This is a genomic window from Rhodococcus sp. G6(2025), assembly GCF_058628105.1.
This window is the reverse complement of record NZ_CP179750.1, coordinates 5,697,501-5,754,879: the sequence shown is the minus strand read 5'-3', so window position 1 is coordinate 5,754,879 and position 57,379 is coordinate 5,697,501. Positions and strand designations below refer to the sequence as shown.

Here is a 57,379-nt window from a genome sequence, read left to right as displayed (position 1 = left end):
TCAGCGTGTCACCCCAGATGTAGCCGGGGGCAACGGAATTGACGCGGATTCCCTGCGGTCCCAGTTCCGTGGCGAGCGACTGCGACGTCGCGAGCAGGGCGGATTTGGCCATCTTGTAGCTGCCGTACCGTTCCTGGGAGTGCCGGAGCACCATCGAGTTGATGTTCACCACCGCTCCGTTCGATTCGGCGAGTGCGGGGGTGAACAGCTGGGTCAGCCGCAGCGCCCCGAGCACGGTCAGCTCGAAACTGCTGCGGATGTGGTCGAATTCCGTGCGGGCCAGCGGTTTCATCGACGGAACCGAGAACGCGTTGTTGATCAGCACGTCGACTTTGCCGTACGCGTCGACGGCCGCGGACACCAGATTCTCGGCAGACGCCTGATCCGTGATGTCGGTCGGGACGGTCACCGCGCGGCGGCCGACGGCGATGATCTCCTTGGCCACCTCGTCGAGACGCGATGCGGTGCGGGCGGCCAGCACCACGTCCGCGCCGGCGTCGGCGCAGCGGACGGCGAGGGTGCGGCCCAGGGCCGGTCCGACGCCGGAGATGACGACCACCCTGTCCTGCAGGAGTTGCGGAGTAGTCATGGCGCTCACCCCAGCATCCGGTCCGCGACCGCGGCCTGGCGTGCGGCGATGCGTGCGGCGAAGTCCTCGGGCGAGATCTTGTTGGAGTCGTAGTACGGCAGCGCCCGATGGATCTCGTCGAACTTCACGACCTCGATGCGGGGCCCGTCGTCCGGGGTCAGTTCACGGGAGACGCGTTGCCAGCGGAACTGCAAGTACCCGCGGAGGTGCCCGACGGTGGCGATCCAGTTGGCCACGCCAGGATTGCGCTCGCTGACGACGAGACGGATGTGGTCGTCCGGATCCACCTGCGACTGGGCGACGTTCAGCGAGGTCTGGTGATTGACGTAGTCGAGGGAGATGTACCACATGCTGCCCAGCTGAAAACCCTGGTAGGGCACATCGGCTTTCGGGACGGTGATGACGATCGCCTCGTCGTCGGCGAGTTCGTAGTGCCCGACGGACGAGTACTGCGTGGCGAGGCCGCCCGGTGTCAGCCGCGGTTCGGTCATCGTGTTCACCGGCAGGTTCAGGTAGAACCACTCCGGGAACTGCAGCCACGTCTTCACCCGGGAGACGAGGGCTCTGCCCGCACGGGCATAACGCTTCTCGACGGCTTCCCGGGTGAGCGGCCCCGGAGCCGTACCCGTCGTATCCGCCCTGGCGATGCGGATGGTGCCGCGCTGCTGGCTCCAGTCGCTGTACACCTCCCGGACCACCAGTTGCGACGAACCCGGCGCGAGGGTGAAGTAGTTGCGCCTGCCTGCGCTCTCGTCGGGGCCGAATCGCACCTCGAACGAGCCGTCGGGGGCGATGTCGATCTCCCGGTCGTCGAACGCGGTGACGCTGCCGGGAACGTGTGCGGCCGTGTAGTTTCCGCTCAGCACCTGGAAGCTGAGGTCCGCGGTGGTGCCGCGCCGCCCGGTGACCACGTATTCGACGTCGTCGTTGATCCGGGCGCCGAAGTACAGCGTGTCGGGGTTGTCGAGGCCCATCTTCATGTACGGGCCGGTGCCCGAGATGAACGTCGGGTGCGACCGCTCGGTGGCCCAGGCCGCGTGCGTCGTGGCGAGAATGCCGCCGGCGAGGTACTGGTAGCCCTCCAGCAGATCCTGCTCGGTGCGGATGTGAGGGGCGCTCTCGATCAGTTTCTCGGCCTCGGCCATGGCGTCGGCGAATGGGTCGGTCAGCACACCGTGCTCCTCACGATGGGGGTGGTACAAATATGTACCTGCGTGGTAGGACTTTGATGAACCGACAATAGAACGTGTTCTAAGGAGTGGTCAATGGGACACGAGGACGAGACGCCCGACAGGGCGCAGGGCCGACGGTCGCCGCCCACCGAACGTGTGGTGCAGGTGCTCGACTTCCTGGTGGCGCGCAAGGAGCACCGCTTCGGTTTGTCGGAGCTGGCCCGGCAACTCGGCATCAGCAAGCCCACCTGCCTGGGGATCCTCACCGAACTGGCCCGCGGCGGCTATCTCGTCCGGGATCCCGCCACGAAGACGTACGGCCTCGGGCCCGCACTCATCGCGGCCGGCCGCGCGGCGCAGCAAGGATTCGCGGCCGGCCCGGTGGCGCGCGCGCATCTTGCCGTGCTCAGTGAGGAGTTCCGGACCACGTGCACGGCGTCGGCGGTGGTCGGCGACCGTATTGCCGTCCTGGAGCTGACGAGTCCGCCCGGTGTGCGGGCGGCCGCCAAGGTGGGGGAGATGTACCCGTTCGCGCCGCCCGTCGGCCTGATGTACGTGCTGTGGGACGGCGACGACGCGCTGCAGTCGTGGTTGCGCCGGGAGCCGACCCTGCCGGTGCGCCTCGACCGCGACCGGTTGCGCACCGTGGTGGACGAGTGCTCCCGCACCGGGTATCTCGTGGAGACGCTCACTCCCGTCGGTCAGCGCCTCCACACGCTCATGGCCGGCGTCGCCGCGCACGACCTGCCGCCGGAGTTGCGCGACGTGCTCGGCGAGATGGTGTCCAGCCTGGGGGAGCGGATCTACCTGGACGCCGAACACGCGGACCCCGCCGCGCCGCACCCCGTCAGTCTCATTGCCGCGCCGACATACGACGCCGAGGGTCATCAGGCCATGGTTCTGACGCTCTATGTGGGCGCCGAACTCGCGCGGTCCGACATCGCGCGGCGGGGCAAGGCTCTCGCTGCGGCCGCGGACGCGATCACCGCGGAGGTGGGCGGCCGCCGGCCGCGGTGAGACAGGGGCATTGACCACAATCTGAAACACGTTCTATTCTCGGAGGTGTAATCATTTTCGACCGAGCTGGTCCAAATATGGACCAGTGACCGGTAAGGCACTCGCGACGAGGAATCGCCCATGACCGCACCGCCCGTGTACGAGTTGTCCCACCTCGGCGCACTCGAAGCCGAAGCCGTGCACATCTTCCGAGAAGTGGCCGCCACGTTCGAGCGTCCGGTTCTGCTGTTCTCCGGCGGCAAGGACTCGGTGGTCATGCTCCACGTGGCCGCCAAGGCGTTCTGGCCGGCACCTCTCCCGTTCGCCGTCATGCACGTCGACACCGGCCACAACTTCGACGAGGTCATCGAATTCCGCGACCGGACCGTCCAACACCTCGACCTGCGGATGGTGGTGTCCAGCGTGCAGGACGACATCGACGCAGGCCGCGTCAGCGAGGAGACGGGTCCGCGGGCCAGCCGCAACCGGCTCCAGACCACGGCGCTGCTGCGCGGGATCCGGGACAACGGTTTCGACGCCGTCTTCGGCGGCGCCCGCCGCGACGAGGAGAAGGCCCGCGCGAAGGAACGGGTGTTCAGCTTCCGCGACGAGTTCGGGCAGTGGGATCCGCGGGCGCAGCGCCCCGAGTTGTGGAGCCTCTACAACGGCAGGCACCGCAAGGGGGAGCATATCCGGGTGTTCCCGCTGTCGAACTGGACCGAACTCGACATCTGGCAGTACATCAGCGAGGAGAAGATCGAACTGCCGCCCCTGTACTATGCGCACCGCAGGGAGGTCGTGCCGCGCGACGGAATGCTGTTGGCGCACACCCGGTTCCTGACCCTGCTCCCCGGTGACGAGCCGTACGAGGCCCTCGTCCGATTCCGGACCGTCGGCGACGCCACGTGCACGGGCTGCGTCGAATCGTCGGCAACCACCGCCGCGGCCGTGGTCACCGAGGTCGCCGCGAGCAGGCTGACCGAGCGCGGGGCGACCCGGGCCGACGACCGGATCTCCGAGGCCGGCATGGAAGACCGCAAGAAGGAAGGGTACTTCTGATGCCGCAGCTACTCCGGGTCGCGACCGCGGGCAGCGTCGACGACGGCAAGTCCACCCTGATCGGCCGGCTGCTGTACGACTCGAAGGCAATCTTCGAGGATCAGCTCGAGGCGGTCGAACGCACCAGCCGCGAGCGGGGCGACGAGCACGCCGACCTGGCACTGCTCACCGACGGTCTGCGCGCCGAACGCGAGCAGGGCATCACCATCGACGTCGCGCACCGCTACTTCGCCACACCGCACCGCAAGTTCATCATCGCGGACACGCCGGGGCACGAGCAGTACACCCGGAACATGGTGACCGGCGCGTCCACCGCCGACTTGGCCCTGATCCTCGTCGACGCCCGCAAGGGGATTCTCGAGCAGACGCGCCGCCACGCGTTCATCGCCAGCCTCCTCGGAATTCCCCACCTCGTGCTGTGCGTCAACAAGATGGATCTCGTCGGGTGGTCCGAGGACCGGTTCGAGGAGATCAAGGAGGAGTTCCGGCAGTTCGCGATCAAACTCGAGGTCCACGACCTCACGTTCATCCCGGTGTCGGCACTGCGCGGCGACAACATCGCGCAACGCACCGTCAACATGCCGTGGTACGAGGGCGCGTCGCTGCTGCACTACCTCGAGCAGGTCCACGTGGCATCCGACCGCAACCTCATCGACGCGCGGTTTCCGGTGCAGTACGTGGTCCGGCCGCAGCGCCGGACCGATTCCGCGCTGCACGATTTCCGTGGGTACGCGGGCACGGTCGCCAGCGGCGTGTTCAAGCCGGGCGACGAGGTGGTGGTACTGCCGTCCGGATTCACCTCCACCGTCAGCGCCATCTGGGGTCCCGGCGGAACCCGCCTCGACGAGGCGTTCGCACCGTCGGCGGTGTGCGTGCAGCTCGCCGACCAGCTGGACGTGAGCCGCGGAGACGTGCTGTGCCGCCCCAACAACCGTCCGCTCGTCGGGCAGGAACTCGACGCGATGGTCTGCTGGTTCAGCGAACAGTCCTCGCTGACGCCGGACGCGCGGTACACGCTGCTGCACACCACCCGCGCCACCAGGGCGTCCGTCGTGCGGCTCGACTACCGCCTCGACGTGAACACCCTGCACCGCGACGAGTCCGCACAGTCGCTCTCGCTCAACGAGATCGGCCGTATCCAGTTGAGGACGTCGCAGCCGCTGATGTTCGACCCGTACCGCCGCAACCACGTGACGGGCAGTTTCATCCTCGTCGACGAGTCGACCCACAACACCGTCGCCGCCGGCATGATCACCGGGCCGACGCTGTCGCGTTCGAAGGTGGTGTGGCACGCCGCGGCCGTCTCGCGGGACGAGCGGGCGACGCGGGGTCGCACGGTGTGGCTGACGGGACTGTCGGCGTCGGGAAAGTCGACGGTCGCGGTGGAACTCGAGCGACGCCTGGTCGCGGCCGGGGTGCCCGCCTACCGGCTGGACGGCGACAACCTACGTCACGGTCTCAACGCCGACCTCGGTTTCAGTGCCGAGGACCGCGCCGAGAACGTGCGCCGCGTCGGCGCCGTGGCACAACTGCTCGCCGACTCCGGGGTGGTCGCGATCGCGTCGCTGATCAGCCCGTACCGCGCCGACCGGGACCGCGTCCGGGAGCAGCACCGGGCTGCCGGCCTCGACTTCGTCGAGGTGTTCGTCGACACGCCGGTAGAGCAGTGCGAGGCGCGGGACCCGAAGGGCATGTACGCGAAAGCCCGCGCGGGGGAGATCACCGGATTCACCGGGGTCGACGACCCGTACGAGGCCCCGGAGAACGCCGAACTCGTCCTCCGGCCCGGGGACGGCACGCCGACCGAACAAGCCGAGAGAATTATGGAATTGTTGAGACGTGATCACTGACGCACGACTCGCGGCCGACATCGCCTCCGGTGCCGGTGCCCTGCTGCTGGACATCCGCACCGCGGGACTCGGATCGGCGGACGGTCGTGAACTGGGCAGGCGCGGCGACGTCGCCGCCGACGCGTTCATTCTCGGCAAGCTCTCCGCGGAGCGACCCGACGACGCGATCCTCTCCGAGGAGTCGGCCGACGACAGGTCGCGCCTGGAGAGTTCCCGGGTGTGGATCATCGACCCGCTCGACGGTTCCAAGGAGTACGGACTGCCCGGTCACTCGGACTGGGCGGTGCACGTCGCGCTGTGGGAACGCGGGCGGGGGATCACAGCGGCAGCGGTCGCGCAACCGGCGCTGGGCGCGGTGTATGTCAGTGACGACGACAGCCACGCGGTGCATACCGAACAACTCCCGGCACGGCCCCGGATCGTCGTGTCCGCCAGCAGGCCGCCTGCCTTCGTCGACGCCGTCGCGACGGAGATCGGCGCCGAGGTCACCACCATGGGTTCGGCCGGAGCGAAGGCGATGGCCGTGCTCCGCGGAGACGTGGACGCCTACATCCACTCGGGCGGTCAGTGGGAATGGGACTCGGCCGCGCCCGTCGGCGTCGCCGAGGCTGCGGGCCTGCACTGCTCGCGGATCGATGGAACCCCGTTGGACTACAACGAGTCCCACCCCTATCTGCCCGACCTCCTGATCTGCCGGCCGGAGCTGGCTCGGCCGCTGCTCGCCGCGATCGCGACACATGCCACCGACACGGCCGACAGCGGCCGGGTCGCGATGGCCCGGGCCTACATCGATGCACTGGTCAGCCACGACGCCACCAAGGTGCGTCTCGCGGACAACGCCTGGCGGGTGGAGAACGGGCAGCACACGGGCGAATCGGGGGCGTTCATCCGGGACGAACTCGAGAACGGCCTGCAGTATCAGGCCATCCAGGCCGTGCGCGAACTCTCCTTCCACGAGTGGGGCGACAACGTGGTGGCCCGGTTCGTGCTCGACCTCGGGGCCACGCCCACCGAGGTGACGTCCGTCCGGATCACGGAACATTTCGACATCCCGGCCGGGGCGATCCAGTCCGTCATGGCCATCATCGAACCGTCCGCGATCGAAAGGGAGAACCGATGACCCCGGATCAACTGGTCACCCAATTCTGTGCCGAGTGGATCGAGCCCGATCCGGCGAAGATCGCGGAGTATTTCGCGGAAGACGCCGTCTACCACAATATTCCGATGGAACCCGTCATCGGGCGTGACGCGATCCGTGAGTTCGTCGCCGGCTTCATCGCGGCCTTCGGCGGAATCGACTTCCGGGTGCACCGGCAGGTCACCGACGGCGGGCAGAGTCCCAACGCCGAGGAATCGAGCGGCGTGGTGATGAACGAGCGGATCGACGTGTTCACGCTGAACGGCAACGTCGTCGAACTGCCCGTCGTCGGCGTCTTCGAGATCACCGACGGCAAGATCACCACCTGGCGCGACTACTTCGACATGGCGCCGATCCAGGCTGCTGCCGGCGGTGGATAGCGGCCCGATGATCGCCGTCCCGGCCGGGCAGGTCACGCTGTCGGATCGGCGAACCACCCGCAGCTGGAGCGTCGAGCTGAATGCCTTCGAGATCGCCGTCCACCCTGTGACGCAGGGAGAGTACGCCGAGATCACCGGCGAGTGGCCGGGCACGACGCGGGGAACGCGGCTGCCGGTCGACGGAGTGTCGTGGCGGGACGCGATCCTGTTCTGCAACACCCTGTCCGAGCGCGGCGGGCTCGCCGCCGCCTATCGCGTGACCGGCGACGACGTCGTGTGGGACACCACGGCCGACGGGTACCGGCTTCCGGCCGAGGCGGAGTGGGAACGCGCCTGCCGGGCGGGCACCACGGGTCCGCGGTACGGCCCGCTCGACGCGATCGCGTGGTACCGCGGCAACTCCGACGGCCGGTCGCGGGACGTGGGCGGGAAGCACCCGAACGCCTGGGGCCTGCACGACACCCTGGGCAATGTGTGGGAGTGGTGCTGGGATCTGTACGACCCCGAGGTGTACGGCACGTACCGGGTGCTGCGCGGCGGTGGGTGGTTCGACGAGCACTGGAGTTGCCGTGCCTCCGTGCGTCGGCGCAGTCACCCGACCTATCGCATCGACGACGTCGGATTCCGTCTCGCCCGGGGCGTATTCACTCCTGACTAAATGTTGACGTCAGGTTCAAGTTAGCTCTACGCTGAGCTCGGGAGTATGACGACGGTCACACCCGGAGAGGGCGAGTCTGCATGAGCCAGATCAACACGGTCCGCGGACCGATCGACAGCGCCGAACTCGGACGCACCTACATGCACGAGCACGTGTTCGTGCTTACGCCCGACGTGCAGCAGAACTACCCGGACGAGTGGGGGAGCGAGGACGAGCGGGTCGCCGACGCCGTCACCAAACTGCGCGCGCTGGCGGAGCAGGGTGTCCGGACCATCGTCGACCCCACTGTCGTCGGCCTCGGCCGGTACATTCCGCGCATCCAGCGGGTCGCGGAACAGCTACCCGAGCTGAACATCGTTGCGGCAACGGGGCTGTACACCTACGACGACGTGCCGTTCTTCTTCCACTACCGCGGTCCGGCGCTGGATGCGATCGTCGGTGCCGAGGTCCCCGACCCGATGGTGGACATGTTCGTGAAGGACATCGAAGAGGGGATCGGCGACACCGGGGTCCGCGCGGGACTGCTCAAGTGCGCGATCGACCACCAGGGGCCCACGCCCGGTGTCGAGCGGGTGATGCGGGCCGTCGCGAAGGCACATCGGCGCACCGGCGTGCCCATCACCGTGCACACCCACCCCGGTAGTGAGGCCGGAGTGCACGTCAAACGTGTGATGTGCGACGAGGAGGGGGTGCGGCCGGACCGGATCGTGCTCGGGCACAGCGGAGACAGCACCGACATCGAGCATCTGACCAGCCTCGCCGCGGCCGGCTTCGTCCTCGGGATGGACCGGTTCGGGATCAACCTCGAGACGACGTTCGAGGCCCGTGCCGACACGCTCGTCGAGATGTGCCGCCGGGGATTCGCGGGGCAGATGGTCCTGTCGCAGGACGCCTCCTGCTACATCGACTGGATCGACCCCGCCCTGATGTCCGCGCTCCCGCAGTGGCACTACCTGCACATCGAGAACGACGTGCTGCCCTACGTCCGCGAGCGGGGTGTCACCGAGAAGATGATCACCGAGATGCTGGTCGAGGTGCCTCGGCGATACTTCGAGAACGTCGACCCCTACTGACATGTCGCGCCCGCGAATCGCACCCACACCCCCGGTCACGGCCCGGGGCGTCCGCACCCGAGATCGTCTCGTCGCCGCCGCCCGGGTCGTGTTCGAGCGCGAGGGGTACCTCGACGCCCGTCTCGTCGACATCAGCAAGGAGGCCGGACTCTCGACCGGATCGTTCTACACCTACTTCACCAACAAGGAGGAGGCGTTCGCGGCGGTCGTCGAGGTGACGCAGAACGACCTGCTGCATCCGGGCATGGGACGGGTCGCGGACGAAGGCGACGTGCACGCGGTGGTGGAGGCGAGCATCCGCGCCTACCTGCACGCGTGCCGCCGGAATGCGCGACTGCTGGCCCTGCTCGAGCAGGTCGCGCACGTCGACCCCGCATTCCGTGAACTGGAACGCTCACGGGACGAGACGTTCTACCGCCGCAACGCGCGGGCGATCGCCGATCTGCAGGACCGCGGTCTCGCCGACGCGTCGCTCGACCCGATGCTGACGTCGAAGGCGTTGTCCGCCATGGTCGGAAGGATGGCCTACAGCTATTTCGTCGGACCGCCGAGCGAGCGGAGATCGCTCACGTTCGAGCAGTTGACCGCCGGACTCGCGCGGATGTGGACGAACGCGCTGCGCGTCCCCGACCGCATGTGAGGAGCTGTCAGTAGCCGGGTGCGTGGAGGATGCGCAGAACGAGGTCGGCGTTGATGTCGCCCAACTCCTCCGGTGTGAATTCGCCGTCGGGGCTGTACCACCGGCAGATGTCCACCGCGAGCGACATGATCGCCAGAACCGCGACGCGGGGGTCGGGGATCAGGAACACCCCCTGATCGATCCCGTTCTGCACCTCCCGGATTGCCGCCACCCGGATCTGGAGCCGGGTCTCGGCGACCACCTCGCGGTGTTCGGGGTCGAGATGCCTGCTCTCGTACTGGGCGATGCGGGCGCGGCGGAAGTTCCGGGCGTGCATGATGCTGAACTCGCGGACCAGTGCCCGGACACGGTCGATGGGGTCGGTGAACGGCGCCACGGCCTCCAGCACCAGCGCGAGCGCGCGTTCGTTCGACCGGCGGACGAGCTGGAACAGCAGATCCTCCTTGGAGGGGAAGTGCACGTACATCGCGGAGGGGCTCATCCCGGCCATGGTGGAGATGTCCCTCGTACGGGTGGCTTCGAAACCCTTGTCGGAGAACAGTGTCGTCGCCGCCCGGAGCAGGCGTTCCTCGGATGTCGGCGGACCCGGGCTCGGCTCCTCGGTCGCGGACACGTCGTCTCGCAGTTCGGTCATCGGTGGTCCTCTCCGCCGTTTCGAGCTTCGTCCGCACCGGCGGATCCGGCAAGATCAATCCCCTCGAGTGATTGACATCACACAGCTATTCAAACACACTAAGCAAGCGCTCACTGACTTGAAGTTGGCGTCATGTTCTGAAAAGTCTCATTCCCACATCCATACGAAGACCTATCTCGAGGAGTGATCGGATGACTACATCCGCGGTGCAGCCGAGTAAGGACGCAGCCGGCGACACAGCCGTCTCGCGCAAGCGTGCGCATCGGAAACTGCTTGCGGCGGGGCTCGTCGGCAGCTCGATCGAGTGGTACGACTTCTTCCTGTACGGAACCGCTGCGGCACTGGTCTTTCCCCACGTCTTCTTCCCCGACTCGTCGGCGTTGATGGGCACCCTGCTCTCGTTCAGCACGTTCTGGGCGGGTTTCGTCGCACGCCCACTCGGCGGCCTCGTGGCCGGGCACTTCGGCGACAAGTACGGCCGCAAGCCGGCCGTCGTCACCTGCCTGCTGTTCATGGGACTGGCGACGTTCCTCATCGGCTGCCTTCCGGGTGCCGCGACCATCGGCGTCGCGGCCCCGATCCTGCTGGTGGCCCTGCGGTTCGTCCAGGGCCTCGCCTGCGGTGGTCAATGGGGCGGGATCGTCCTGCTGCTGACCGAATCGGCGAGCCCGAAGCGCCGGGGATTCTCCGGGACCTTCGGCCAGATGGGCGTCTCCTTCGGCGTCCTGCTCGGCAACCTCGTGTTCCTCGGCGCCACCGCGGCGATCTCGAACGAGGCGTTCCTCAGCTGGGGCTGGCGGATCCCGTTCTTAGCGAGCGCACTGCTGTTCCCGGTCGTGCTCTACATCCAGACCAAGGTCGAGGACACCCCCGAATTCCGGGACCTGCAGGAGGAGGCGCAGAAGAAGAACAAGACCGTCGTCCGCGCACCGCTGACGGAGGCGATCAAGGAACACTGGCGCAAGATCCTGCTCGGCTGCGGCCTGCTCGCGGCCACCAACTCCCTGTTCTACATCTCCATCGCCGGCGTGCTCAGCTACGGCACCGCGGAACTGGGAATGAAGCGCAACGACCTGCTCGCGATCTCGCTGCTCAGCGCCGGACTCACGGTCGGTGTCGTGCTGTGGTCCGGGCACATGTCCGACAAGATCGGGCGCAGGCCGATGATCCTGATCGGCGCGGCGATGATCATCGTGTGGGCGTTCCCGTACTTCTGGCTGATCAACACCCGGAACCTGCTGCTGTTCTTCATCGCCGTCACGGTCGGCAGCGTCTTCCAGTCCATGACCTACGGGCCGATCGCCGCATACATGGGTGAACTGTTCGCACCCAACGTCCGGTACTCGGCGGCGTCCCTCGCGTACCAGCTGGCGGCGATCACGGTGAGCGGCGGCACTCCGTTCATCATGACCGCGCTGATTGCCAAGACCGGAACCACCACGTTCGTCGCCGTCTTCGTCGCACTGATGGGGCTGGTCACGTTCCTTTGCGCGTGGAAGCTCCGCGAGACCAACACCGCCGAGGTCCGGAACGATCCCACCGCCGTACCCGGCGCCCAGTTCTACTAGCCGGGACTACCGGGCGGCGTGGGGTGGCTGGCATCCAGCCACCCCACAGCCGTCAGTCCGGCACCGTCAGCACGATCCGGCCCTCGCAGTCCCCGGATTCGAGCAGGCGGTGCGCCTCGGCGGCCTGCGCCAGCGGCAGCGTGGTGTGCGGCATGCTCACCGCGCCCGCGGCCACCCACTCGATCGCGCGGCGCGCGGCGGCCTCCGCGGCAGTCGGATCCTGCATCAGCAGTCCGCCGACGTTGAAACCCAGGACGGCGCGGTTGGCGAGCCACAACTCGTTGGCACCGACCTTCACGTCGTCCTCTCCGCTCGCATTGCCCACGGCGAGAAGCCGGCCCAGCGGCGCGAGCACGTCGAGACTCTCGGCGCGCAACCGGCCGCCGACCGGGTCCACGACGATGTCCACCGAATCGATGCCCGCGTCCGACAGGGCGCTGGGAAATCCGTTGCTCGACACCACCAGGTCGTATCCGTACCGCTCGGCCTCCGCCGCACGCCGGGAGGACCGGACCGTGCCCAGCACCTGCGCGGCGCCGAGCCGACGGGCCACCTGTGCGGTGATGCCCGAGAGGGCACCTGCGGCGCCGTGGATCAGCACCTGGCTTCCCGGACCGACATTGCCCACGAGTTCCAGTGACAGCAGCGCCGTGGTCGTGTTCGGGACCACCGCCACCGCCTCGGCGGCATCGAGGCGAGGGTCGACGGAATCCAGCGGGATCGTGATGGCCGCATCGGCCACCGACACTTCGGCATAGCCGCCCGCGGTGGGGCGAGAGAGCGTCACGACGGGCTGGCCGACCCGCAGATGATGCACGCCGGCACCGACTTCCCGCACCGTTCCCGCCACCTCGAGGCCGGGCACGATCGGTGGTGTCCCGCCGAATTCACCACGCCGCATGAGGACGTCCGCCAACCCGACCGCCGCGTGCGACACATCGATACTCACCTGGCCGGGCCCCGGCTCCGGAACGGCGAGGTCGGCCGCCTCGAGGACGTCTACCGCGCCGAAGCGTGAAATGGTGATCGCGCGCATGCCTACCTCGTCATCTCGTCGTCGCACGGGTACGGCCGCCACCGTAGTACGGTGACGGCCGCGGCGAGCCCTCCGGGCGGGTGTGCTGTCAGTGGTCGCCGATCTCCAGCACGAGCTTGCCGGTGTTGGCGCCGTCGAACAGCAGATTGAGTGTGCGGCCGAAGGCCTCGACGCCGCCGGTCTCGACCTGCTCGCGGGTCACGATCTCCCCGGCGCGGATCCACTCCGACATCGCCTCCATGCCCTCGGGGAACCGGTCGAGGTAGTCGAACACGATGAACCCGGTCATCGACGCCCGGTTGACCAGCAGCGACAGGTACCGGGACGGGCCGGGCTGCGGGTCGGTGGCGTTGTATCCGGAGATCGCACCGCACAGCGCGACCCGGGCGTTCTTGCGGAGCCGGGCCAGTGCGGCGTCGAGGATCTCGCCGCCGACGTTGTCGAAATAGATGTCGATTCCGTCCGGGGCCGCGGCGCGCAGCGCCTTCCCGACCGATTCGGATTTGTAGTCGATCGCCGCGTCGAAACCCAGATCCTCGGTCAGCCACGCACACTTCTCCGGGCCGCCGGCGATGCCGATCACGGTGGCGCCCTTCAGCTTGGCGATCTGCCCGGCGATACTCCCGACCGCTCCGGCCGCCCCCGAGATGAGCACGGTGTCGCCCTTCTCCAGCTTGCCGACATCGGTGAGGCCGAAATAGGCGGTCATGCCGGGGAAACCGAGCGCGCCCAGCCACGTCGGTGCCGGGGCGAGCGACTCGTCGACGGCGAGAGCGCCGCGGCCGTCGGAGAGCGCGAACTCCTGCACACCGAACTGCCCGGAGACGAGCTGTCCCTCCGGGAACTTCGCGTTCTTCGACGCCACCACCCGGCCGACGGCGTGGGTGCGCATCACCTCACCGATCGCCACCGGCGGCACGTACGACTTCACGTCGTCGAGCCACCCGCGCATCGCGGGGTCGAGCGACACGTAGTCCACCTTCACGGTGAATTCGCCGTCCGCGGGTTCGGGAATCGGTTCCGATGTGATCTCCCAGGTGGAGTCGTCGGGACGGCCGACCGGGCGCTTCGCCAGTCGGACCTGCCTGTTCACGGATGTCACGGTGTTCACCTTTCGGGTACTTCTGCGGTCAGTGCGTCGTTCTTCAGTGCGGTCCGGTCGATCGACCGCTTGAGGATCTTTCCGGTCGACCCCTTCGGGAGGGAATCGACGATCGCGACGATCCGGGGAATCTTGTATGCGGACAGTCGCTCTCGCGCCCAGCTGGTCAGTTCGCCGCCGTCCAGGCCGGAACCGGGGACGGTGGCCACGACCGCGGCCACCTCCTCGCCGTAGTGATCGTCGGGAACACCCACGACGGCGGCCTCGAGGATGTCGGGGTGTGTGTACAGCACCTCCTCGACTTCGCTCGGGTACACGTTGTAGCCGCCGCGGATGATGAGGTCCTTCACCCGGTCGACGATGCGCAGATCCCCGTCCGCATCGATCTCGCCCAGATCCCCCGTGCGCAGCCAGCCGTCCGAGTCCAGGACGGCTGCGGTGTCGGACGGCCGGTTCCAGTAGCCCTTCATCACGGTCGCCCCCTTCACGAACACCTCACCGACGGTGCCGGGAGGGCAGGCGGTGTCGTCGTGGTCCCGCACCTCGACCTCCAGCCGGGGCACCGCGCGTCCGGTGTAGCCGATCTTGCCGCCGCGGTCGATGTCGTTGAACGTGCCGAACGCGGTGGTCTCGGTGAGCCCGTATCCCTCGAGGATGGTGCACCCGAAGCGGGACTCGAATTCGCGGGCCACTTCGCCCGGCAGCGACGCGCCCCCGGAGATGGCGATGCGGAGCTGCGTGAAGTCCTGCGAGTCGGCGCCGTCCGCGGCGTGGAGCATCGCGTTCCACATCGTCGGCACCCCGGCCATGATCGTGAGCCGGTCGCGTCGCAGGAGGGCGAGCATCGCGGCCGGGTCGAACCTCGCCAGCAGCGACAGCGACCCGCCGCCCGTGAACGTCGCCATCATGACCGAGGCCTGGCCGAAGACGTGGAAAAGGGGAAGCCCGGTGCCCGTCCGGTCGTCGCCGGAACCGCGACTGCATTCGGCGCCGATCTCACCGCCGGACAACAGGTTCCCGACCGTCAGCTCCGCGCCCTTCGGCCGCCCGGTGGTGCCCGACGTGTAGAGGATGGCGGCGGTGTCGTCGCGGCTCCGCTCGACGACGGGAACCGGCTCGGCGTCCGGTGTGGCGGCGTCGGGTGCGAGCGTCCAGGCGGGGATGTCCAACGCCGACGCGGCGTCGCCGATCGCGGGCTCGAGTTCGTGCCACACGATGGCGAGCGCGGCGCCGGCGTCGGCGAGGACGTACTCGGTCTCGGGCCGGGTGGACATCGTGTTCACCGGGACCACGACGCACCCCGCCGCCTGAATTCCCAGATACGCCACCACGAATTCGGGCACGGAGGGTGCGGCCAGGAGGACTCTGCTGCCGGGGGACAGGCCCGCTCGGGTGAGTGCGCCCGCATACCGGGTGCTCGCGTCGCGCAACTGTCCGTAGGTCAGGGTGCTGTCCGCGCCCCGTAGTGCGATGTTGCCGGGAGTGGCGTCCGCGTGGCGGGACACCGGATCGATCACATTTGCCATGTCGTCAACCTCCGACGCGGTAGCAGGATTATCCGGCCTCGACGACGCGGGCGACGGACTCGGACACGACCACCGGCTTGTCGGAGCCCTCGCGCTCGACGACCTGGCTCATCGTCACCTGGATGCCGCCCCCGACCTGTTCCGCGGACTGCACGGTGGCGCGCATCCGGATGCGTGAACCCACCGGCACCGGCGCGGGGAAACGGACCTTGTTGTAGCCGTAGTTCAGGCTGTGGGCGAAACCGTCGAACCGCAGCAGGGTCGCCGACAGCGCCGGTCCGAGGGACAGGCTGTACAGCCCGTGCGCGATGGTGCCGCCGAGTGGGCTGGCGGCGGCGCGCTCGGGGTCGATGTGAATCCACTGGTGGTCGCCGGTCGCGTCGGCGAAGGCGTTGACACGTTCCTGGGTGACGTCGTGCCAGTCGGTGGGGCCCAGCTCCTTGCCGATCAGCGCCGTGAGCTCGTCGAAGCTCGCGGGGCGAACGGGCAGTGCGGTGGTGTCGGTCATCTGTCTCCCTCAATTCCGGGTGGTGCAGGGCCTGGATGTGTCACGTTGGCTGCATCGAACTTCGAGGTGTTCGTCGAACTCCGACACTTGAACTTGACGACGGATTCAACTATACAAAAGAGAGACGCGAGTCACAACGCACGGCGAAGGAGAGGACACCTCGTGAAGGTTGCACAGAAGGTCGCCATCGTGACCGGCGGTGGAGGCGGTATCGGCGGGGCGATCGCAGACCGTCTCGCCGACCAGGGCGCCAAGGTGCTGGTCGCCGATCTCGATCCGAACGCCGCAGCCGCGGTTGCGGACGGAATCAACGCACGCCACCCCGGATCGGCCGTCGCCGAGGGTGCCGACGTCGCGGACGCCGATCAGATCCGGCGCATCATCGAGCGCGCCGAGACCGAGTTCGGCCCGGTCGATCTCTACTTCGCCAACGCCGGCATCGCGGGGGCACCCGGCCTCGACGCCGACGACGCCGGCTGGGATCTCGCGATCGACGTCAACGTCCGCGCCCACATCCGCGCCGCCCGGCAACTCGTGCCGAAGTGGATCGAGCGGGGCGAGGGGTACTTCGTGTCGACCGCGTCCGCGGCCGGTCTCCTCACTCAAATCGGCTCGGCCACCTACGCGGTCACCAAGCATGCGGCCATCGCGTTCTCCGAATGGCTGTCGGTCACCTACGGGGACAACGGAGTTCGGGTCAGCTGCCTCTGTCCGATGGGAGTCGAGACGAAGTTGATGCGCTCGGGTGAGAACTCGGGTGATCCACTCGGCGTCGCGGCCACCCGGGCCGTCGTCTCGGCAGGCGACGTGCTGCAACCGGAGCAGGTCGCCGACATCGTGCTCGACGCCGTGGACCGGGAGACGTTCCTGATCCTGCCCCACGAGAGCGTCCTCACCATGTACCGGCAGAAGGGGTCCGACTACGACCGCTGGCTGCGCGGGATGCGCCGCTACCAGAGTTCGCTGCTGGAGCACGCATGACACCCGAGCACGCAGACCTGGTCCTCGCCGAGCGGCGTGGACCGGTCCTGGTGCTCACGTTCAACCGGCCGGACAAGCTGAACGCCTGGACCGACGACCTCGAGGACCGCTACTTCACGCTGCTGAGCGACGCCGAGGACGACCCCGGCGTACGCGCGATCGTCGTGACCGGCGCCGGGCGCGGGTTCTGCGCAGGCGCCGACCTCGGACGCCTGCAGGCCGTCGGTGACGTCTCCGAAGAAGACCTCCTCCGGCCGCGCCCCCGCGACCTTCCCGCGACACTGCGCACGCCGCTGATCGGGGCGATCAACGGGATCGCCGCCGGTCTCGGAATGGTGGAAGCCCTCTACTGCGACGTCCGGTTCGCCTCGGCGTCCGCCCGGTTCACGACCGCCTTCGCCAAGCGGGGACTGATCGCCGAATACGGCATCTCCTGGCTGCTGCCCCGGCTCGTGGGACGCAGCCGCGCCACCGACCTGTTGCTGTCGAGCCGCATGGTGGACGCCGAGGAGGCACTGCGCATCGGACTCGTCGACCACCTCGTGCCGGACGGGGCGGTCGTCGACGCCGCGGTCGCCTATGCCGAGGGGCTGTCGACGCACTGCTCCCCGACGTCGATGGCCGTCATCAAGGACCAATTACAGAACGATGCGGACGGCACCTACGCCGAGTCCGTGGCCCGCGCGGAAGGCCTGATGTTGCAGGCGTTCCGCGGGGCCGATCTCGTCGAGGGCGTACAGAGTCACCTCGACAAGCGCACACCCACGTTTCCCTCACTACCCGTCAGGAGTTCCCATGTCCCTGTTTGACATCTCGGATCGCGCCCAGCAGTTGCAGACCGATCTGCTGGAGTTCATGGATTCGCATGTGTATCCGGCGGAGGCGGTGTACGAGGAGCAGATGCGGGAGTCGGGGGATCCGCATTTCCAGCCGCCGGTGTTGGAGGAGTTGAAGGCGGAGGCGCGGCGTCGGGGGTTGTGGAATCTGTTTCATCCGCATCCGGGGACGGGTGCGGGGTTGACGAATCTCGAGTATGCGCCGTTGGCGGAGATCATGGGGCGCAGTCATATTGCGTCGGAGGCGTGCAATTGCAATGCGCCGGATACGGGCAACATGGAGGTGCTCGAGTTGTTCGGTACGGCGGAGCACAAGGAGAAGTATCTGACGCCGTTGCTGGAGGGGACGATGGCGTCGGCGTTCGCGATGACGGAGCCGGCGGTGGCGAGTTCGGATGCGACGAATGTGGAGTTGTCGATGGTCCGGGACGGTGACGAGTATGTGCTGAACGGGCGGAAGTGGTTCGCGTCGAATGCGTTGCACCGGAATTGCCGGGTGTTGATCGTGATGGGGAAGACGGATCCGTCGGCGGCGCCGCATCGGCAGCAGTCGATGATGGTGGTGCCGATCGATGCGCCGGGGGTGACGGTGATGCGGGGGTTGCCGGTGTTCGGGTATCAGGATCGGGAGGGGCATGCGGAGATCGATTTCGCCGACGTTCGGGTGCCGGCCAAGGATGTGCTGAAGGGCGAGGGGGAGGGTTTCGCGATTTCGCAGGCGCGGTTGGGTCCGGGTCGGATTCACCATTGCATGCGGGCGATCGGGATGGCGGAGCGGGCGTTGGAGTTGATGTGTCGTCGGGCGTCGTCGCGGGTGACGTTCGGTAAGCCGGTCAGTGAGAATGCGAATGTTCAGGATTGGATTGCGGAGGCGCGGATCGAGATCGAGATGATTCGGTTGTTGACGCTGAAGGCGGCGTATCTGATGGATACGGTGGGGAACAAGGAGGCGCGGACGGAGATCGCGGCGATCAAGGTGGCGGCTCCGAATATCGCGTTGAAGATTGTGGATCGGGCGATTCAGGTGCACGGTGGGGCCGGTGTGACCGACGACTTCCCCCTCGCCATGGCCTGGGCGCACCTGCGCACGCTGCGCCTGGCGGATGGTCCCGACGAGGTCCACAAGCGCGCCATCGCGCGGCAGGAACTCCGGCCCTACCGCGACACCGCCGTCAACGCCTCCACCAACGGACACAAGGTTGCGGTGAGCTGACATGGCCGGACTCGACCTCACCGGACGCACCGCGATCGTCACCGGCGCCTCGCGGGGCATCGGTCTGGCCGTCGCCAAGGCCATCGCGGCCGCTGGCGGCAACGTGGTGCTCACCTCACGGTCCCAGGAATCGGCCGACGCCGCCGCGGCCGAGGTCGGGGGCACCGCGATCGGAATTGCCGCCCACGCCGTCGACGAAGAGGCCGCCCGGCGCTGCGTCGACGTCACCCTCGACCGCTTCGGCAGCCTGGACATCCTGGTCAACAATGCGGGAACGAACCCTTCGTACGGGCCGATCATCGACCAGGACCACGCACGATTCGCCAAGACCTTCGACGTGAATCTCTGGGCGCCGGTGCTGTGGACCGGGCTCGTCACGAAGGCGTGGATGGGCGAGCACGGCGGCGCCGTGGTCAACACCGCCTCCATCGGCGGCATGGCCTTCGAGGCGAACATCGGCCTGTACAACGCGTCCAAGGCCGCGCTGATTCACGTCACCAAGCAACTGGCACTGGAACTCTCACCGAAGGTGCGGGTCAACGCCGTCGCCCCGGGTGTGGTGCGGACCAAGCTGGCCGAGGCACTGTGGAAGGAACACGAGCAGGCCGTGTCGGCGTCCACGGCCCTGGGGCGGATCGGTGAACCCGAGGACATCGCGTCCGCGGTCGCGTTCCTCGTCTCCGATGCCGCGAGCTGGATCACCGGCGAAACCATGGTGATCGACGGCGGTCAACTGCTCGGCGACGCCCTCCCGTTCCGGCAGGGGGCCCAGCTCGGTGTCTAGCGTGGACGTCGTCGGCATCGACATCGAGGCCGTGAGCCGCTGGTTCGGCACGCTCGGCATCGACAGTGCCGGACCGCTGACCTTCGACCGGATCGGACTCGGACAGTCGAACCTCACCTACCTCGTCCGGGACGAGGCAGGTGGCAGATGGGTGCTCCGGCGCCCGCCTCTCGGACACCTGCTGGCGTCGGCCCACGACGTCGCCCGGGAGGCGCGGATCCTCTCCGCTCTCGAGGACACCGCGGTGCCCACCCCGCGGGTGTTCGGGCTCACCGACGACCCGGAGGTGACCGAGGTACCGCTGCTGCTGATGGAGTTCGTCGACGGACAGGTCGTCGATCGCATGTCGATCGCGGAGTCCCTGACGCCGGAACGTCGCCGGGCGATCGGTCTGTCGCTGCCGCGGACGCTCGCGAAGATCCACGCGGTGGACCTCGACCGGACCGGGCTGACCGACCTGGCCAGCCACAAGCCGTACGCGCAGCGTCAGCTCAAGCGGTGGTCGGGGCAGTGGGAGAAGTCGAAGACCCGCGAGCTGCCCGCCCTCGACGACCTGACGCGACGGCTCACCGATTCGGTACCGGAGCAGCGGGAACTGACACTGGTGCACGGCGACTTCCACCTGCGCAACGTCATCACGTCCCACCGGACCGGGGAGGTGACCGCGGCCCTGGACTGGGAGTTGTGCACCCTCGGCGACCCGCTCGCCGACGTCGGCAGCCTGCTCGCGTACTGGCCGGAGCCGGGCGAGACCACCGGCGGCGACTTCCCCGCGTCCACCCTCGACGGTTTCCCGGATCGGGTGGAGATCGCCGGGGTGTACCTCGACGAGACCGGACGCGACCCGGAGGCCCTGGCGTTCTGGCACGTCCTCGGCCTGTGGAAGGTCGCGGTCATCGCCGAGGGCGTCATGCGCCGCGCGCGGGACGAACCGCAGAACAAGGCGGCCGCGGGCACCCCGACCGTCGAGCGCATCGACGACCTCGTGGCCAAGGCGTGCGACATCGCCGCCCGGGCCGGAATCTGATCACACGACGATGGAGAACTTCATGAAGAGAACGGCAATCGTCACCGGCGGGGCACGGGGCATCGGTGCCGCGGTGGCGAAGAAACTGGCGAGCGACGGGTACGGGGTGGCCGTGCTCGACCTCGACGAGTCCGCCTGCGCGGCAACCGTCGACGCGATCGAGTCCACCGGAGGCCGGGCACTCGCCGTGGGCGCGAACGTCGCCGACGAGGCGTCGGTCGCCGCGGCAGTCGAGCGGGTCGCGACCGAACTCGGTGCCCCGACGATCCTGATCAACAACGCCGGAATCACCCGCGACAACCTGCTGTTCAAGATGACCGTCGACGACTGGGACGCGGTGATGAACGTGCACCTGCGCGGTGCGTTCCTGATGTCGCGGGCCGTGCAGCAGCACATGGTCGACGCCGGGTTCGGCCGGATCGTCAACCTCTCGAGCACGTCCGCCCTCGGTAACCGCGGGCAGGTCAACTACTCCGCCGCCAAGGCGGGCATGCAGGGCTTCACCAAGACCCTCGCCATCGAGCTGGGCAAGTTCGGTGTCACCGCCAACGCGATCGCGCCCGGCTTCATCGAAACCGAGATGACCGCCGCCACCGCCGAACGGGTGGGTGTCGGATTCGAGGACTTCAAGAAGGCGGCGGCGTCGCAGATCCCCGTGAACCGCGTCGGACAGCCCGAGGACATCGCCAACACTGCGTCGTTCCTGGCGAGTGAGGGTGCCGGATTCGTGTCCGGACAAGTGATCTACGTGGCCGGCGGACCGAAGGACTGAGGAACATGACCACTGACGAACAGGCGATCGCACGCGACCTCAGCGATCGCGTCGCGACCCTCGTCGAACAGAACGACCTGTCGGATCCGGCCGGATTCCTCGGAGCCCGATTCGACGCCGGCCTCGCGTGGGTCCACTTCCCGCCGGGACGCGGCGGACTCGGTCTGCCGCAGAGCTTCCAGGCGCAGGTCGACGCCGAACTCGCGGCCGCCGGAGCGCCCGGTCCGGCGAAGGGCCGCAACGGAATCGGATTGGGCATGGCCGCTCCGACCATCGCCGCGTTCGGCACCGAGGAACAACAGCAGAAGTACCTTCGGCCGATCTTCACCAGCGAGCACATCTACTGCCAGTTGTTCAGCGAACCGGGGGCGGGCTCCGACCTGGCCGCGGTCGCGACGCGAGCCGTCCGTGAGGGTGACGGCTGGCGGGTCAACGGGCAGAAGGTGTGGACGTCGGGGGCGCAGAACGCGCAGATGGCGATCCTCGTGGCCCGGACGGATCCGACGGTGCCCAAGCACGCCGGGCTCACCTACTTCCTGTGCGACATGAGCGATCCGGGTATCGACGTCCGGCCGTTGCGGCAGATCACCGGTGAAGCCGAGTTCAACGAAGTGTTCCTCACCGACGTCCGCATTCCCGATTCCGATCGGCTCGGCGACGAGGGACAGGGCTGGCGGGTGGCCACCGCGACCCTCAACAACGAGCGCGTCGCGATCGGTGGTTCCGCGGCCGCCCGCGAGAGCGGCATGATCGGACCGGTCGCACAGGCCTGGCGGGAGCAACCCGAACTCCGCGACCCAGCGATGCACGACGAACTGCTGCGGCTGTGGGTCGAAGCGGAGGTCGCCCGGCTGACCGGGGAACGCCTGCGGCAGCAACTCGAGGCCGGGCAACCCGGCCCGGAGGGGTCCGGCCTGAAGCTGGCCTTCGCCCGGCTCGCGCAGACCATCTCGGGTTTCGACATCGAACTCCACGGCGAGGCCGGGCTGCGGTACGACGACTGGACGATGCGCCGCCCCGACAAAGTCGACTTCACCGGCCGTGAACCCGGCTACCGGTACCTGCGCGCGAAAGGCAATTCGATCGAGGGCGGCACGTCCGAGATCCTGCGCAACGTCATCGCAGAACGCGTCCTCGGGCTCCCGCCGGAGCACCGCGTCGACAAGGATATCGCCTGGAAGGACCTGCCCCGATGAGCACCGCAGATCTGCTGTACTCCGACACGGAAGACGCCCTGCGCGACTCCGTCCGCCGCCTCCTCGCCGACCGCTGCCCACCGGAACTGGTGGTCGGGGCGTACGACCGGGCACCCGCCGACTTCTCCGGAGTATGGAAATCCCTCGCCGTCGAACTCGGACTGGCGGGCCTGCTCGTTCCCGAGGACCTGGGTGGCGCCGGAGCCGGCGCACGCGAGGCCGCGGTGGTCATGGAGGAGATCGGACGTGCCGTCGCGCCCGTCCCGTACCTTTCCAGTGCCGTACTCGCGACGGTCGCGCTGCTGAAGGCGGGGGACACGCGAACGGTCGGCGCACTCGCCGACGGGACGACCACCGGTGCGCTCACGGTCGGGCTCGCGACCGCACCGGGGCGGTTCACCCCGACCGTGCGCCGAGAGGGCGACGCCCTGACCGGCACCGTGACCAGCGTCGCGGGCGTCTCGGAGGCCGACATCCTGATCGTGCCCGCCCTGGGTTCGGGCGGACTCGAACTGCACACGGTGCCCGCCGGCACCGCCGGTGTCACGGTCACGCCCGTGCTCGCGCTCGACATGACCCGGCCACTGTCGGATGTCGCGTTCGACGGCGCCGCGTCCACCCGCATCGACGACGGCAACGCCGCGCCGGCGGTCCGGGAGGCCCTCGTCGTCGGCGCCGCACTGCTCGCCTCCGAGCAGCTCGGGCTTGCGCAGTGGTGCTTCGAGACCACCCTGGCGTACGTCAAGGAGCGAACCCAGTTCGGCCGCGCCGTCGGGTCGTTCCAGGCGATCAAGCACCGCCTCGCCGACCTGTGGCTCGAGGTCACCTCCGCGGCCGCCGCTGCCCGCTACGCCGCGGACACCGCCGCCCGGGGCGACGCGGACGCCGAGGTCGCGGCCGCCGTCGCGCAGGCGTACTGCAGTGACGTCGCCGTCCACGCCGCCGAGGAGTGCGTCCAGCTGCACGGCGGCATCGGAATGACCTGGGAATACCCCGCGCACCTGTATTTGAAGAGGGCGAAGAGCGATCAGCTCGCGTTCGGCACCGCCTACCGTCACCGCGCGCACCTCGCCGACCTGATCGACCTGCCCGCGTAACCCGAGCTCCATCACCGACAGTCAGGAAACAATCCATGAAGGCATGGCGTGTCCACGAACTCGGCGAGCCGCGCACCGCGCTGCAACTCGAGGAAGTCCCGGACCCGACTGCAGGCCCCGGCCAGGTGCTGGTGAAGGTTCTCGCCGCACCGGCGAACTTCCCCGACGTGCTGCTGTGCCGGGGCGAATACCAGATCAAGCCGCCGCTGCCGTTCACACCCGGAGTCGAGCTGTGCGGTGAGGTGCTGGAGGTCGGTGACGGCGTGACCCGCTTCGCCGTCGGCGACCGGGTAATCGGCAACCCCAACCTGCCCGGCGGCGGATTCGCCCAGCTGGCCGTCATGGACGAGGCCAACACGTTCGCCGCCCCGTCCGCGCTCGACGACGCCGAGGCGTCGGCGTTGAGCATCGGCTACCAGACGAGCTGGTTCGCCTTGCACCGGCGCACCCAGCTGAAGCCGGGGGAGACGCTGCTCGTCCACGCCGCCGCGGGCGGAGTGGGCAGCGCCGCAGTGCAATTGGGCAAAGCCGCGGGAGCGAAGGTGATCGGCGTCGTCGGCGGCGCCGACAAGGTCGAGTACTGCCGCCGGCTGGGGGCGGATCTGGTGATCGACAGGCACACCGACGATTTCGTTCCGCTGGTCAAGGAATTCACCGGCGGACGCGGCGCGGACGTCGTCTACGACCCGGTCGGCGGCGACGCCTACGCGAAGTCCACCAAGTGCATCGCGTTCGAAGGCCGGATCCTGATCATCGGTTTCGCCGGCGGCACCATCCCGACACCCGGCCTCAATCACGCCCTGATCAAGAACTACTCGATCATCGGCCTGCACTGGGGCCTGTACAAGCAGTACAACCAGCAGGCGATCGCCGACTGCCACGAGGAACTGACCCGTCTCGCCGACTCCGGTGCGATCACGCCGCTCATCAGCGAGCGGCTCTCGCTCGCTGACGTCGCCGACGGCATCGGCCGGCTCGGTGACGGCAGCACCGTCGGCCGCGTCGTCTTCCAACCCTGAAGGGAACGCACATGGACATAGGTTCGCTGTTCGACGTCGCAGGCAAGACCGTGGTGGTCACCGGAGGTTCGCGGGGTATCGGCCGGATGATCGCGCAAGGATTCACCCTGGCCGGAGCGACCGTGATCATCTCCGCCCGCAAGGCCGAGGCGTGCGAGAAGGCCGCGGCCGAACTGTCCGCCGCCGGGCCGGGGACGTGTCACGCACACCCCGCCGACCTGTCCACCGAGGAGGGGATCGAGGGGCTCGTCGCGCGGGTCGCCGAGTTGTCGCCCCGACTGGACGTCCTGGTGAACAACGCCGGAGCGACGTGGGGTGCGCCGGTCGACGATTTCCCCGCCGCCGGTTTCGACAAGATCTTCGACATCAACGTCAAGGGCGTGTTCATGCTCACCCAGGCGTTGCTGCCGAGTCTGCGGGCCGCGGCGACGGACGGTGACCCCGCCCGGGTGATCAACATCGGGTCGATCGACGGACTCGTGGTGTCGGGTAGCGAGAACTTCTCGTACGGGGCGAGCAAGGCCGCGGTCCACATGCTCACCCGCAAGCTCGCAGCGACGCTGGCCGCCGAGCGAATCACCGTCAATGCCATTGCCCCCGGACCGTTTCCGAGCAAGATGATGGCGTTCGTCCTCGACGACCCGGAGCGGAAGGAGGCGGTCGAGGGATCGGTCCCGCTCGGCCGGGTCGGCACCCCGGAAGACGTCGCGGGCACCGCGATCTTCCTCTCCTCACGCGCCGGGGCCTACCTCACCGGCACCGTCGTCCCCGTCGACGGCGGGATCTCGGGAGCACGCTGAACAGCACCTCACACAGTCGGAACACGGAACGAGCGAGAGGCGGCACGGCGGCGATGAGCTGGTACGACGACAGGCCCTGGATGGAACGGTACGACGAGAACACGCGTTCCGTGGGGGAGATCCCCGCCCGGACAGCGCTCGACATGTTCTCGGCCGCGGTCGAATCCGCCCCGGACGGGCCGGCGATCCGGTACCTCGGCGGCACCCTCGACTACCGCGAGGTCGACGAACTCAGCGACGGTGTGGCCGCCTACCTCACCGAGAACGGATTCGGGAAGGGCGACCGGCTCGCCATCTACCTGCAGAACGTCCCGCAGTTCCTGCTCGCGTTGCTCGGCACATGGAAGGCAGGCGGTGTCGTCGTCCCGCTGAACCCGATGTACCGGGACGAGCTCTCCCACATCCTCACCGACGCCGGAGTCACCGCGATCGTGTGCAGCGAGAACGCGTGGGCCGATCGGGTGGCGGAGCGGGCGTCCGCCGCGGGTGTGCGGATCGCGATGACCGCCAGCGAACTCGACATCCAGACGTCCGGCGACCCACGGGTGTTCGGGGGCGTGACCCGGGTGCGCGCCGAGGGCGTGCCGGACCTGCTCGAGGTGGCCCGGGCGCGCGCGGGAGCCGACATGGCGGACTCCGGCCTGGTCCCGGACGACGTCGCGCTCGTGTCCTACACGTCCGGAACGAGTGGAGTCCCCAAGGGGGCGACCAACACCCACCGGAATCTCACCGTCAACAGTTCGATCCTGCGCCTGTACGAGAGCAAGCCCGCCGGTTCGCCGATCTTCGCGCTCGCGCCGCTGTTCCACATCACGGGCATGGTGTGCCAGTTGCTCACCGCGATCGATTTGGCGTCGCCGCTGATCCTCGCGTACCGGTTCGAGGCAGGGGTCGTCCTCGACGCTCTCGAGCGGGAGCGGCCGGTGTTCATGGTCGGCCCGTCCACCGCCTACATGGCGCTGATGGCCCACCCCGACTTCTCCGGTGAGCACTTCGCCTCGCTGGAGGCCGTGATGTCCGGTGGCGCCCCGCTACCCCCTGCCATCGTCGAACGGTTCCGGGAGCTGACCGGAAAGTACATCCGCAACGGCTACGGGCTCACCGAGACCAGCGCACCGTGCGTCGTCGTCCCGCCGAACCTGGAGGCGCCGGTCGATCCGTCGTCGGGCACGCTGGCGATCGGCCTGCCCCTTCCCTCCGCCGTGATCCGGATCGTCGGGGAGGACGGGCACGACCTCGGCCCGCTCGAGGTCGGGGAGATCGCCGTCGACGGGCCGATGGTCGTCCCCGCGTACTGGAACAAACCGGACGCCACGGCGCAGTCGCTGCCGGGCGGCCGGCTGCTCACCGGCGACGTGGGATTCATGGACGCCCAGGGCTGGGTGTACGTCGTCGACCGCAAGAAGGACATGATCAACGCGTCCGGGTTCAAGGTCTGGCCCCGCGAGGTCGAGGACGTCCTGTACCAGCATCCCGCGGTCCGGGAGGCCGCGGTCGTCGGCGAGCCGGACAGCTACCGCGGCGAGACGGTCGCCGCGTTCGTCAGCCTCCGCCCCGGGCAGACGGTCGAGACGGACGACCTCGTCGAGTACTGCCGGGAGCGGCTGGCCAGCTACAAGGCCCCGAGGCGCGTCGAGATCGTCGACGAACTGCCCAAGACGGCCAGTGGGAAAATCCTCCGACGCGAAATGCGCCGCAGCACTCCGGCCTGAACAGTCGCCCTCTCGGACGAACGGGACGCTCGTCGCGTCAGATCGAACGAGCGTCCCGTTCGTCCGGTCGATCAGGCGACGACCGGGTGCGGGTAGTCCGCCGCGCGGTGCTGGAACGACAGGATCCGGGGGTTCTGCACGACTCCGTCGCGGATCTCGACGGCCCGCCGGATCGTGTCGCTGCGGTCCCAGGCGGCGGGTCCGTCGAGGACCGTCCCCAGATGGGGGAGCAGGGCCTCGCTGATCTCCCAGGTCGCCGAATTCCACAGGTAGGACGGGCTGTGGTCGACCGCGTAGTAGCGGACGTTCTCACTGATCATGAACGTCGGATCGGCGAACGACGTGGGCCGGGCCCAGCTGAAGCCCATTCCCTCGTCGCAGGACACGTCGACGACGAGGCTGCCGGGCAGGAGGGTCTCGATGTCCGAGTCGATCAGGAACGTCAGCGGCGATTCCGTGTCCTGTAGGACGCAGTTGACGATGATGTCGTGCCGGGCGAGGAACCCGGCGAGCGGCATCCGGCCCTCGTCCGTGGTGACGTGGCTGCGGCGCGGATCGGCGTCGTCGTGATCGAACTGCACGATCTCCGCGGAATGGATCGGCGAGCTCACGGCGGTGACCCCGCGTTGCGTGACGACGTGGACGTCGTGGATGCCCAGGGCGTTCAGCGCGGTGACGGCGCCGCGGGCGGTGGCACCGAAGCCGAGTACCACGGCGCGCAGGCGGCGGCCGTAGTCGCCGGTCGAACCCGCGATCGACAGGGCGTGCAGCACCGAGCTGTATCCGGCGAGTTCGTTGTTCTTGTGGAAGACATGGAGCTGGAACGACCCCTCGACGCTCCAGTGGTTCATGGCCTCGAACGCGATCAACGTGAGGTGGCGATCGACGGCCACCTGGGTGAGCTCCGTGTCCTGGACGCAGTGCGGCCACCCCCACAGGATCTGGCCGTCACGCAGGTCCGCCAGATCCTTCGCGAGAGGTTTGGGCAGCAGGAGGACGTCGGAGTGCTCGATCAGCTGCTCCCGGGTGCGCAGCCCGCCCACCGAGAGGGCCAGCTGCTCGTCGGAGACACCGAAGGGCTCGCCGTAGCCGTACTCGAGGTGGATGCGGCCACGGAGGTCGGGGTCGATCCGGTCGAAGTGGAGCGGATGGATCGGGAGCCGGCGTTCGTCGGGCTTACTCGAACGTGCGACGACGCCGAGGGTGAGTGGATGAGAGCGGTGTTGCTGCACAGGGGTGTCCCTTGGTCGACACTGCCGGAGAGAGTCTTCGGCAGAGAGTTCTTACCGCGGAACCCGCAATGGAGGAGGCCAGCGTTCGATCGGTGGGCGCGGCATCTGCCGGCGCGGCTGCAGCTCTCGACAAAGCCCGAGGAGATCACTCGGGGAAGACTGGTAGCACCAGAGAGAAAGGCTGCGCCGCGACAGGCGACGCAGTTTCTCGTGGTGCCCCCGGCAGGATTCGAACCTGCGACCTTTCGCTCCGGAGGCGAACGCTCTATCCCCTGAGCTACGGGGGCGCACCGGAAAACCGGTGTGCCGATTGGGCTGGCCAATCGTAGCGCATGGGTAGTGGGATCGACCAAATCGGTCCCCCTACTTTGTGGACTCGCCCCGGTAGCGGCCCGGACACGCCTAGTGTCGGGAGGACGTGGACGCTCGCGAACTCCCGGGGAGGCGTCGAGAATGACCGATGGACGGCAGTTGGGGTCGCAGGACTCCGACGGGCACTATTCCGATTCCGATCTCGAGCTGGACCTGCGGTGGTGGGCGGCGGCCAACTATCTGACGGTCGCGCAGATCTACCTGCAGGACAACGCGCTTCTGCGTGAGCCGCTGCGCCCGGAACACATCAAACCCCGGCTGCTCGGGCACTGGGGGACGAGCCCGGGTCTGTCGATGATCTACGCCCTGCTGAACCGCCTCATCCGCCGGACCGACACCGATTGTCTCTACGTGACGGGTCCCGGACACGGTGGTCCGGCGCTCGTCGCCGCCACGTACCTGGAGGGGACGTACTCGGAGGTGTATCCGGGCGTGTCCCGCGACGCCGCGGGTATCCACCGGCTCTGCCGGCAGTTCTCGACGCCCGGTGGCATCCCGAGTCACGTCAGTGTGCAGACACCGGGCAGCATCCACGAGGGCGGCGAACTCGGCTACGCTCTCGCGCATGCCGCCGGGGCGGCGTTCGATCACCCGAATCTGTTGGTGGCGTGCGTGATCGGAGACGGTGAGGCCGAGACGGGACCGCTGTCCGGGTCGTGGAAACTTCCCGCCTTCCTCAATCCGGAACGTGACGGAGCGGTGCTGCCGATCCTGCACGTCAACGGAGCGAAGATCGCCGGGCCCACCGTCTACGGCCGCAGCAGCGACGCGGACGTCGAGGCGTTCCTCGGCGGTCAGGGCTGGGCGCCGACCGTCGTCTCCGGCGACGACCCGCGGCAGGTCTTCCCGGCGCTGCATCGCGCCCTCACCGACGCGCACACCGCGATCTCCGACCTGCAGCGGGAGGCGCGGGCCGGCAGGCGCAGCGCCGCCAAGTGGCCGGCGATCGTGCTGCGGACCCCGAAGGGCTGGACCGGTCCGCGGACCGTCGACGGCGTGCTCGTCGAGGGCACGCACCGGGCCCATCAGGTTCCGCTGTCGGGGGTGCGGACCGACGAGGCGCATCTGCGTCAGCTCGAGGAGTGGATGCGGTCGTACGGACCGGACGCACTGTTCGACTCATTCGGCGCACTCGTTCCGGACCTCGAGCGGCTGGCGCCGCAGGGCGACAAGCGGATGGGTTCGTCGCCGTACGCGAACGGCGGCCGCCTGCGTGCGGATCTTCCCGTGCCGCCGCTGGAGAAGTACGCGCTCACCATCGAGAAGCCCGGCACCACCCACCACGAGACCACCCGGGTGCTCGGGGAACTGCTCCGCGACCTGTACGCCGCCACCACCACGCCCGACGGCGGCGGCTACTTCCGGCTGTTCTGCCCGGACGAAACGTCCAGCAACCGGTTGGGCGCCGTGTTCGAGGTGACCGACCGCTGCTGGCAGCTGCCGGTCACGGACTACGACGACGGGCTGTCGGCCCGCGGCCGGGTGATGGAGGTGCTCAGCGAGCACCTCTGCGAGGGGTGGCTCGAGGGGTATCTGCTGTCGGGACGGCACGGGCTGTTCGCCAGCTACGAGGCGTTCGCGATGGTGAGCGTGTCGATGCTCGTCCAGCACACGAAGTGGTTGCAGCATGCGGTGGATCTGCCGTGGCGGGCGCCGGTGGCGTCGCTGAACGTCCTGCTGACCAGTACCTGCTGGCGCAACGACCACAACGGGTTCAGTCATCAGGGGCCGGGCATGATCGACGCCGTCATCCCGCTCGCACCGGACGTCGTCCGGATCTGGCTGCCACCGGACTCGAACACCTTGCTGTCCATCTCCGACCACTGCCTCCGCAGCACCGACCACGTCAATCTCATCGTCGTCGACAAGCAGCCGCACCTGCAGTACCTGACCCTCGCGGAGGCGCATGCGCACTGCGCGGGCGGGGCGTCGGTGTGGGCGTGGGCGGGGACGGAAGCCCCGGCGGGCGCCGACCCGGACGTCGTGCTCGCGGCCGCCGGGGACGTTCCGACCCAGGAGATCCTCGCCGCGGCGCAGTTGCTGCGCGAGCACACGCCGGAACTGGTCACCCGGGTGGTCAACGTCGTCGACCTCATGGGGTTGCTCACACCCACGGAACATCCGCACGGATTCGACGCGCGCATGTTCCTGGACCTGTTCACCGCGGACACGGACGTGGTGTTCGCGTTCCACGGGTACTCGCGCGCCGTCCACGAGCTGATCCACGGGCGTCCCGCCCCGGACCGGTTCCACGTTCGCGGCTTCAGCGAACAGGGCACGACGACCACCCCGTTCGACATGGTCGTGCTCAACCGGATGAGTCGCTATCACCTGGTCCTCGAGGCGCTGCGACGCACGCGGAGGGAACCGTCCGGTGCCGGCGAACTGGCCGACTTCTGCCTCCGGCAACTCGAACGGCACGGCGAATACGTCGTCGCGCACCTCGAGGACATGCCCGAGGTGCGCGACTGGACGTGGTCGTGAGGCCGGAGATCAGTTCATCGGGAGGGGAGCGGCGCCCTTCGCGGTGAGCATGTTCGTCATCACCGTCGACTCGCTCTGCTGCGTGTCCACCATCGTCTGCGCGAGAGAGCGCACCGCGTCCTCCGACGCGTGCTGGGCCGCGTACTCCATCATCGGGAGGCCGCCCTGGTGGTGGCGCAACATCAGCTGCAGGTACAGGACGTCGACGGCCGGTCCGGTGGCCTGACGCAGCGCGGCCATGTCCTCCGAGGACGCCATGCCCGGCATCTTCGACATCGAACCCATGTGCCCGCTGTCGGCGGACCCGTGGTCGTGACCGTCGGAGTGCTCGGCTTCCATCCAGCCCATGTAGCCGCCGGACGGCAGCGCCGGCTGATCCCACATCGCGAGCCAGCCTTGCATCTGCCCGAGCTGATTCTGCTGCGTGGTGAGGATGTCGTACGCGAGGCCGCGCACCGCCGGGTCGGTGGCGCCCGCCAGCGCGATCGCCGACATCTCCACCGCCTGGCTGTGGTGCACGCTCATGTCCTGCGCGAATCCGACATCCACGGAACCGGCCTCGGGGACCGGGGCCCCGTTGTCCTCGAGCGGAAGCCGGGCGAGGAACCCGAGCGCGAATCCGAGGGCGATGGCGCCGATCAACCCGATGACCAGCAGCGCTGTGCGCTGACTGGGCCGGGACGGGGCTGGAGCGTCTGCGGGTTCGGCAGGGCTAGCCATTGCCACCCTCGGCTGGCGCCTGCTGCAGATCGGACGGCAACTGCAGGTCGCTCGGGAGCTGCATGCCGCTGGGCAGCTGCGCTCCCGCACCACCGGATTCCGACTGGTCCGGGGCGATGCCGCCACCGTCCATCGGCACCGCGTCCGCGCCGGGTGTACTCGGGTCGAACGGCGGCGGGTTGTCCGGATCGAAACCGGAGCCCGGGATGGACGAGCAGCTCGCGCCGACCTCCGGGTAGGTGTTCTTGTTGATCCGCAGCGCGGTGATGAACTGGTCGATGCGCTCGTCGTCGACGCTGTCCAGCTTCAGCTGGTGGCCCCACGACTGCAGCGAGACCGGGCTGTCGAGGCCCGGGAACGGCGACATCAGCGTGTACGTCTCGCCGTCCACCTTGCCCTTCAGCGTCTCGACCTGATCGGCGGACAGCTCGTCCGGGTTGTAGGCGATCCACACGGCGCCGTGCTCGAGCGAGTGCACGGCATTCTCGGTGCGGATCGCGTTCGGGTAGACCGTGCCGGTGCACGTCGCCCAGATGGCGTCGTGCGGGCCGCCGAACGGGGGCGACTGGTCGTACGCGACGCGCTGCGTCGGCTGGATGTGGATGCCGGCCGGGTAGTCGACCTTGACGACGCCGTCGATGTTGACCGACGGGTCGGGATTTTCGGCGCTCGGCGCGTACTTCGCGGCTTCTTCCTTGGCCTGGTACTTGGGGACCAGGTTGATCGCGAGGACCGCCACGAGTGCGAGAACGGCAGCTCCGGCGCCGATCGTCAGCCAGGGGATGTTCCGCGGAGCGGACGCGCCACCCTTGACTTTCGCGCCGCCGCTATTCTTCTTGGCGGCCTTGATGGCCTTCGCCGACTTCGCGCCCGAGTTCTTATCGGGACCGCGACTTTCCGAACCGCTTGGCATCGATTGTGATCTTTCGGTGTGTGGGTTACGGGCGCTCGACCCCCGGTAACCGGAAGCTGAGGGCCGGGACTCAGGGCGACACCACTGTACTTTCCCACCCTGAGCGCAACCTGGGAGAGTGGCCGCCGCCACGCTCGCCGGCAGTCGCCGGGTCCGCGACGGGACTCGCGGCAAGGCGGATCACCGCCCGGGACGCGTTGGCCATAGGATGGATACCTGTGACTCCAGCTGACCTTGCCGAACTGCTCCGCGGAACCGCCGCGAAAGTGCTCGCCGAACGCGGACTCGACGTGTCCGTGCTTCCCGAAACTCTCACGGTCGAGCGTCCGCGCAATCCCGAGCACGGCGATTACGCCACCAACGTCGCGATGCAGGTGGCCAAGAAGGTCGGTACCAACCCGCGTGAGCTGGCCGGCTGGCTCGCCGAGGCGCTGACCGCGGCCGCGGGCATCGACAGCGCCGACATCGCGGGCCCGGGATTCCTCAACATCCGCCTGGCCGCCGACGCGCAGGGCGCGATCGTCGCGAAGATCCTCGAGGAGGGTGCCGCCTTCGGGGCCGGACACACGCTCGACGGCAAGAAGATCAACCTCGAGTTCGTCTCGGCCAACCCCACCGGCCCCATCCACCTCGGTGGAACGCGCTGGGCCGCCGTGGGCGACGCGCTGGGCCGGATCCTGTCCACCCAGGGCGCGGCGGTCACCCGCGAGTACTACTTCAATGACCACGGCGCCCAGATCGACCGGTTCTCCCGCTCGCTGATCGCGGCCGCCAAGGGCGAACCCGCCCCCGAGGACGGCTACGCGGGCGCGTACATCGCCGACATCGCCGCCCAGGTCCAGTCCCAGCGCCCCGACGTGCTGGAACTGCCCGCGGGCGAGCAGCAGGAAGTCTTCCGCGCCATCGGCGTCGACCTGATGTTCGCCCACATCAAGCGCACCCTGCACGAGTTCGGCGTGGACTTCGACGTCTACTTCCACGAGAACTCGTTGTTCGAGTCCGGTGCGGTGGAGAAGGCCGTCGAGACGCTCAAGGACTCCGGCAACCTGTTCCAGGAGGACGGCGCCTGGTGGCTCAAGAGCACCGACTTCGGCGACGACAAGGACCGCGTCGTCATCAAGAGCGACGGCAACGCGGCGTACATCGCCGGTGACATCGCCTACTTCCAGGACAAGCGCTCCCGCGGCTTCGACCTGTGCATCTACATGCTCGGTGCCGACCACCACGGGTACATCGGCCGGCTCAAGGCGGCTGCGGCCGCGTTCGGCGACGACCCCGACACCGTCGAGGTGCTGATCGGCCAGATGGTGAACCTCGTCCGCGACGGTGTGGCCGTGAAGATGAGCAAGCGCGCCGGGACGGTCATCACCCTCGACGACCTCGTCGAGGCGATCGGCGTCGACGCGTCGCGGTACGCGATGATCCGGTCGTCGGTGGATTCGAGCATCGACATCGACCTCGAACTGTGGACGAGCACCGGCAACGAGAACCCGGTGTACTACGTGCAATACGCGCACGCCCGCCTGTCGGCCATCGCCCGTAACGCCGCCGACCTCGGTATCGCGGTCACGGATCCCGACTTCTCGCTGCTCGTCTCGGAGCAGGAGGGCGATCTGATCCGCACCCTCGGCGAGTACCCGCGCGTCGTCACCAGTGCCGCGAATCTGCGTGAGCCGCACCGCATTGCGCGGTACCTCGAGGAGCTGGCCGGTGCCTATCACCGGTTCTACGGCGCCTGCCGGATCCTGCCCCAGGGCGACGAGGAGGTCGGCCCGCTGCACATCGCGCGACTGGCGTTGTGCGACGCGTCCCGGCAGGTCCTGTCCAACGGACTGGCCCTGCTCGGCGTCAGTGCACCGGAGCAGATGTGAACGCGCACCCCGCAGGTCCCAAGCACGCCGAACAGCTGCACGCACCCGGTCTGCCGGAACGTCCCGCCGACGCGGCCGCATTCGCCGCACTCTCTCCCGAGGTGTGGCCCCGCAACGCCCACCGCGGCGCAGACGGGGTCGTGAGCCTGGCGGGCATCCCGGTCACCGAACTGGCCGAGAAGTACGGCACCCCACTGTTCGTGGTCGACGAGGACGATTTCCGGTCCCGCTGCCGCGACATGGCCCGTGCGTTCGGGCCCACCGCCAAGGTGCACTACGCGTCGAAGGCGTTCCTGTGCGGCGAGATCGCCCGCTGGGTCGCCGACGAGGGCCTGTCCCTGGACGTCGCGTCGGGCGGCGAACTGGCGGTCGCCCTGCACGCCGGATTCCCGGCTGAGCGAATTGCCATGCACGGCAACAACAAATCGGTCGCCGAGCTGAACGCCGCCGTGTCGGCCCGGGTCGGGCACATCGTGCTCGACTCCGCCACGGAGATCGACCGCCTCGACAAGGTGGCCGCCGAAGCCGGTGTGGTGCAGGACGTTCTGATCCGCGTGACGGTCGGAGTCGAGGCGCACACCCATGAGTTCATCTCCACTGCCCACGAGGACCAGAAGTTCGGGTTCTCGCTCGCCGGCGGAAAGGCGATCGACGCGGTCCGCCGGGTCTTCGCCGCCGGCAACCTGCGGCTGGTGGGACTCCACAGCCACATCGGTTCGCAGATCTTCGACGTCGACGGATTCGAGTTGGCCGCGCACCGCGTGATCGGGCTGCTGCGGGACGTCGTCGCGGAGTTCGGTGTGGAGAAGACCGCCCAGATCTCGATCATCGACCTCGGTGGTGGCATGGGAATCTCCTACGTCCCCTCCGACGACCCGCCGCCGGTCGATCAGCTCGCCGCCAAACTCGGCGACATCGTGCGCAACGAGTCGGCGCTCGCCGGTCTGCCGGAGCCGACGCTGGCCGTCGAACCCGGACGCGCGATCGCCGGACCCGGCACGGTGACGCTGTACGAGGTCGGCACCATCAAGGACGTCACCGTCGACGCCAACCTCACCCGCCGGTACGTCAGCGTCGACGGCGGAATGAGCGACAACATCCGTACCGCGCTGTACCAGGCGGAGTACGAGGCCAAACTGGTCTCGCGGGTCAGCGACGCGGCGCCGGTGGTGTCCCGTGTCGTCGGCAAGCACTGCGAGTCCGGTGACGTCGTGATCCGCGACACCTGGATGCCCGAGGACATCGACGCCGGCGATTTGCTCGCCGTCGCGGCCACCGGTGCATACTGCTATTCGATGTCGAGCAGGTACAACCTGCTCGCCCGCCCTGCCGTGGTGGCCGTGCGCGACGGACAGTCGCGCGTGATCCTCCGGAGGGAAACCGTGGAAGACCTGCTGAGCTTGGAGGTACAGGAGTGACGAGCGAATCGGCGCATCGCGCTATCGGTGTGGCCGTCCTCGGCCTCGGCAACGTCGGGAGCGAGGTGGTGCGCATCCTGCGGGAGCACAGCGAAGACCTCGAGGCTCGCGTCGGTGCCCCGCTGGAACTGCGTGGAGTGGCCGTGCGCCGCCCCGGCAAGGACCGCGGAATTCCCGAGGAGTTGCAGACCACCGACGCGGAGTCACTCGTGGCCCGCGACGACGTCGACATCGTCGTCGAGGTGATCGGCGGCATGGACCTGCCCCGCAAGCTGATCCTCTCGGCGCTCAACTCCGGCAAGTCCGTCGTCACCGCCAACAAGGCGCTGCTCGCCGATCACACCGGTGAACTGGCCGAGGCGGCGGAACTGCACAACGTGGACCTCTACTTCGAGGCCGCCGTGGCCGGTGCGATCCCCGTGATCCGCCCGCTCATCCAGTCCCTCGCCGGTGACCGGGTGAACAAGGTCGCCGGAATCGTGAACGGAACCACCAACTTCATCCTGTCGGCGATGGACGAGACCGGCGCGGACTACGCCGCGACCCTCGCCGAGGCCGGACGCCTGGGTTACGCCGAGGCCGATCCGACCGCCGACGTGGAGGGCTACGACGCCGCGGCCAAGGCGGCCATTCTCGCGTCGATCGCGTTCCACACCCGGGTCACCGCCGCCGACGTGTACCGCGAGGGGATCTCCAAGATCACCGCGGCCGACCTGACGTCGGCTCGCGCACTCGACTGCACGATCAAGCTGCTGTCCATCTGCGAGCGGATCACCACCCCCGAGGGCAAGGAGCGGATCTCCGCGCGGGTCTACCCGGCGCTCGTGCCGCTGGAACACCCGCTGGCCTCGGTCAACGGTGCGTTCAACGCCGTCGTCGTCGAGGCGGAGAACGCCGGGCGCCTCATGTTCTACGGCCAGGGCGCAGGTGGCGCCCCCACCGCATCGGCCGTGATGGGCGACCTGGTGATGGCCGCGCGCAACAAGGTGAACGGCGGCCGCGGACCCCGCGAGTCCAAGTACGCCAAGCTGAAGATCGCGCCGATCGGCGACATCCCCACGCGCTACTACGTCAACATGCAGGTGACGGACAAGGCCGGGGTCCTGTCGGCGGTGGCTGCCGAATTCTCGCAGCACGGCGTCAGCATCTCCACCGTGCGGCAGGAAGGCGCCGGCGACGGTGCCCGCCTCGTCGTCGTGACCCACGTCGCGACGGATTCTGCTCTGTCGGAAACCGTTGAGGCACTGAGCAAACTCGAATTCGTCACCGCTGTGACCAGCGTGCTGCGACTGGAAGGCACCGAACAATGACCGGCACCCGTAACCCCGTTCACACCCCCTGGCCGGGGCTGATCGAGGCTTACCGCGACCGCCTCGCCATCGGACCGAACTGGAAGACGGTCACCCTCCGCGAGGGCGGCACCCCGCTGCTGCCCGCCGGGCACCTCTCGGAGCTCACCGGTTGCGACGTCTACCTGAAGGTCGAGGGGCTCAACCCGACCGGTTCGTTCAAGGACCGCGGAATGACGATGGCCGTCACCGACGCGCTGGCCCGCGGTCAGCAGGCCGTCCTGTGTGCGTCCACGGGTAACACATCCGCTTCCGCAGCCGCGTACGCCGCGAAGGCGAAGATGACCTGTGCCGTGCTGGTGCCGCAGGGCAAGATCGCGATGGGCAAGCTCGCGCAGGCCGTCATGCACGGCGCGCGGATCATCCAGGTGCAGGGCAACTTCGACGACTGCCTCGAACTGGCCCGCAAGACCACCGCGGAATTCCCCACGATCGGGCTCGTGAACTCGGTCAACCCGGTCCGTATCGAGGGCCAGAAGACCGCGGCATTCGAGATCTGTGACGCCCTGGGCAAGGCCCCCGACGTGCACGCGCTCCCGGTCGGCAACGCGGGCAACATCACCGCGTACTGGCGCGGGTACTCCGAGTACTACGCGGACGGACTCACCAGCGTGAAGCCCCGCATGCTCGGCGTCCAGGCCGCCGGTGCCGCACCGCTCGTCCACGGCGCACCGGTGAAGGACCCGGAGACGATCGCCACCGCGATCCGCATCGGCTCGCCCGCGTCCTGGAACGGTGCGGTCACCGCCAAGGAAGAGTCGCACGGCGCCTTCCGGGCCGCGACCGACGACGAGATCCTCGAGGCGTACCGGCTGATCGCCAGGACCGAAGGGGTGTTCGTCGAGCCCGCCTCGGCCGCGAGCGTCGCGGGTCTGCTCGCCGCCCGCAAGGAGGGCTGGCTGGACTCGGGCCTGACCGTCGTGTGCACGGTCACCGGTAACGGCCTCAAGGACCCCGACACGGCGCTGGCGGGTATGCCTGAGGTTCAACCGATCCCGGTCGATCCTGTCGCTGTCGCGTCGGCCCTCGAGCTGGCGTAGTGGTGGCGCCCACGCCCACCACGCCGCAGGACCACACCGCTGCCATGACACAGACCCTCCCCACGGGCCTCACCGTGACCGCCCGCGTGCCTGCGTCGAGCGCCAACCTCGGCCCGGGCTTCGACACGCTGGGCATCGCGCTCGGGCTGTACGACGAGATCACCGTGACCACCACGGGTTCGGGGCTGAAGATCCGGGTCGAGGGCGAGGGTGCCGACGACGTGCCGTGGGGTCCGTCCCATCTCGTGGTCCGGGCCATCGAACGTGGCCTGGAAGCGGCGGGCGTGTGGGCCGACGGCCTGGATGTGGTGTGCCGCAACGCGATACCCCATTCTCGGGGGCTGGGTTCATCGGCCTCCGCCGTCGTCGGGGGACTGGCGGCCGCCAACGGCCTGGCGATCAAGCTCGACCCCGAACTCGGGCTGTCGCTCGATCAGCTCGTCCAGCTGTCGTCCGAATTCGAAGGGCATCCCGACAACGCATCGGCCAGCGTGCTCGGCGGCGCCGTGGTGTCGTGGAGCTGCGCGGGCGAGCAGACCGACGGCGCGCCCGCGGCCACCGACATCTACTCGGCCGTCGCGCTGAAGGTCCATCCCGCGATCCGCGTCGTCGCGCTGGTGCCGGGGGAGCGCTCGTCGACCGCCCACACGCGGGGTCTGTTGCCCGAGACGGTTCCCCACCGGGACGCGGCATTCAACGTCAGCCGCGGCGCCCTCGCTGTGGTGGCGCTCACAGAGCGTCCCGACCTTCTGATGGCGGCGACCGAGGACCGACTGCATCAGACGCAGCGCGCTCCGGCCCTTCCGCTCACGACGCGATGGATCGCCGTCCTCCGGAAGGCGGGTATCGCCGCCACCGTCTCGGGAGCCGGACCGACCGTCCTCGCATTGACCACGGAGCCTTTCCCCGTGGATCTTCGGGCGCAGGCCGAGGCCGAGGGGTTGCAGGTTCTCGAACTGGACGTGGCGGACGGCGTCCGGACCAGCTGACACGCCGTAGGGGCGTCTCCTTGCCCCTACGGTCGTTCACAGCTATCCTGGGCAATGTCCGTACATCGTGCGCATCAGACGCCGGTGCTTCACCAGGGCAATTACTCCAGGTCAATCGGGGTTGACGGCTCCTGGCACGATCCTCCGCACTATCTGTCGTGTAGGGATTGCGAGTACGCGCCTGTTTCAAAGGTGATGTGATGGCGGGCAAGCCGGCAGTTCTTCACATGCAACTACGTACGGCACATCCGAATTCGGTATTCGAAACCGAATTACGGGACGAACCCTCGACTCTGCGCAGCGCGAGTGAGGGAAGGAAAGGACCTCCGTGACCGATACGGACCTCATCGCCGCTCCTGTGCGCGCCTCCTCGGTGGATACCGTTGGCGCGCAGGCAGGCGACTCTTCACAGGCGTCATCGACCGCACCCGGCACCGGTGCAGTGACGGCCTCCACCAAGCGCGCCGAGGCGCGCCGGGGTGCCGGGCTGTCCGGAATGGTGCTCACCGAGCTCCGCACTCTCGCAGGTGAGCTGGGCATCAAGGGCATCTCGGGGATGCGCAAGGGCGACCTGATCGCCGCGATCAAGGAGCGTCAGGGCGGTTCTTCCGCCCCGGCCGCTGCCGCGACCGAAGCCGCTCCCCGGACCCGGGCGACCCGCGCGAAGCGCGAACAGTCCGCTCAGACCGAACTCGAAGTGACTCCCCAGGTGGAGACCACCGAGAAGGCCGCCGAGCCCAAGACCGAACCCGCGACGGGCGACAGCGCAGCCGCCGACACTGACACCGCCGAGGGCGGCCGTCGCGGGCGTCAGCGCCGCGGATCCGCGCGTCGGGCAGGCGCACCCGAGCAGGGTGACCAGGGCGGCAACGCTCAGGACACCGCCTCGGCTACTGCCACCGACACGCAGCAGGCCGAGCGCAAGCAGGCCGACGACCGTCAGGATTCCGCCGAGAAGCCGGCCAAGCAGGACGGCTCCGGCGAACAGGGCGGCGACCGCAGCCGACGTGAGCGGGCCGGCGACCGCGGTGATCGTGGCGACACCCGTGGTGACCGCGGTGACCGCGGCGAACGCGGTGACCGGGGCGATCGCGACAACCGCGGTGACCGTGGCGACCGCAGTCAGGGCAGCAACGGCCCGCGCACCAACGACAATCGCCCGGGCGACGACGAGGAAGGCGGTCGCGGACGCCGCGGACGTCGCTTCCGCGAACGTCGTCGTGGACGCGACCGCGGCGAAGGCGGCGGCGGCGACGCCCGCGAGACCGAGATCCGCGAGGACGACGTCCTGCAGCCGGTCGCCGGCATCCTGGACGTCCTCGACAACTACGCGTTCGTGCGGACCTCCGGCTACCTGGCCGGACCGAACGACGTCTACGTGTCGATGAACCTGATCCGCAAGAACGGTCTCCGCCGCGGCGACGCCATCACCGGCGCAGTCCGGGTCGGACGCGAGGGCGAACAGGGCAACCAGCGCCAGAAGTTCAACCCGCTGGTCCGCATCGACACCGTCAACGGTGGCGACGTGGAAGCCGCCAAGAAGCGCCCCGAGTTCGGCAAGCTCACCCCGCTGTACCCGAATCAGCGGCTGCGTCTGGAGACGACGCCGAACATCTTGACGACCCGTGTCATCGACCTGGTGATGCCGATCGGCAAGGGACAGCGTGCGCTGATCGTGAGCCCGCCGAAGGCCGGTAAGACCAGCGTTCTGCAGGCCATCGCGAACGCGATCGCGACCAACAACCCCGAGTGCTACCTCATGGTCGTGCTGGTCGACGAGCGTCCCGAAGAGGTCACCGACATGCAGCGTTCGGTGAAGGGCGAGGTCATCTCCTCGACCTTCGACCGTCCGCCGGGAGACCACACCTCGGTCGCCGAGCTGGCCATCGAGCGTGCGAAGCGCCTGGTGGAGGCGGGTAAGGACGTCGTCGTCCTCCTCGACTCGATCACCCGCCTCGGCCGTGCGTACAACAACTCGTCGCCGGCCTCGGGACGCATCCTCTCCGGTGGTGTCGACTCGACCGCGCTGTACCCGCCCAAGCGTTTCCTCGGTGCTGCGCGCAACATCGAGAACGGCGGTTCGCTCACGATCATCGCGACGGCCATGGTCGAGACCGGTTCCACCGGCGACACCGTGATCTTCGAGGAGTTCAAGGGCACCGGTAACGCCGAGCTGAAGCTCGACCGCAAGATCGCGGAACGTCGTGTGTTCCCGGCTGTGGACGTGAACCCCTCGGGTACGCGTAAGGACGAGCTGCTGCTCAGCCCGGACGAGGCCGCGGTGCTGCACAAGCTCCGGCGCGTGCTCTCGGGTCTCGACTCGCACCAGGCCATCGATCTGCTGATCGACCGCCTCAAGAAGAGCAAGAGCAACGTCGAATTCCTCATGCAGGTGTCGAAGACTGCTCCGGGCGCGATCGACGACTGATCGCGACCCGAAGCGGGGCCCGGCGACTTTCGGTCGCCGGGCCCCGCTGTTTTTCCCCTCCAGAATCACCGTGGAACAAAACGCGGACCACCCGCGTTGACCACACCGCAAGCACAAATGCCGATTGGGATCGCGAACCTGCGATCTGGCATACTGAGCGGCTGAGTCCGGTTCCGGTTCACGTCTTCGAACGGCGAAGGCGACCCGGCGACCATTGAAAGGGACACCATGAAGTCAGGCATTCACCCCAACTACGTGGCCACCACCGTGGTCTGCGGTTGCGGAAACACTTTCGAGACCCACAGCACCAAGGAGACCGGGCGTATCAACGTCGAGGTCTGCTCGCAGTGCCACCCGTTCTACACCGGCAAGCAGAAGATCCTCGACACCGGTGGACGTGTCGCCCGCTTCGAGGCTCGCTACGGCAAGCGCGCCGGCAAGGGCGCAGCCAAGGAATCTGCAGAGTCCTAGCTGTTCCGCCGACGCCCGTCCTGCGATAATTGCAGGCCGGGCGTCGGCTTTTTTGTGCCTATTCCCGAAAGAACGCAGAGCGGAGCGAATCATGGCAGGGACCACCCAGCCTTCGGCCATCGACGACATCCTGGCCGAACATGCCGGCCTGGAGCAGCAGTTGGCGGACCCGGCCCTGCACAACGACGCTTCTGCGGCCCGCAGGGCGGGCAAGCGATTCGCCGAGCTCGCGCCGATCATGGCGACATATGCCAAGCTCAAGTCGGCGCAGGACGATCTGGATGCCGCGCGCGAACTCGCTGCCGACGACTCCAGCTTCGCCGCCGAGGTGCCCGAACTCGAGGCGCAGGTCCTGGAACTCGACAAGGCCCTCACCGATCTTCTGGCCCCCCGCGACCCGCACGACGGTGACGACGTGGTGCTCGAGGTGAAGTCGGGTGAGGGCGGCGAGGAATCCGCGCTGTTCGCCTCCGATCTGGCCCGGATGTACGTCCGGTACGCCGAGCGTCACGGTTGGCGTGTCGAGATCCTCGACGCGACCGTGTCCGATCTGGGTGGATACAAGGACGCGACGCTGTCGATCAAGTCGAAGGGTGATGTGCGTGACGGGGTCTGGGCACGACTGAAGTTCGAGGGCGGTGTCCACCGCGTGCAGCGGGTGCCCGTCACGGAATCGCAGGGACGCGTCCACACGTCCGCCGCCGGTGTCCTCATCTACCCGGAACCGGAAGAGGTCGAGGAGGTGCAGATCGACGAAACCGATCTGCGCATCGACGTCTACCGCTCCTCGGGCAAGGGCGGTCAGGGTGTCAACACCACCGACTCCGCGGTCCGTATCACGCACCTGCCCACCGGAATCGTCGTGACCTGCCAGAACGAGCGCTCACAGCTGCAGAACAAGGCCCGCGCCATGCAGGTGCTCGCCGCTCGGCTGCAGGCCGCCGCCGAGGAAGCCGCGGATGCGGAGGCGTCGGCAGGCAGGCAGAGTCAGGTGCGCACCGTCGACCGTTCGGAGCGCATCCGCACCTACAACTTCCCGGAGAACCGCATCACCGATCACCGGATCGGTTTCAAGTCCCACAACCTGGATGCGGTCCTGGACGGCGAACTGGACGCCCTACTGGACGCCCTGGGCAAGTCCGACCGCGAGGCGAGGCTCGCCGCGGAGTAACCGCGAAGCGGGACCCCGCCACCGGACGGCGAGCCGCGTGGCACTCTGTACCTGTGAGTCGCCTTCCTCTTCGCCTGGCCCTGATCGACGCAACCGCGCAACTCGACGAGGCCGGGGTGCGTAGCTCCCGTGCGGATGCCGAACTGCTCGCGGCCCACCTGCTGGGGGTGGAGCGGACCCGGCTCGGCCTCGTCCCGCTGGTCGACGAGTCGGTGATCGACGCGTACAAGAAGATGGTCGACCAGCGCGCCAAGCGGATTCCGTTGCAGTACATCCTCGGTACGGCCGCGATGGGGGACATCGACATCGAGGTCGGTCCCGGGGTCTTCGTGCCGCGTCCCGAGACGGAACTGCTGCTCGGGTGGGCGCTCGCCTTCCTCGGAAGCTGCGACCAGCATCCGCCGGTGGTCCTCGACCTGTGCACCGGCTCGGGTGCGCTGGCGCTCGCGATCGCCAACGCCCGGCCCGACGCAGTCGTGCACGCCGTCGAACTCGAACCGCACGCGCTCGCGTGGGCCCGGCGTAACGCCGACGCCCGCGAACAGGCAGGTGACGCACCGATTCGCCTGTACCAGGGCGACGTGACCGACCGGACGTTGCTGGCCGGGCTCGAAGGCGGCGTCGACCTGATCGTGGCGAACCCGCCGTACATTCCGGAGGGCGTCGAGCTCGAACCCGAGGTGGCCGACCACGATCCGCACAGCGCGCTGTTCGCCGGACCGGACGGCCTGTCCGTCATCAAGCCGATGATCTCGAACGTCGCCCGCTGGTTGCGGATCGGGGGAGCGGTCGGCATCGAACACGACGACAGTAACGGGGCCGACGTGGCGGCCCTGTTCGCGTCCCGCCGGGTGTTCGGCGAAGTCGCGGAGCACCCGGACCTCGCAGGCAAGCCGCGCTTCGTGGTCGCCCGGCGCGTCGCCACGGATATCGAGGCGCAGCGTGCAGGGGCCGTCACCGAGGGTGAAAGAATGGGCGGGTGAGTACCGTTTACGACTGTGGCCTTCCCGATTCACGCTCCGCCGGAATGAGTGCGGCCAAGAATGCGCTGAAGGCCGGGCGGCTCGTCGTGCTTCCCACGGACACGCTGTACGGAATCGGCGCGGACGCATTCGACAGCGAGGCCGTCGCCGCCCTCCTGCGGGCCAAGGGTCGCGGGCGCGACATGCCGGTTCCCGTGCTCGTCGGCTCGTGGAACACGATCGACGGACTGGTGTACAGCGTGCGTCCGCAGACGCGCGACCTCATCCGGGCGTTCTGGCCGGGCGGGCTGAGTCTCGTTGTGGAGCAAGCGCCTTCGCTGGCATGGGACCTCGGCGACACCCGGGGCACGGTCATGCTGCGCATGCCGCTGCACCCCGTCGCCCTCGAACTGTTGCGTGAAGTCGGACCGCTGGCGGTGTCGAGCGCGAACGTCTCCGGGCAGCCGCCCGCGACGACGGTCGAGGAAGCGCGCGAGCAGCTCGGCGGCTCGGCGAGCGTGTACCTCGACGGTGGCCGGGCGGAGCAGGGGCAGGCCTCGACGATCGTCGACCTCACCGGTGCGACCCCCCGGATCCTGCGTGAAGGCGCCGTGCCCACCGGCGATGTCGCCGACGTGCTCGGAGTGACGGCGGAGAGTCTGTCCGCCCAGTGAGTGCTGCCGAATCGGCCGGCGTGGCGCTGGCCCAAGCAGGTGGGGGCGCGGGTGTCCCGCTGCGTGAACTCCTGCTCGTCCTCTTCACCGCTGCGGTGGTCACCTACCTGGCCACCGGGGCGGTGCGGCTGTTCGCGCTCCGGTTCGGGGCTGTCGCCGTGCCGCGGGACCGGGACGTCCACGTCACCCCGACGCCCCGTCTCGGCGGGGTCGGCATGTATCTCGGCATGCTCGTCGCGTTGTTGTTCGCGCAGCAGCTACCCGCGCTCACCAGGGGATTCGAGTTCACCTCCGACATTCCCGCGGCCCTGGTCTCGGGGTTCGTGATCGTGCTGGTGGGGGTGGTCGACGACCGATGGGGCCTGGACGCGCTCACCAAGTTCGTCGGGCAGGTCACCGCGGCGGGCATCCTCGTCGTGATGGGTGTGAGCTGGTTCATCATCTACATGCCGTTCGGGGACGGCAGCACCGTCATCCTCGACCAGCTCCAGGCCGGTCTCGTCACCGTGGGTGTCGCGGTCGTGATGGTGAACGCCATGAACTTCGTCGACGGCCTCGACGGTCTCGCGGCGGGCCTCGGTCTGATCTCCTCGCTCGCGATCTGCGTGTTCTCGGTGGGGCTTCTGCACGATCAGGGCGGCGACGTCAGCGCGTATCCGCCCGCGCTGATCGCCGCGGCGCTGGCAGGTGCGTGTCTCGGATTCCTTCCGCACAACTTCCAGCCCGCCAAGATCTTCATGGGCGACTCCGGCTCCATGCTGATCGGTCTGATGCTCGCGGCCATCTCCACCAGCGCGTCCGGTCGCATCCCGCTGACCGCGTACGGCACCCGCGACCTGCTCGGTCTTCTCTCTCCGCTGCTCCTCGTCGGTGCCGTCATGTTCATCCCGATCCTGGACCTGCTGCTCGCCGTCGTCCGGCGGACCCGTGCGGGCGTGAGCCCGTTCAGTCCCGACAAGATGCACCTGCACCACCGGCTGCTGCAGATCGGGCACTCGCACCGCCGCGTCGTGCTGCTCATCTACTTGTGGGTCGGTGTCCTGGCGTTCGGCGCGGTCGGATCAGCCTTGTTCGACCGTCGCGTCGTCGTTCTCCTGGTTGCGGGAGGCCTCGTCTTCGCGCTGGTCGTGACGGCCGTCCCGTCGATTCGCGGACAGCAGCACGACCGTCGCGGTTGACCGGAGGGTTGCGGCGGACCGGCGAAGATCCACTACCCTTGGCGACCGTGACGTTCACCCCCGCCTCCGCCCCTGATCACACCGCGTCGTTGCGGGCTGCCGTCCGCTACGGAGTTCTCGGTCTGATCGTGCTGGCAGTGGTCGGCTCGATCATCGCATTTCTCGTCGCGGGCAAGCCCGGTCTGTACGGCGCTCTTCTCGGTGCGGCAGTCGGGGGAGGGTTCATCCTGTGCACCGCACTGGGTGTGCTGTTCACCGCGAAACTTCCGGCCTTGACGGCGGGAGCGGTACTGCTCGGTACGTGGTTGTTGAAGATGATCCTCGCGATCACGGTCCTGGCGATCCTCAAACCGCTCGACTTCTACGACAAGACAGCATTGGTGCTGGTCATGGTGCTGTCGCTCGTGATCGTGCTGGGAGCGGAGACGTTCGGAGTTCTGGGAACCAAGGCGCCGTACGTCGAGCCCACGCCGTCGGACGACGCCGGATCGCCGGAATCGGACGATAAGTAGTACTACGAGATGTAGTAAAATTGAATCGACCCGGACCCCGTCTACACAACGTCGTAGATGACTTGCTAAGGTCTGGGTCAAGCGAGAGCAATGAGAGTGCGAGTAAGTTACTCGCCGGTATTGCATGCTTGTAGGTGGCCCGCACTTTCAGGGCCGCCGAGTCGACGAGAGTCGCCGACACCGACAGACGCTGGACTCGAACAGTCCGCAGCAGCTGACGAATACGCGAGTCGAGCTTGTCGACTTGTTTGATCGTCAATGTCCGATCGAACCGCAGTCAACGAAGGCTGCGGACCGACTACGGGAGAGAACGCTGAGCGTCATCAACGTGGCTGCTGGAGAAGAATTCCACGCGCCTTCCCTGAACGACTTCTTCCCGCCCGCGGTCCTGTTCGAAGGGACTCCGTTCGAACTCGACCGCCTGATGCTGGTTCGCATCCTGTTGTCCGGACTGATGATGCTCTTCTTTGTCATCGCGATGCGCAGCCCGAAGATCATTCCGCGCGGTGTCCAGAACATCGGTGAGATCGCGCTCGACTTCGTCCGGATCAACATCGCGGAAGAGATTCTCGGCAAGGAGCAGGGCAAGCGCTTCCTGCCGGTCATCACCACCATCTTCTTCCTGGTGCTCGCCAGCAACCTCGGCAGCATCATCCCCTTCATCAATATCTCGCCGAACGCGCGAATCGGCATGCCGCTGGTGCTCGCCGCCCTGGCGTACATCGTGTTCAACTACGTCGGCATCAAGAAGTACGGCTTCTTCAAGTACGTGAAGAGCAGCATCGTGGTCCCCGGTGTTCCGCTTCCGCTGCACTTCCTGCTCGTGCCGATCGAGTTCATCTCGACGTTCGTCCTCCGGCCGTTCACCCTCATGGTTCGTCTCATGGCCAACATGCTGGCCGGCCACATCCTGCTGGTGCTGTTCTTCAGCGCCACCCAGTACTTCTTCTTCGTCTCCGGTGGCTTCCAGGCCGTGTTCGGTGTGGCCTCGCTTGCCGCCGGCATTGCATTCACCTTCTTCGAACTGCTGGTGATCTTCCTGCAGGCCTACGTCTTCGCGCTGCTCACGTCGGTGTACATCGATCTGGCGCTGCACGCGGATTCGCACTAGCACCACAAGTTTTCACGACCAGCTACACCAAGAACTGAGCCTCCCGCCGAATCCGGCGGAGGTCAACAGAAAGGGAACGGAACACCATGAGCCTCGCCTACCTCGCTCAGGAAGCTGTCCAGGAAACCAACTCGACGGGCTTCGGAGCCATCGGCTACGGTCTCGCCGCGATCGGCCCCGGCATCGGCGTGGGCATCGTCGTCGGCAAGGCGATCGAGGGAATGGTTCGCCAGCCCGAGATGGCCGGACAGGTTCGTACCACGATGTTCCTCGGTATCGCCTTCACCGAAGCCCTCGCGCTGATCGGCCTCGTCGCCGGCTTCATTTTCTAAGACCGTCATGGCAGCCAACATCGCATTGCTCGCGGCAGAGGAAGAGAGTCACAACCCTCTCCTCCCCGCGACGTATGACATCGTTTGGTCGATCGTCTGCCTGGTCATCGTTGGTTTCGTCTTCTGGAAGTACGTCCTTCCGATGTTCCAGAAGGTCCTTGCCGAGCGAACCGAGCAGATCGACGGCGGCATCAAGCGGGCCGAAGAGGCCCAGGCCGAAGCGAAGGCGGCGCTCGAGCAGTACCGCGCCCAGCTCGCCGAAGCTCGCACCGAGGCTGCGCAGATCCGTGAGGACGCGCGCACCCAGGGGCAGCAGATCATCGCCGAAATGAAGGCACAGGCTCAGGAAGAAAGCGACCGCATCGTGGCCGCCGGCAACAACCAGTTGGTTGCCCAGCGTCAGCAGATCGTCGCCGAACTGCGCGCCGATCTCGGCCGCACCGCGGTCGACCTCGCTGAGAAGGTCATCGGTGAGTCCCTCGCCGACGACGTCAAGCGGGCCGGCACGGTCGATCGCTTCCTGAACGAGCTCGACACCATCGGCGCAAATTCCGCAGCAGGGAAGTGAGCACCATGTACGCAGCGAGCCGTGAGGCCTTGACGCAGACCCGTGCTGCGTTGTCTTCGGCCTTGGGATCCGTCTCTGCCGGAGCAGCCACAGCGGCCGCGGCCCAGATCGGGGCCGAGCTGTTCTCGGTCGTCGAGATCCTGGACGAGCAGCGCACTCTCCGGAGTGCTCTGTCGGACACCTCGACGCCCGGGAACGTTCGCGAAGGTCTGGCCGAGCAGGTATTCGGTGGCAAGGTCTCGGCCGAGACCCTCGCCGTCCTGAAGGCGGCGGTGGGCCAGGACTGGTCCGTCACCTCCGACCTGCTCAACTCGCTGGTGCTCGTCGGTCGGGAAGCGCTGCTGAAGGCAGCGGCCGATCAGGGACAGCTCGACGCTGTCGAGGACGAGCTCTTCCGCCTCGGGCGCATCGTTGCCGGTGACCCGAAGCTCGAGCAGTCACTGTCCGACCGTTCCGTGCCGGCGAAGAGGAAGCGTGAACTGCTCTCCAAGCTGCTGTACGGCAAGGTCACCGCTGTCGCCGAGGCGCTGGCGACCCAGGCAGTGGGCCGGTTGAAGAACTCCGCACCCGCGGACGCCTTCGACGAACTGTCGAATCTGGCAGCAGCACAGCGGGAAGCAGTTGTCGCCAAGGTGCGCAGCTCTGCTCCGCTGTCCAGTGAGCAGTCGGATCGGCTGACCGCCACCCTCACCCGTACCTACGGGAAGCCGGTGACGGTTCACGTGGAGGTCGATCCTGAGCTCCTCAGCGGCTTGGTCGTCCGGGTGGGCGACGAGGTGATCGACGGCAGCGGCGCGGGACGTCTCGCAGCGTTGCGGAAGTCCCTCAAGTAGTCCGCAACCGAACCCCATACCCCAGATCTTTTCGAAGACCAGACACCGAGAGCAGGAAAAACATGGCGGAGCTGACGATCTCCTCCGACGAGATCCGTAGTGCGATCGAGAACTACACCGCGAGCTACTCCCCGGAGGCCTCCCGCGAAGAGGTCGGCCTTGTGACCGACACCAGCGACGGCATCGCGCACGTCAGTGGCCTGCCTTCGGCGATGGCCAACGAACTGCTGGAGTTCCCCGGCGGAATTCTGGGTGTCGCGCTCAACCTGGATGCCACCGAGATCGGTGCCGTCATCCTGGGCGATTACGAGAACATCCAGGAAGGCCAGGAAGTCAAGCGGACCGGCGACGTGCTGTCGGTACCCGTCGGCGACGCCTTCCTCGGCCGCGTCATCAACCCGCTCGGCCAGCCGATCGACGGCCTGGGCGAGATCGAGAGCAACGAGACCCGCGCCCTCGAACTGCAGGCTGCCTCGGTCCTCGAGCGTCAGCCCGTCGAGGAGCCGCTGCAGACCGGCATCAAGGCCATCGACGCGATGACCCCGATCGGCCGCGGACAGCGTCAGCTCGTCATCGGCGACCGTAAGACGGGCAAGACCGCCGTCTGCATCGACGCGATCCTGAACCAGAAGGCCAACTGGGAGACCGGCGACGAGAAGCAGCAGGTTCGCTGCATCTACGTCGCGATCGGCCAGAAGGGCTCCACCATCGCGGGTGTCAAGGCTGCCCTCGAGGAGCAGGGCGCGATGGAGTACACCACCATCGTCGCCGCCCCGGCCTCCGACTCCGCCGGTTTCAAGTGGCTCGCGCCCTACACCGGCTCCGCCATCGGCCAGCACTGGATGTACCAGGGTAAGCACGTCCTGGTCGTGTTCGACGACCTGACCAAGCAGGCCGAGGCGTACCGCGCCATCTCGCTGCTGCTGCGTCGCCCGCCGGGACGTGAGGCATACCCCGGTGACGTCTTCTACCTGCACTCCCGCCTGCTGGAGCGTTCGGCCAAGCTGTCCGACGCCCTGGGTGGAGGCTCGCTGACCGCGCTGCCGATCATCGAGACCAAGGCCAACGACGTCTCGGCCTACATCCCGACCAACGTCATCTCCATCACCGACGGTCAGGTGTTCCTCGAGTCGGACCTGTTCAACAAGGGTGTCCGCCCCGCCATCAACGTCGGCATCTCGGTGTCCCGAGTCGGTGGCGCCGCGCAGACCAAGGGCATGAAGAAGGTCTCCGGTTCGCTGCGTCTGGAGCTGGCTCAGTTCCGTGAGCTCGAGGCGTTCTCCGCCTTCGCCTCCGACCTGGACGCCGCCTCGAAGGCACAGCTCGAGCGTGGTGCCCGCCTGGTGGAGCTGCTCAAGCAGGATCAGTACAGCCCGATCCCCGTCGAAGACCAGATCGTGTCGATCTACCTCGCCGGCGAAGGTGTCTTCGACAGCGTGCCGGTCGGCGACGTCCGCCGCTTCGAGGCCGAACTGCTCGACGAGCTGCACCGCACCGCCTCCGGCGTGTACGAGAGCATCAAGGGCGGCAAGGCCCTCGACGCCGACAACGCCAAGGCGCTGGTCGAGGCCACCGACAAGTTCAAGGAAACCTTCATCGCGTCCGACGGAAGCCGGGTCGTGAACGAGGCCGAGGCCGAAGCTCTGGACGCCGGCGAGGTCGGCCACGAGCAGATCAACGTCAAGCGCACCACCGTCAGCAAGTGAGCGGCCTGTCCATGATGCTGCGAAACATGAAGGGAGAGTGATCGATCGATGGCAAGCATTCTCGAACTGAGGTCTCGCATCAAGTCGGTCAACTCGACCAAGAAGATCACCAAGGCCCAGGAACTGATCGCGACCTCGCGCATCACGAAGGCACAGTCGCGCGTCGCCGCGGCGAAGCCGTACGCCGAAGAGATCACGAAGGTTCTGTCGGAGCTGGCGAGCGCGTCGGCTTCGCTGGACCACCCGTTGCTGAACGAGCGCACCGATCCCAAGCGGGCCGCGGTTCTGGTCGTCACCAGCGACCGCGGTATGTGCGGCGGTTACAACTCCAACGTCCTCAAGGAGGCCGAGGAGCTGTTCCAGCTGCTGCGCAGCGAGGGTAAGGATCCGGTCATCTACGTGCTCGGATCCAAGGGTCTGGGGTACTACACGTTCCGTGGCCGCGACTTGGGAGGTGCGTGGACCGGGTTCTCCCAGGATCCGGGCTACTCCGACGCCGCCAAGGCGAGCCGGCACCTGGTCGACCTGTTCATGGCCGGATCCGGCTCGGAGGTTCCCGCGCCGAACGGCGAGGGCACCATCGAAGGCGTCGACGAGCTGCACATCGTCTACACCCGCTTCGTGTCGATGCTGACCCAGTCTCCCGAGGTTCGCCGGATGGCTCCCCTCGAGGTGATGGTCTCCGAGGAGCGCGTCGAACTCGGCGAAGACATGCTGTCGAACGGTCACGGGTCCAGCGACTCGGAGCCGGTCGCCGGATACAACTTCGAGCCGGAACCCGACAAGTTGCTCGGCGCCCTGCTGCCGAAGTACATCAGCACCCGCATCTACTCCTCGCTGCTGGATGCTGCGGCGTCGGAGTCGGCTGCCCGTCGTACCGCCATGAAGGCCGCGACGGACAACGCAAACGAACTGGTGAACACGTTGAGCCGCCAGGCAAACCAGGCTCGCCAGGCCCAGATCACCCAGGAAATCAGCGAGATCGTCGGCGGCGCGAATGCGCTTGCCTCGAGCGCAGGAAGTGACTAAGCAATGACCGCAGCAGTAACCGAAAACAACGGGGCAGGCTCGGGTTCGTCCGTCGCCGGCCGCGTCGTGCGGGTCATCGGTCCCGTCGTGGACGTTGAATTCCCGCGTGGCGCCATTCCTGAACTGTTCAACGCCCTGCATGCCGAGATCACGCTCCCCTCGGTCGCCAAGACGCTGACCCTCGAGGTCGCACAGCACCTCGGCGACAACCTGGTGCGCACCGTCTCGATGCAGCCCACCGACGGCCTGATCCGCGGCACCTCGGTGTCCGACACGGGCAAGCCGATCTCGGTTCCCGTCGGTGACGTCGTCAAGGGCCACGTGTTCAACGCACTGGGCGACTGCCTCGACGCTCCCGGCACGGGTCGCGACGGCGAGCAGTGGGGCATCCACCGCAAGCCACCGGCCTTCGACCAGCTCGAGGGCAAGACGGAGATCCTCGAGACCGGCATCAAGGTCATCGACCTCCTCACCCCGTACGTCAAGGGTGGAAAGATCGGTCTGTTCGGTGGTGCCGGTGTCGGCAAGACCGTTCTGATCCAGGAAATGATCACCCGTATCGCCCGCGAGTTCTCCGGAACCTCGGTGTTCGCAGGCGTCGGTGAGCGCACCCGTGAGGGCACCGACCTTCACCTCGAGATGGAAGAGATGGGCGTCCTCCAGGACACTGCCCTCGTCTTCGGCCAGATGGACGAGCCGCCGGGAACGCGTATGCGCGTCGCCCTGTCCGCGCTGACCATGGCGGAGTACTTCCGCGATGTCCAGGGCCAGGACGTGCTGCTGTTCATCGACAACATCTTCCGTTTCACCCAGGCCGGTTCCGAGGTGTCGACCCTGCTCGGTCGTATGCCTTCGGCCGTGGGTTACCAGCCGACCCTGGCTGACGAGATGGGTGAGCTGCAGGAGCGCATCACCTCGACGCGTGGTCGCTCCATCACCTCGCTGCAGGCGATCTACGTGCCCGCCGACGACTACACCGACCCGGCGCCGGCCACGACGTTCGCGCACCTCGATGCCACCACCGAGCTGTCGCGTCCGATCTCGCAGATGGGTATCTACCCCGCTGTGGACCCGCTGACCTCCACCTCCCGCATCCTGGAGCCCGGCATCGTCGGTGCCGAGCATTTCCGGGTCGCCAACGAGGTCAAGCGCATCCTGCAGAAGTACAAGGAACTGCAGGACATCATCGCCATCCTCGGTATGGACGAGCTGCAGGAAGAGGACAAGGTGCTCGTCGGCCGTGCCCGCCGTCTGCAGAAGTTCCTCGGCCAGAACTTCATCGTCGCCGAGAAGTTCACCGGTGAGCCCGGCTCCGTGGTGCCGCTCCGCGACACCATCGAGGCGTTCGACCGCATCTGCAAGGGCGAGTTCGATCACCTGCCCGAGCAGGCATTCAACAGCTGTGGTGGACTCGACGACGTCGAGGCTGCAGCCAAGAAGATCGCCGGGAAGTAGTCGACGATGGCTGAGATGACCGTGGAACTCGTCGCCGTGGAGCGACGGTTGTGGTCTGGTTCGGCGACTCTCGTCAGCGCACAGACGACCGAGGGCGAGATCGGTGTCATGCCTGGGCATGAGCCGGTTCTCGGACAGCTGGTCGAGGCCGGAGTGGTTGCGATCACGACGGCCGACGGTGAGCGTATCGTCGCTGCTGTGCACGGCGGGTTCCTGTCCGTGACCGCGAAGACAGTCACGATCCTCGCCGAGTCAGCCGACTTGGCCGAGGACATCGATGTGGAAGCGGCCAAGGCCGTGCTCGCAGAGAGTGGAGACGATCTCGAGGCGATCGCTGTCGCCAAGGGTCGGATCCGCGCTGTAGAGCGCGCTTAGGCTGCACGAGAAAGACCGCGACGGAGCCGACGAACAGTGACAATCGGAATGACTGTGTTGATCATTCTGGTTGTGCTGCTCGCGGCCTTCGTCGCGGTCTTTTTGTATCGGCTTGCAGTACTGCGCCGCGGTGGTACCGCGGCGATCCTCCGGGTGACGCCTGCCCCGGGGGACACGGGGTGGCGCCACGGCGTCATCCGCTACGGCGAGGGTTCCCTCGTCTTTTTCAAACTGTCGAGTTTGCGTCCCGGTCCTGATTCGCGCATCGATCGCCAGGGCATCGAGGTCGCAGGTCGTCGCAGCCCGGAGGGCTCCGAGTTCGACATCATGTCCGAGGAAATCATCATTCTGTCGGTCAAGGACCGCGGTAGCTCGTACGAGATCGCATTGGACGGGGGAGCGTTGACCGCGTTCCTGTCCTGGGTCGAATCACGACCGTCCGGCCGATCGGTCCGCGGTCGCCGACTCTGATCAGGACTTCCCGGCTCCGGGCTTCCAGAGGACGTCGCCCTCGGGGTTCGCGAGCCTGCTGACGATGAACAGCAGATCCGACAGCCGGTTGAGGTATTTCGCCGGTAGAGCGTTGGTGGTCTCCGGGTTCGCGTCGACGGCCGCCCACGCGGACCGCTCGGCCCGCCGGGTGACGGTCCGCGCCACGTGCAGCAGCGCTCCGAGTGCCGTGCCGCCGGGGAGAATGAAGGAGTTCAGCGGCGCCAGGCGTTCGTTCAGTTCGTCGCACCAGCCCTCGAGACGGTCGATGTACTCGTCCGAGATGCGCAGCGGCGGGTACTTCGGTTCGGCCTCCACTGGGGTGGAGAGGTCGGCGCCGGCGTCGAACAGGTCGTTCTGAATCTGCCGCAGGATCGACCGGATCTCCTCGGGCGGGTCGCCCAGTGCCACCGCAACCCCGATCGAGGCGTTCGCCTCGTCGCAGTCGGCGTAGGCGATCAGCCGCGGATCGTTCTTCGACACACGGGAGAAATCGCTGAGTCCGGTGGTCCCGTCGTCGCCGGTCCGGGTGTAGATCTTGGTGAGGTGTACGGCCATAGCGTTACGGTACCGGCCTCCGGGGTCGGCAGCCCTGGCTCTAGGCTGTGTTCTGTGAGTGAACGCTTCCTTGTCACCGGCGGTAACCGCCTCGTAGGTGAAGTGTCTGTCGGGGGCGCCAAGAACAGCGTTCTCAAGTTGATGGCGGCAGCGCTGTTGGCCGAGGGCACCACAACTGTGACCAACTGCCCGGACATCCTCGATGTTCCCTTGATGGCGGACGTCCTGCGTGGCCTGGGCTGCGAGGTGGACCTCGACGATTCCATCGTCCGGATCACCACACCCGCGGAGCCCAAACACCACGCCGATTTCGCCGCGGTACGGCAGTTTCGCGCGTCGGTGTGTGTGCTCGGACCGCTGGTCGCGCGGTGCCGTCGCGCCGTGGTCGCGCTACCGGGTGGCGATGCCATCGGATCGCGGCCCCTCGACATGCACCAGTCGGGGCTGCGATTGCTGGGCGCGCACAGCACGATCGAGCACGGCTGCGTGGTGGCGCAGGCCGACGACCTGCACGGTGCGAACATCCGGCTCGCATTCCCGTCGGTGGGGGCGACCGAGAACATTCTGATGGCCGCCGTACTCGCCAAGGGTGAGACGGTGATCGACAACGCGGCCCGCGAACCCGAGATCGTCGACCTGTGCAACATGCTGATTCAGATGGGCGCGCAGATCCGGGGTGCAGGCACGTCCACGCTGACGATCCAGGGCGTCCCCAAACTCGAGCCGACCACGCACCGGGTCATCGGCGATCGGATCGTCGCAGCGACGTGGGGGATCGCCGCGTCGATGACCCGTGGCGACGTGCGTGTCCGCGGGGTCAACCCGAAACACCTGAGCCTGGTGCTCGACAAGCTGCGGGTGGCGGGAGCCGAAGTCACCGCCGAGTCCGACGGATTCCGGGTGGTCCAGGAAGCGCGGCCCACGGCCGTCAACTTCGCGACCCTGCCCTATCCGGGTTTCCCCACCGACCTCCAGCCGATGGCCATCGGTCTCGCCGCTGTGGCGGAGGGAACGTCGATGATCACGGAGAACGTCTTCGAGGCGCGGTTCCGTTTCGTCGAGGAGATGATCCGGTTGGGTGCCGATGCTCGGACGGACGGTCACCACGCTGTGATCCGGGGAATCGCGCAACTGTCGAGTGCGCCGGTGTGGTCCTCGGACATCCGGGCCGGCGCCGGCCTGGTGCTGGCGGGACTCGTCGCCGACGGGGTGACTGAAGTCCACGACGTCTTTCACATCGACCGGGGTTACCCCCGTTTCGTCGAGATCCTCCAGGAACTCGGCGGCCGCATCGAAAGAGTGGACGCGGATCCCGCTTCTCAGCGGTGAGTCCGGCGTCACAGCGGCCGATGTGAGCCGCAGGATGCCGGATCGGTTCCGGCGCACCGGCTCTGACCAGCAGAGTCCGAATCGACGAACACCGTGACCTGGCGATTTGGCAAGCAGTTTCCCGTCGCGTAACTTATTCCAGGTCAGAGCGACACGGACACCGACCCCGGCCGGAAGGCGGGGGACACGAGGTTGGACGAAGGCGCCTGGTACATCGGAGGTTCATCGTCGTGTACGGTGGTGCTTCCATCCCGGTTAGATTCTGATCAGCGTCTCGGCTTGCGCCGGTGAGGCTGGTAGGATAAGTTGGAAAAGTTGCCCCGGAGCGGCTGGCGAGTGTGCCAGAAGTGATGGTGTGTGCGTGTTCTTTGAGAACTCAACAGTGTGTCGATGAATGTCAGTGCCAAATGTTTTTGGTACTCCGCATCACGAATGATCAACTGG

54 protein-coding genes and 1 tRNA gene (1 of these 55 running past the window's edge) are annotated in these 57,379 nt (G+C 67.6%); 43 read left to right on the top strand and 12 right to left on the bottom strand.

Going from position 1 to position 57,379, the window contains the following annotated elements; translation table 11 throughout:
• On the bottom strand, positions 1 to 589 hold the 5' portion of the coding sequence (locus ACLIVD_RS26535) for an SDR family oxidoreductase (RefSeq protein WP_317571334.1). The gene continues 200 nt to the left of window position 1, outside the view; only the first 589 of its 789 coding nucleotides appear in the window; it begins with the start codon at positions 587 to 589; its stop codon lies off the left edge, out of view.
• Between the two features lie 5 nt (positions 590 to 594).
• On the bottom strand, positions 595 to 1,761 hold the full coding sequence (locus tag ACLIVD_RS26530) for a hypothetical protein (RefSeq protein WP_280783637.1): 1,167 nt from the start codon (positions 1,759 to 1,761) through the stop codon (positions 595 to 597).
• Between the two features lie 93 nt (positions 1,762 to 1,854).
• Between ACLIVD_RS26530 and ACLIVD_RS26525 the strand changes: the two genes are divergently transcribed.
• The 8 genes from ACLIVD_RS26525 (at position 1,855) to ACLIVD_RS26490 (ending at position 9,555) form a co-directional block, all read left to right on the top strand.
• A complete protein-coding gene (locus ACLIVD_RS26525; RefSeq protein ID WP_317571333.1) occupies positions 1,855 to 2,778 on the top strand; it encodes a helix-turn-helix domain-containing protein in 924 nt (307 codons plus the stop codon).
• 120 nt (positions 2,779 to 2,898) lie between these two features.
• Positions 2,899 to 3,816, top strand: coding sequence for a sulfate adenylyltransferase subunit CysD (cysD, locus tag ACLIVD_RS26520; RefSeq protein WP_065491817.1), 918 nt, complete (start codon positions 2,899 to 2,901; stop codon positions 3,814 to 3,816).
• Complete coding sequence (gene cysC / locus ACLIVD_RS26515; RefSeq protein ID WP_280783634.1) at positions 3,816 to 5,666, top strand: adenylyl-sulfate kinase; 1,851 nt, start codon at positions 3,816 to 3,818, stop codon at positions 5,664 to 5,666. Before cysD ends, cysC begins: the two co-directional genes overlap by 1 nt.
• A complete protein-coding gene (locus ACLIVD_RS26510) occupies positions 5,656 to 6,786 on the top strand; it encodes a 3'(2'),5'-bisphosphate nucleotidase CysQ (RefSeq protein ID WP_317571332.1) in 1,131 nt (376 codons plus the stop codon). Before cysC ends, ACLIVD_RS26510 begins: the two co-directional genes overlap by 11 nt.
• Positions 6,783 to 7,184 carry a nuclear transport factor 2 family protein gene (locus ACLIVD_RS26505; protein WP_005252906.1) on the top strand — a complete coding sequence of 134 codons (402 nt, stop codon included), beginning with the start codon at positions 6,783 to 6,785 and terminating at the stop codon, positions 7,182 to 7,184. Before ACLIVD_RS26510 ends, ACLIVD_RS26505 begins: the two co-directional genes overlap by 4 nt.
• A gap of 7 nt (positions 7,185 to 7,191) precedes the next feature.
• On the top strand, positions 7,192 to 7,842 hold the full coding sequence (locus ACLIVD_RS26500; protein WP_283335888.1) for a formylglycine-generating enzyme family protein: 651 nt from the start codon (positions 7,192 to 7,194) through the stop codon (positions 7,840 to 7,842).
• A gap of 80 nt (positions 7,843 to 7,922) precedes the next feature.
• Positions 7,923 to 8,915 carry a phosphotriesterase family protein gene (locus ACLIVD_RS26495; RefSeq protein WP_491930878.1) on the top strand — a complete coding sequence of 331 codons (993 nt, stop codon included), beginning with the start codon at positions 7,923 to 7,925 and terminating at the stop codon, positions 8,913 to 8,915.
• Position 8,916: 1 nt separating this feature from the next.
• A complete protein-coding gene (locus ACLIVD_RS26490) occupies positions 8,917 to 9,555 on the top strand; it encodes a TetR/AcrR family transcriptional regulator (protein ID WP_283335891.1) in 639 nt (212 codons plus the stop codon).
• Positions 9,556 to 9,562: 7 nt separating this feature from the next.
• Here the strand turns inward: ACLIVD_RS26490 and ACLIVD_RS26485 are convergent, their stop codons facing one another.
• Entirely contained in the window at positions 9,563 to 10,189 is a 627-nt protein-coding gene (locus ACLIVD_RS26485; protein ID WP_283335892.1) for a TetR/AcrR family transcriptional regulator, read from the bottom strand.
• A gap of 191 nt (positions 10,190 to 10,380) precedes the next feature.
• Between ACLIVD_RS26485 and ACLIVD_RS26480 the strand changes: the two genes are divergently transcribed.
• On the top strand, positions 10,381 to 11,757 hold the full coding sequence (locus ACLIVD_RS26480; RefSeq protein ID WP_280783629.1) for an MFS transporter: 1,377 nt from the start codon (positions 10,381 to 10,383) through the stop codon (positions 11,755 to 11,757).
• 52 nt (positions 11,758 to 11,809) lie between these two features.
• Here ACLIVD_RS26480 and ACLIVD_RS26475 read toward each other — a convergent pair whose 3' ends face one another.
• The 4 genes from ACLIVD_RS26475 to ACLIVD_RS26460 form a co-directional block, all read right to left on the bottom strand.
• Positions 11,810 to 12,793: a quinone oxidoreductase family protein gene (locus ACLIVD_RS26475; protein WP_283335893.1), complete on the bottom strand. Its 984-nt coding sequence runs from the start codon at positions 12,791 to 12,793 to the stop codon at positions 11,810 to 11,812.
• Between the two features lie 88 nt (positions 12,794 to 12,881).
• The gene (locus ACLIVD_RS26470) at positions 12,882 to 13,895 is read right to left on the bottom strand and encodes an NADP-dependent oxidoreductase (RefSeq protein WP_009474199.1); all 1,014 of its coding nucleotides are present in this window, start codon (positions 13,893 to 13,895) and stop codon (positions 12,882 to 12,884) included.
• Positions 13,896 to 13,900: 5 nt separating this feature from the next.
• Positions 13,901 to 15,421: an AMP-binding protein gene (locus ACLIVD_RS26465; protein WP_283335894.1), complete on the bottom strand. Its 1,521-nt coding sequence runs from the start codon at positions 15,419 to 15,421 to the stop codon at positions 13,901 to 13,903.
• Between the two features lie 28 nt (positions 15,422 to 15,449).
• Complete coding sequence (locus ACLIVD_RS26460) at positions 15,450 to 15,929, bottom strand: MaoC family dehydratase (protein WP_005252926.1); 480 nt, start codon at positions 15,927 to 15,929, stop codon at positions 15,450 to 15,452.
• 162 nt (positions 15,930 to 16,091) lie between these two features.
• Between ACLIVD_RS26460 and ACLIVD_RS26455 the strand changes: the two genes are divergently transcribed.
• From ACLIVD_RS26455 to ACLIVD_RS26405, 11 genes are read left to right on the top strand one after another with little or no spacing between them, the layout of a single operon-like run.
• A complete protein-coding gene (locus tag ACLIVD_RS26455) occupies positions 16,092 to 16,910 on the top strand; it encodes an SDR family oxidoreductase (protein ID WP_491930877.1) in 819 nt (272 codons plus the stop codon).
• Positions 16,907 to 17,719 carry an enoyl-CoA hydratase-related protein gene (locus ACLIVD_RS26450; protein WP_491930876.1) on the top strand — a complete coding sequence of 271 codons (813 nt, stop codon included), beginning with the start codon at positions 16,907 to 16,909 and terminating at the stop codon, positions 17,717 to 17,719. The genes ACLIVD_RS26455 and ACLIVD_RS26450 overlap by 4 nt, the downstream gene beginning before the upstream one ends.
• Positions 17,706 to 18,959, top strand: a complete 1,254-nt coding sequence (locus ACLIVD_RS26445; RefSeq protein WP_280783624.1) for an acyl-CoA dehydrogenase family protein — start codon at positions 17,706 to 17,708, stop codon at positions 18,957 to 18,959. The genes ACLIVD_RS26450 and ACLIVD_RS26445 overlap by 14 nt, the downstream gene beginning before the upstream one ends.
• 1 nt (position 18,960) lies before the next feature.
• Positions 18,961 to 19,743, top strand: coding sequence for an SDR family oxidoreductase (locus ACLIVD_RS26440; RefSeq protein ID WP_283354679.1), 783 nt, complete (start codon positions 18,961 to 18,963; stop codon positions 19,741 to 19,743).
• Positions 19,736 to 20,770: a phosphotransferase family protein gene (locus tag ACLIVD_RS26435; RefSeq protein WP_491930875.1), complete on the top strand. Its 1,035-nt coding sequence runs from the start codon at positions 19,736 to 19,738 to the stop codon at positions 20,768 to 20,770. Before ACLIVD_RS26440 ends, ACLIVD_RS26435 begins: the two co-directional genes overlap by 8 nt.
• A 10-nt stretch (positions 20,771 to 20,780) precedes the next feature.
• Positions 20,781 to 21,542, top strand: a complete 762-nt coding sequence (gene fabG / locus ACLIVD_RS26430; protein ID WP_271212546.1) for a 3-oxoacyl-ACP reductase FabG — start codon at positions 20,781 to 20,783, stop codon at positions 21,540 to 21,542.
• A gap of 5 nt (positions 21,543 to 21,547) precedes the next feature.
• Positions 21,548 to 22,738 carry an acyl-CoA dehydrogenase family protein gene (locus ACLIVD_RS26425; protein WP_491930874.1) on the top strand — a complete coding sequence of 397 codons (1,191 nt, stop codon included), beginning with the start codon at positions 21,548 to 21,550 and terminating at the stop codon, positions 22,736 to 22,738.
• Positions 22,735 to 23,835, top strand: a complete 1,101-nt coding sequence (locus ACLIVD_RS26420) for an acyl-CoA dehydrogenase family protein (RefSeq protein WP_491930873.1) — start codon at positions 22,735 to 22,737, stop codon at positions 23,833 to 23,835. The genes ACLIVD_RS26425 and ACLIVD_RS26420 overlap by 4 nt, the downstream gene beginning before the upstream one ends.
• Before the next feature lie 35 nt (positions 23,836 to 23,870).
• Positions 23,871 to 24,854: an NADPH:quinone oxidoreductase family protein gene (locus tag ACLIVD_RS26415; protein WP_491930872.1), complete on the top strand. Its 984-nt coding sequence runs from the start codon at positions 23,871 to 23,873 to the stop codon at positions 24,852 to 24,854.
• A gap of 11 nt (positions 24,855 to 24,865) precedes the next feature.
• Entirely contained in the window at positions 24,866 to 25,654 is a 789-nt protein-coding gene (locus tag ACLIVD_RS26410; protein WP_491930871.1) for a RhlG family 3-oxoacyl-ACP reductase, read from the top strand.
• Between the two features lie 53 nt (positions 25,655 to 25,707).
• A complete protein-coding gene (locus tag ACLIVD_RS26405) occupies positions 25,708 to 27,366 on the top strand; it encodes an AMP-binding protein (protein ID WP_491930870.1) in 1,659 nt (552 codons plus the stop codon).
• A 71-nt stretch (positions 27,367 to 27,437) separates the two neighbouring features.
• Here ACLIVD_RS26405 and ACLIVD_RS26400 read toward each other — a convergent pair whose 3' ends face one another.
• Together ACLIVD_RS26400 and ACLIVD_RS26395 are read right to left on the bottom strand one after the other, a co-directional pair.
• On the bottom strand, positions 27,438 to 28,598 hold the full coding sequence (locus ACLIVD_RS26400) for a N(5)-(carboxyethyl)ornithine synthase (RefSeq protein ID WP_105422760.1): 1,161 nt from the start codon (positions 28,596 to 28,598) through the stop codon (positions 27,438 to 27,440).
• A gap of 211 nt (positions 28,599 to 28,809) precedes the next feature.
• Positions 28,810 to 28,885, bottom strand: a tRNA-Arg gene (locus tag ACLIVD_RS26395).
• Between the two features lie 166 nt (positions 28,886 to 29,051).
• Between ACLIVD_RS26395 and ACLIVD_RS26390 the strand changes: the two genes are divergently transcribed.
• The gene (locus tag ACLIVD_RS26390; protein WP_491930869.1) at positions 29,052 to 31,454 is read left to right on the top strand and encodes a phosphoketolase family protein; all 2,403 of its coding nucleotides are present in this window, start codon (positions 29,052 to 29,054) and stop codon (positions 31,452 to 31,454) included.
• 9 nt (positions 31,455 to 31,463) lie between these two features.
• Here ACLIVD_RS26390 and ACLIVD_RS26385 read toward each other — a convergent pair whose 3' ends face one another.
• Complete coding sequence (locus ACLIVD_RS26385) at positions 31,464 to 32,174, bottom strand: DUF305 domain-containing protein (RefSeq protein WP_280783614.1); 711 nt, start codon at positions 32,172 to 32,174, stop codon at positions 31,464 to 31,466.
• Entirely contained in the window at positions 32,167 to 33,087 is a 921-nt protein-coding gene (locus ACLIVD_RS26380) for a thioredoxin-like domain-containing protein (protein ID WP_283335907.1), read from the bottom strand. Before ACLIVD_RS26380 ends, ACLIVD_RS26385 begins: the two co-directional genes overlap by 8 nt.
• A 218-nt stretch (positions 33,088 to 33,305) precedes the next feature.
• Here ACLIVD_RS26380 and argS point away from each other — a divergent pair, with 218 nt between their 5' ends.
• The 21 genes from argS (at position 33,306) to ACLIVD_RS26275 (ending at position 55,030) form a co-directional block, all read left to right on the top strand.
• Positions 33,306 to 34,958: an arginine--tRNA ligase gene (argS, locus tag ACLIVD_RS26375; protein ID WP_280783612.1), complete on the top strand. Its 1,653-nt coding sequence runs from the start codon at positions 33,306 to 33,308 to the stop codon at positions 34,956 to 34,958.
• Positions 34,955 to 36,376, top strand: coding sequence for a diaminopimelate decarboxylase (lysA, locus tag ACLIVD_RS26370; protein ID WP_491930868.1), 1,422 nt, complete (start codon positions 34,955 to 34,957; stop codon positions 36,374 to 36,376). Before argS ends, lysA begins: the two co-directional genes overlap by 4 nt.
• Entirely contained in the window at positions 36,373 to 37,686 is a 1,314-nt protein-coding gene (locus tag ACLIVD_RS26365; protein WP_280783611.1) for a homoserine dehydrogenase, read from the top strand. Before lysA ends, ACLIVD_RS26365 begins: the two co-directional genes overlap by 4 nt.
• Complete coding sequence (gene thrC / locus ACLIVD_RS26360; RefSeq protein WP_005252945.1) at positions 37,683 to 38,765, top strand: threonine synthase; 1,083 nt, start codon at positions 37,683 to 37,685, stop codon at positions 38,763 to 38,765. Before ACLIVD_RS26365 ends, thrC begins: the two co-directional genes overlap by 4 nt.
• A 44-nt stretch (positions 38,766 to 38,809) precedes the next feature.
• Positions 38,810 to 39,754 (top strand): homoserine kinase, encoded by a 945-nt coding sequence (gene thrB, locus ACLIVD_RS26355; RefSeq protein WP_280783609.1) that lies wholly within the window; start codon positions 38,810 to 38,812, stop codon positions 39,752 to 39,754.
• Between the two features lie 328 nt (positions 39,755 to 40,082).
• A complete protein-coding gene (gene rho / locus ACLIVD_RS26350; protein WP_491930867.1) occupies positions 40,083 to 42,182 on the top strand; it encodes a transcription termination factor Rho in 2,100 nt (699 codons plus the stop codon).
• A 228-nt stretch (positions 42,183 to 42,410) separates the two neighbouring features.
• Complete coding sequence (gene rpmE, locus ACLIVD_RS26345) at positions 42,411 to 42,653, top strand: 50S ribosomal protein L31 (RefSeq protein ID WP_005252948.1); 243 nt, start codon at positions 42,411 to 42,413, stop codon at positions 42,651 to 42,653.
• A 91-nt stretch (positions 42,654 to 42,744) separates the two neighbouring features.
• Entirely contained in the window at positions 42,745 to 43,824 is a 1,080-nt protein-coding gene (gene prfA / locus ACLIVD_RS26340) for a peptide chain release factor 1 (protein WP_491930866.1), read from the top strand.
• A 53-nt stretch (positions 43,825 to 43,877) separates the two neighbouring features.
• Entirely contained in the window at positions 43,878 to 44,807 is a 930-nt protein-coding gene (gene prmC, locus ACLIVD_RS26335) for a peptide chain release factor N(5)-glutamine methyltransferase (protein WP_009474172.1), read from the top strand.
• Positions 44,804 to 45,460, top strand: coding sequence for an L-threonylcarbamoyladenylate synthase (locus ACLIVD_RS26330; RefSeq protein WP_011594474.1), 657 nt, complete (start codon positions 44,804 to 44,806; stop codon positions 45,458 to 45,460). Before prmC ends, ACLIVD_RS26330 begins: the two co-directional genes overlap by 4 nt.
• Positions 45,457 to 46,638 (top strand): glycosyltransferase family 4 protein, encoded by a 1,182-nt coding sequence (locus ACLIVD_RS26325; RefSeq protein ID WP_005252952.1) that lies wholly within the window; start codon positions 45,457 to 45,459, stop codon positions 46,636 to 46,638. Before ACLIVD_RS26330 ends, ACLIVD_RS26325 begins: the two co-directional genes overlap by 4 nt.
• Before the next feature lie 38 nt (positions 46,639 to 46,676).
• A complete protein-coding gene (locus ACLIVD_RS26320) occupies positions 46,677 to 47,150 on the top strand; it encodes a Cg1360 family ATP-synthase-associated protein (RefSeq protein ID WP_007300049.1) in 474 nt (157 codons plus the stop codon).
• Between the two features lie 328 nt (positions 47,151 to 47,478).
• Positions 47,479 to 48,261 carry a F0F1 ATP synthase subunit A gene (gene atpB, locus ACLIVD_RS26315; protein ID WP_005264492.1) on the top strand — a complete coding sequence of 261 codons (783 nt, stop codon included), beginning with the start codon at positions 47,479 to 47,481 and terminating at the stop codon, positions 48,259 to 48,261.
• A gap of 86 nt (positions 48,262 to 48,347) precedes the next feature.
• Entirely contained in the window at positions 48,348 to 48,593 is a 246-nt protein-coding gene (locus ACLIVD_RS26310) for an ATP synthase F0 subunit C (protein ID WP_005252955.1), read from the top strand.
• A gap of 7 nt (positions 48,594 to 48,600) precedes the next feature.
• On the top strand, positions 48,601 to 49,161 hold the full coding sequence (locus ACLIVD_RS26305) for a F0F1 ATP synthase subunit B (RefSeq protein ID WP_105422742.1): 561 nt from the start codon (positions 48,601 to 48,603) through the stop codon (positions 49,159 to 49,161).
• Between the two features lie 5 nt (positions 49,162 to 49,166).
• Positions 49,167 to 49,994, top strand: coding sequence for a F0F1 ATP synthase subunit delta (locus ACLIVD_RS26300; protein WP_198602282.1), 828 nt, complete (start codon positions 49,167 to 49,169; stop codon positions 49,992 to 49,994).
• A gap of 62 nt (positions 49,995 to 50,056) precedes the next feature.
• The gene (gene atpA / locus ACLIVD_RS26295; protein ID WP_005252958.1) at positions 50,057 to 51,700 is read left to right on the top strand and encodes a F0F1 ATP synthase subunit alpha; all 1,644 of its coding nucleotides are present in this window, start codon (positions 50,057 to 50,059) and stop codon (positions 51,698 to 51,700) included.
• A 48-nt stretch (positions 51,701 to 51,748) separates the two neighbouring features.
• Entirely contained in the window at positions 51,749 to 52,729 is a 981-nt protein-coding gene (locus ACLIVD_RS26290; protein ID WP_009474166.1) for a F0F1 ATP synthase subunit gamma, read from the top strand.
• A gap of 3 nt (positions 52,730 to 52,732) precedes the next feature.
• Positions 52,733 to 54,184: a F0F1 ATP synthase subunit beta gene (gene atpD / locus ACLIVD_RS26285; protein WP_005252960.1), complete on the top strand. Its 1,452-nt coding sequence runs from the start codon at positions 52,733 to 52,735 to the stop codon at positions 54,182 to 54,184.
• Between the two features lie 6 nt (positions 54,185 to 54,190).
• Complete coding sequence (locus ACLIVD_RS26280) at positions 54,191 to 54,559, top strand: F0F1 ATP synthase subunit epsilon (RefSeq protein ID WP_005252961.1); 369 nt, start codon at positions 54,191 to 54,193, stop codon at positions 54,557 to 54,559.
• 48 nt (positions 54,560 to 54,607) lie between these two features.
• Positions 54,608 to 55,030, top strand: coding sequence for a DUF2550 domain-containing protein (locus ACLIVD_RS26275; RefSeq protein WP_005571048.1), 423 nt, complete (start codon positions 54,608 to 54,610; stop codon positions 55,028 to 55,030).
• Here the strand turns inward: ACLIVD_RS26275 and ACLIVD_RS26270 are convergent, their stop codons facing one another.
• Positions 55,031 to 55,606: a cob(I)yrinic acid a,c-diamide adenosyltransferase gene (locus ACLIVD_RS26270; RefSeq protein WP_164065057.1), complete on the bottom strand. Its 576-nt coding sequence runs from the start codon at positions 55,604 to 55,606 to the stop codon at positions 55,031 to 55,033.
• Positions 55,607 to 55,660: 54 nt separating this feature from the next.
• Between ACLIVD_RS26270 and murA the strand changes: the two genes are divergently transcribed.
• Complete coding sequence (murA, locus tag ACLIVD_RS26265; RefSeq protein WP_280783606.1) at positions 55,661 to 56,935, top strand: UDP-N-acetylglucosamine 1-carboxyvinyltransferase; 1,275 nt, start codon at positions 55,661 to 55,663, stop codon at positions 56,933 to 56,935.
• The last annotated feature ends 444 nt before the right edge of the window (positions 56,936 to 57,379 follow it).

Excerpts from the sequence above, each read along its gene's own strand:
- ACLIVD_RS26310 (WP_005252955.1), top strand. The coding sequence starts at position 48,348 with ATGAGCCTCGCCTACCTCGCTCAGGAAGCTGTCCAGGAAACCAACTCG.
- ACLIVD_RS26305 (WP_105422742.1), top strand. The coding sequence starts at position 48,601 with ATGGCAGCCAACATCGCATTGCTCGCGGCAGAGGAAGAGAGTCACAAC.
- ACLIVD_RS26420 (WP_491930873.1), top strand. The coding sequence starts at position 22,735 with ATGAGCACCGCAGATCTGCTGTACTCCGACACGGAAGACGCCCTGCGC.
- ACLIVD_RS26390 (WP_491930869.1), top strand. The coding sequence starts at position 29,052 with ATGACCGATGGACGGCAGTTGGGGTCGCAGGACTCCGACGGGCACTAT.
- ACLIVD_RS26440 (WP_283354679.1), top strand. The coding sequence starts at position 18,961 with ATGGCCGGACTCGACCTCACCGGACGCACCGCGATCGTCACCGGCGCC.
- rpmE (WP_005252948.1), top strand. The coding sequence starts at position 42,411 with ATGAAGTCAGGCATTCACCCCAACTACGTGGCCACCACCGTGGTCTGC.
- ACLIVD_RS26495 (WP_491930878.1), top strand. The coding sequence starts at position 7,923 with ATGAGCCAGATCAACACGGTCCGCGGACCGATCGACAGCGCCGAACTC.
- ACLIVD_RS26480 (WP_280783629.1), top strand. The coding sequence starts at position 10,381 with ATGACTACATCCGCGGTGCAGCCGAGTAAGGACGCAGCCGGCGACACA.
- ACLIVD_RS26300 (WP_198602282.1), top strand. The coding sequence starts at position 49,167 with ATGTACGCAGCGAGCCGTGAGGCCTTGACGCAGACCCGTGCTGCGTTG.
- ACLIVD_RS26270 (WP_164065057.1), bottom strand. The coding sequence starts at position 55,606 with ATGGCCGTACACCTCACCAAGATCTACACCCGGACCGGCGACGACGGG.
- ACLIVD_RS26460 (WP_005252926.1), bottom strand. The coding sequence starts at position 15,929 with ATGACCGACACCACCGCACTGCCCGTTCGCCCCGCGAGCTTCGACGAG.
- ACLIVD_RS26465 (WP_283335894.1), bottom strand. The coding sequence starts at position 15,421 with ATGGCAAATGTGATCGATCCGGTGTCCCGCCACGCGGACGCCACTCCC.
- ACLIVD_RS26275 (WP_005571048.1), top strand. The coding sequence starts at position 54,608 with ATGACTGTGTTGATCATTCTGGTTGTGCTGCTCGCGGCCTTCGTCGCG.
- ACLIVD_RS26500 (WP_283335888.1), top strand. The coding sequence starts at position 7,192 with ATGATCGCCGTCCCGGCCGGGCAGGTCACGCTGTCGGATCGGCGAACC.
- ACLIVD_RS26475 (WP_283335893.1), bottom strand. The coding sequence starts at position 12,793 with ATGCGCGCGATCACCATTTCACGCTTCGGCGCGGTAGACGTCCTCGAG.
- ACLIVD_RS26385 (WP_280783614.1), bottom strand. The coding sequence starts at position 32,174 with ATGGCTAGCCCTGCCGAACCCGCAGACGCTCCAGCCCCGTCCCGGCCC.
- ACLIVD_RS26525 (WP_317571333.1), top strand. The coding sequence starts at position 1,855 with ATGGGACACGAGGACGAGACGCCCGACAGGGCGCAGGGCCGACGGTCG.
- thrC (WP_005252945.1), top strand. The coding sequence starts at position 37,683 with ATGACCGGCACCCGTAACCCCGTTCACACCCCCTGGCCGGGGCTGATC.
- atpA (WP_005252958.1), top strand. The coding sequence starts at position 50,057 with ATGGCGGAGCTGACGATCTCCTCCGACGAGATCCGTAGTGCGATCGAG.
- ACLIVD_RS26490 (WP_283335891.1), top strand. The coding sequence starts at position 8,917 with ATGTCGCGCCCGCGAATCGCACCCACACCCCCGGTCACGGCCCGGGGC.
- ACLIVD_RS26425 (WP_491930874.1), top strand. The coding sequence starts at position 21,548 with ATGACCACTGACGAACAGGCGATCGCACGCGACCTCAGCGATCGCGTC.
- ACLIVD_RS26280 (WP_005252961.1), top strand. The coding sequence starts at position 54,191 with ATGGCTGAGATGACCGTGGAACTCGTCGCCGTGGAGCGACGGTTGTGG.
- thrB (WP_280783609.1), top strand. The coding sequence starts at position 38,810 with ATGACACAGACCCTCCCCACGGGCCTCACCGTGACCGCCCGCGTGCCT.
- ACLIVD_RS26415 (WP_491930872.1), top strand. The coding sequence starts at position 23,871 with ATGAAGGCATGGCGTGTCCACGAACTCGGCGAGCCGCGCACCGCGCTG.
- ACLIVD_RS26450 (WP_491930876.1), top strand. The coding sequence starts at position 16,907 with ATGACACCCGAGCACGCAGACCTGGTCCTCGCCGAGCGGCGTGGACCG.
- ACLIVD_RS26485 (WP_283335892.1), bottom strand. The coding sequence starts at position 10,189 with ATGACCGAACTGCGAGACGACGTGTCCGCGACCGAGGAGCCGAGCCCG.
- cysC (WP_280783634.1), top strand. The coding sequence starts at position 3,816 with ATGCCGCAGCTACTCCGGGTCGCGACCGCGGGCAGCGTCGACGACGGC.
- ACLIVD_RS26445 (WP_280783624.1), top strand. The coding sequence starts at position 17,706 with ATGTCCCTGTTTGACATCTCGGATCGCGCCCAGCAGTTGCAGACCGAT.
- ACLIVD_RS26380 (WP_283335907.1), bottom strand. The coding sequence starts at position 33,087 with ATGCCAAGCGGTTCGGAAAGTCGCGGTCCCGATAAGAACTCGGGCGCG.
- ACLIVD_RS26290 (WP_009474166.1), top strand. The coding sequence starts at position 51,749 with ATGGCAAGCATTCTCGAACTGAGGTCTCGCATCAAGTCGGTCAACTCG.
- ACLIVD_RS26405 (WP_491930870.1), top strand. The coding sequence starts at position 25,708 with ATGAGCTGGTACGACGACAGGCCCTGGATGGAACGGTACGACGAGAAC.
- fabG (WP_271212546.1), top strand. The coding sequence starts at position 20,781 with ATGGAGAACTTCATGAAGAGAACGGCAATCGTCACCGGCGGGGCACGG.
- ACLIVD_RS26410 (WP_491930871.1), top strand. The coding sequence starts at position 24,866 with ATGGACATAGGTTCGCTGTTCGACGTCGCAGGCAAGACCGTGGTGGTC.
- atpD (WP_005252960.1), top strand. The coding sequence starts at position 52,733 with ATGACCGCAGCAGTAACCGAAAACAACGGGGCAGGCTCGGGTTCGTCC.
- cysD (WP_065491817.1), top strand. The coding sequence starts at position 2,899 with ATGACCGCACCGCCCGTGTACGAGTTGTCCCACCTCGGCGCACTCGAA.
- ACLIVD_RS26505 (WP_005252906.1), top strand. The coding sequence starts at position 6,783 with ATGACCCCGGATCAACTGGTCACCCAATTCTGTGCCGAGTGGATCGAG.
- prfA (WP_491930866.1), top strand. The coding sequence starts at position 42,745 with ATGGCAGGGACCACCCAGCCTTCGGCCATCGACGACATCCTGGCCGAA.